53 protein-coding genes (1 of these 53 running past the window's edge) are annotated in these 57671 nt (G+C 67.2%); 19 read left to right on the top strand and 34 right to left on the bottom strand.

What is annotated here, in order from left to right; all coding sequences use genetic code 11:
- Positions 1 to 210 precede the first annotated feature (210 nt).
- The 5 genes from ACZ6TV_RS31400 to ACZ6TV_RS31420 all read left to right on the top strand — a co-directional run bounded on the left by ACZ6TV_RS31400 (position 211) and on the right by ACZ6TV_RS31420 (position 3986).
- The gene (locus ACZ6TV_RS31400) at positions 211 to 714 is read left to right on the top strand and encodes a hypothetical protein (RefSeq protein ID WP_465300906.1); all 504 of its coding nucleotides are present in this window, start codon (positions 211 to 213) and stop codon (positions 712 to 714) included.
- A 677-nt stretch (positions 715 to 1391) separates the two neighbouring features.
- Entirely contained in the window at positions 1392 to 1886 is a 495-nt protein-coding gene (locus ACZ6TV_RS31405; protein ID WP_465300907.1) for a hypothetical protein, read from the top strand.
- Between the two features lie 251 nt (positions 1887 to 2137).
- Positions 2138 to 2512: a hypothetical protein gene (locus tag ACZ6TV_RS31410; RefSeq protein ID WP_465300908.1), complete on the top strand. Its 375-nt coding sequence runs from the start codon at positions 2138 to 2140 to the stop codon at positions 2510 to 2512.
- 203 nt (positions 2513 to 2715) lie between these two features.
- Positions 2716 to 3375, top strand: coding sequence for a hypothetical protein (locus ACZ6TV_RS31415; protein WP_465300909.1), 660 nt, complete (start codon positions 2716 to 2718; stop codon positions 3373 to 3375).
- Positions 3376 to 3512: 137 nt separating this feature from the next.
- Complete coding sequence (locus ACZ6TV_RS31420; protein ID WP_465300910.1) at positions 3513 to 3986, top strand: hypothetical protein; 474 nt, start codon at positions 3513 to 3515, stop codon at positions 3984 to 3986.
- Positions 3987 to 4000: 14 nt separating this feature from the next.
- Here the strand turns inward: ACZ6TV_RS31420 and ACZ6TV_RS31425 are convergent, their stop codons facing one another.
- From ACZ6TV_RS31425 to ACZ6TV_RS31455, 7 genes are all read right to left on the bottom strand, one after another.
- Complete coding sequence (locus ACZ6TV_RS31425; protein ID WP_465300911.1) at positions 4001 to 4792, bottom strand: DUF2637 domain-containing protein; 792 nt, start codon at positions 4790 to 4792, stop codon at positions 4001 to 4003.
- Between the two features lie 68 nt (positions 4793 to 4860).
- Complete coding sequence (locus tag ACZ6TV_RS31430) at positions 4861 to 7620, bottom strand: BTAD domain-containing putative transcriptional regulator (RefSeq protein WP_465300912.1); 2760 nt, start codon at positions 7618 to 7620, stop codon at positions 4861 to 4863.
- A gap of 275 nt (positions 7621 to 7895) precedes the next feature.
- Entirely contained in the window at positions 7896 to 8921 is a 1026-nt protein-coding gene (locus ACZ6TV_RS31435) for a hypothetical protein (RefSeq protein WP_465300913.1), read from the bottom strand.
- A 222-nt stretch (positions 8922 to 9143) separates the two neighbouring features.
- The gene (locus ACZ6TV_RS31440; RefSeq protein WP_465300914.1) at positions 9144 to 11399 is read right to left on the bottom strand and encodes an AfsR/SARP family transcriptional regulator; all 2256 of its coding nucleotides are present in this window, start codon (positions 11397 to 11399) and stop codon (positions 9144 to 9146) included.
- Positions 11396 to 13225, bottom strand: a complete 1830-nt coding sequence (locus ACZ6TV_RS31445; protein ID WP_465300915.1) for a hypothetical protein — start codon at positions 13223 to 13225, stop codon at positions 11396 to 11398. Before ACZ6TV_RS31445 ends, ACZ6TV_RS31440 begins: the two co-directional genes overlap by 4 nt.
- 202 nt (positions 13226 to 13427) lie before the next feature.
- Positions 13428 to 14297, bottom strand: a complete 870-nt coding sequence (locus tag ACZ6TV_RS31450; RefSeq protein WP_465300916.1) for a helix-turn-helix domain-containing protein — start codon at positions 14295 to 14297, stop codon at positions 13428 to 13430.
- Positions 14294 to 14854 carry a DUF6879 family protein gene (locus tag ACZ6TV_RS31455; protein ID WP_465300917.1) on the bottom strand — a complete coding sequence of 187 codons (561 nt, stop codon included), beginning with the start codon at positions 14852 to 14854 and terminating at the stop codon, positions 14294 to 14296. Before ACZ6TV_RS31455 ends, ACZ6TV_RS31450 begins: the two co-directional genes overlap by 4 nt.
- A gap of 88 nt (positions 14855 to 14942) precedes the next feature.
- On the opposite strand from ACZ6TV_RS31455, the gene ACZ6TV_RS31460 reads away from it, so the two are divergent.
- The gene (locus ACZ6TV_RS31460) at positions 14943 to 15143 is read left to right on the top strand and encodes a DUF397 domain-containing protein (RefSeq protein WP_465300918.1); all 201 of its coding nucleotides are present in this window, start codon (positions 14943 to 14945) and stop codon (positions 15141 to 15143) included.
- A gap of 115 nt (positions 15144 to 15258) precedes the next feature.
- Here ACZ6TV_RS31460 and ACZ6TV_RS31465 read toward each other — a convergent pair whose 3' ends face one another.
- Complete coding sequence (locus ACZ6TV_RS31465) at positions 15259 to 15459, bottom strand: DUF397 domain-containing protein (protein ID WP_465300919.1); 201 nt, start codon at positions 15457 to 15459, stop codon at positions 15259 to 15261.
- The gene (locus tag ACZ6TV_RS31470) at positions 15456 to 16349 is read right to left on the bottom strand and encodes a helix-turn-helix domain-containing protein (RefSeq protein WP_465300920.1); all 894 of its coding nucleotides are present in this window, start codon (positions 16347 to 16349) and stop codon (positions 15456 to 15458) included. The genes ACZ6TV_RS31465 and ACZ6TV_RS31470 overlap by 4 nt, the downstream gene beginning before the upstream one ends.
- Before the next feature lie 891 nt (positions 16350 to 17240).
- Between ACZ6TV_RS31470 and ACZ6TV_RS31475 the strand changes: the two genes are divergently transcribed.
- From ACZ6TV_RS31475 to ACZ6TV_RS31515, 9 genes are all read left to right on the top strand, one after another.
- Positions 17241 to 18533: an APC family permease gene (locus ACZ6TV_RS31475; RefSeq protein ID WP_465301100.1), complete on the top strand. Its 1293-nt coding sequence runs from the start codon at positions 17241 to 17243 to the stop codon at positions 18531 to 18533.
- Positions 18530 to 19537 (top strand): acetamidase/formamidase family protein, encoded by a 1008-nt coding sequence (locus ACZ6TV_RS31480; protein ID WP_465300921.1) that lies wholly within the window; start codon positions 18530 to 18532, stop codon positions 19535 to 19537. Before ACZ6TV_RS31475 ends, ACZ6TV_RS31480 begins: the two co-directional genes overlap by 4 nt.
- 6 nt (positions 19538 to 19543) lie before the next feature.
- Entirely contained in the window at positions 19544 to 20251 is a 708-nt protein-coding gene (locus ACZ6TV_RS31485; protein WP_465300922.1) for a GPP34 family phosphoprotein, read from the top strand.
- Positions 20252 to 20464: 213 nt separating this feature from the next.
- Complete coding sequence (locus tag ACZ6TV_RS31490; RefSeq protein ID WP_465300923.1) at positions 20465 to 20971, top strand: hypothetical protein; 507 nt, start codon at positions 20465 to 20467, stop codon at positions 20969 to 20971.
- Positions 20968 to 21843: an SAM-dependent methyltransferase gene (locus ACZ6TV_RS31495; RefSeq protein ID WP_465300924.1), complete on the top strand. Its 876-nt coding sequence runs from the start codon at positions 20968 to 20970 to the stop codon at positions 21841 to 21843. Before ACZ6TV_RS31490 ends, ACZ6TV_RS31495 begins: the two co-directional genes overlap by 4 nt.
- 91 nt (positions 21844 to 21934) lie before the next feature.
- Complete coding sequence (locus ACZ6TV_RS31500; protein WP_465300925.1) at positions 21935 to 22252, top strand: hypothetical protein; 318 nt, start codon at positions 21935 to 21937, stop codon at positions 22250 to 22252.
- Positions 22246 to 22515 carry a hypothetical protein gene (locus ACZ6TV_RS31505; RefSeq protein ID WP_465300926.1) on the top strand — a complete coding sequence of 90 codons (270 nt, stop codon included), beginning with the start codon at positions 22246 to 22248 and terminating at the stop codon, positions 22513 to 22515. Before ACZ6TV_RS31500 ends, ACZ6TV_RS31505 begins: the two co-directional genes overlap by 7 nt.
- A gap of 593 nt (positions 22516 to 23108) precedes the next feature.
- Positions 23109 to 23636 (top strand): peptidoglycan-binding domain-containing protein, encoded by a 528-nt coding sequence (locus ACZ6TV_RS31510; protein ID WP_465300927.1) that lies wholly within the window; start codon positions 23109 to 23111, stop codon positions 23634 to 23636.
- A gap of 42 nt (positions 23637 to 23678) precedes the next feature.
- Positions 23679 to 24353, top strand: a complete 675-nt coding sequence (locus ACZ6TV_RS31515; RefSeq protein WP_465300928.1) for a hypothetical protein — start codon at positions 23679 to 23681, stop codon at positions 24351 to 24353.
- Positions 24354 to 24813: 460 nt separating this feature from the next.
- Here the strand turns inward: ACZ6TV_RS31515 and ACZ6TV_RS31520 are convergent, their stop codons facing one another.
- The 13 genes from ACZ6TV_RS31520 to ACZ6TV_RS31580 form a co-directional block, all read right to left on the bottom strand.
- Complete coding sequence (locus tag ACZ6TV_RS31520) at positions 24814 to 25014, bottom strand: hypothetical protein (RefSeq protein WP_465300929.1); 201 nt, start codon at positions 25012 to 25014, stop codon at positions 24814 to 24816.
- Positions 25015 to 25603: 589 nt separating this feature from the next.
- Complete coding sequence (locus ACZ6TV_RS31525) at positions 25604 to 26485, bottom strand: helix-turn-helix domain-containing protein (RefSeq protein WP_465300930.1); 882 nt, start codon at positions 26483 to 26485, stop codon at positions 25604 to 25606.
- Positions 26486 to 26856: 371 nt separating this feature from the next.
- Positions 26857 to 27879, bottom strand: a complete 1023-nt coding sequence (locus ACZ6TV_RS31530; RefSeq protein ID WP_465300931.1) for an IS3 family transposase — start codon at positions 27877 to 27879, stop codon at positions 26857 to 26859.
- A gap of 106 nt (positions 27880 to 27985) precedes the next feature.
- Positions 27986 to 28297 carry a transposase gene (locus ACZ6TV_RS31535; RefSeq protein ID WP_465300932.1) on the bottom strand — a complete coding sequence of 104 codons (312 nt, stop codon included), beginning with the start codon at positions 28295 to 28297 and terminating at the stop codon, positions 27986 to 27988.
- A gap of 268 nt (positions 28298 to 28565) precedes the next feature.
- The gene (locus ACZ6TV_RS31540) at positions 28566 to 28877 is read right to left on the bottom strand and encodes a hypothetical protein (RefSeq protein ID WP_465300933.1); all 312 of its coding nucleotides are present in this window, start codon (positions 28875 to 28877) and stop codon (positions 28566 to 28568) included.
- 73 nt (positions 28878 to 28950) lie between these two features.
- On the bottom strand, positions 28951 to 29268 hold the full coding sequence (locus ACZ6TV_RS31545; protein WP_465300934.1) for a hypothetical protein: 318 nt from the start codon (positions 29266 to 29268) through the stop codon (positions 28951 to 28953).
- Between the two features lie 181 nt (positions 29269 to 29449).
- Positions 29450 to 30430: a ComEC/Rec2 family competence protein gene (locus ACZ6TV_RS31550; protein WP_465300935.1), complete on the bottom strand. Its 981-nt coding sequence runs from the start codon at positions 30428 to 30430 to the stop codon at positions 29450 to 29452.
- Positions 30431 to 30466: 36 nt separating this feature from the next.
- Positions 30467 to 31162 carry a hypothetical protein gene (locus ACZ6TV_RS31555; RefSeq protein ID WP_465300936.1) on the bottom strand — a complete coding sequence of 232 codons (696 nt, stop codon included), beginning with the start codon at positions 31160 to 31162 and terminating at the stop codon, positions 30467 to 30469.
- Positions 31163 to 31173: 11 nt separating this feature from the next.
- Positions 31174 to 33345, bottom strand: coding sequence for an ATP-binding protein (locus ACZ6TV_RS31560; RefSeq protein WP_465300937.1), 2172 nt, complete (start codon positions 33343 to 33345; stop codon positions 31174 to 31176).
- Positions 33346 to 33458: 113 nt separating this feature from the next.
- Entirely contained in the window at positions 33459 to 34913 is a 1455-nt protein-coding gene (locus tag ACZ6TV_RS31565) for a DNA methyltransferase family protein (protein ID WP_465300938.1), read from the bottom strand.
- A gap of 444 nt (positions 34914 to 35357) precedes the next feature.
- Positions 35358 to 36758, bottom strand: coding sequence for an ATP-binding protein (locus tag ACZ6TV_RS31570; protein ID WP_465300939.1), 1401 nt, complete (start codon positions 36756 to 36758; stop codon positions 35358 to 35360).
- 611 nt (positions 36759 to 37369) lie between these two features.
- Entirely contained in the window at positions 37370 to 40405 is a 3036-nt protein-coding gene (locus ACZ6TV_RS31575; RefSeq protein ID WP_465300940.1) for a tetratricopeptide repeat protein, read from the bottom strand.
- Positions 40406 to 40619: 214 nt separating this feature from the next.
- On the bottom strand, positions 40620 to 40787 hold the full coding sequence (locus tag ACZ6TV_RS31580) for a hypothetical protein (RefSeq protein ID WP_465300941.1): 168 nt from the start codon (positions 40785 to 40787) through the stop codon (positions 40620 to 40622).
- Here ACZ6TV_RS31580 and ACZ6TV_RS31585 point away from each other — a divergent pair.
- From ACZ6TV_RS31585 to ACZ6TV_RS31595, 3 genes are all read left to right on the top strand, one after another.
- The gene (locus ACZ6TV_RS31585; RefSeq protein WP_465300942.1) at positions 40786 to 41118 is read left to right on the top strand and encodes a hypothetical protein; all 333 of its coding nucleotides are present in this window, start codon (positions 40786 to 40788) and stop codon (positions 41116 to 41118) included. The two genes, ACZ6TV_RS31580 and ACZ6TV_RS31585, sit on opposite strands and share 2 nt — an antisense overlap.
- Positions 41115 to 41885 carry a hypothetical protein gene (locus tag ACZ6TV_RS31590; protein WP_465300943.1) on the top strand — a complete coding sequence of 257 codons (771 nt, stop codon included), beginning with the start codon at positions 41115 to 41117 and terminating at the stop codon, positions 41883 to 41885. The genes ACZ6TV_RS31585 and ACZ6TV_RS31590 overlap by 4 nt, the downstream gene beginning before the upstream one ends.
- A 670-nt stretch (positions 41886 to 42555) precedes the next feature.
- Positions 42556 to 42858 carry a hypothetical protein gene (locus ACZ6TV_RS31595; RefSeq protein WP_465300944.1) on the top strand — a complete coding sequence of 101 codons (303 nt, stop codon included), beginning with the start codon at positions 42556 to 42558 and terminating at the stop codon, positions 42856 to 42858.
- 123 nt (positions 42859 to 42981) lie between these two features.
- Here the strand turns inward: ACZ6TV_RS31595 and ACZ6TV_RS31600 are convergent, their stop codons facing one another.
- The 12 genes from ACZ6TV_RS31600 to ACZ6TV_RS31655 form a co-directional block, all read right to left on the bottom strand.
- Complete coding sequence (locus ACZ6TV_RS31600) at positions 42982 to 43254, bottom strand: hypothetical protein (protein ID WP_465300945.1); 273 nt, start codon at positions 43252 to 43254, stop codon at positions 42982 to 42984.
- A 152-nt stretch (positions 43255 to 43406) separates the two neighbouring features.
- Positions 43407 to 46073 (bottom strand): ATP-binding protein, encoded by a 2667-nt coding sequence (locus tag ACZ6TV_RS31605; protein WP_465300946.1) that lies wholly within the window; start codon positions 46071 to 46073, stop codon positions 43407 to 43409.
- A gap of 225 nt (positions 46074 to 46298) precedes the next feature.
- Positions 46299 to 47027 carry a GntR family transcriptional regulator gene (locus ACZ6TV_RS31610; protein WP_465300947.1) on the bottom strand — a complete coding sequence of 243 codons (729 nt, stop codon included), beginning with the start codon at positions 47025 to 47027 and terminating at the stop codon, positions 46299 to 46301.
- A gap of 44 nt (positions 47028 to 47071) precedes the next feature.
- Positions 47072 to 48274: a dipeptidase gene (locus tag ACZ6TV_RS31615; RefSeq protein WP_465300948.1), complete on the bottom strand. Its 1203-nt coding sequence runs from the start codon at positions 48272 to 48274 to the stop codon at positions 47072 to 47074.
- Between the two features lie 12 nt (positions 48275 to 48286).
- Positions 48287 to 49279 carry an ABC transporter ATP-binding protein gene (locus ACZ6TV_RS31620; RefSeq protein ID WP_465300949.1) on the bottom strand — a complete coding sequence of 331 codons (993 nt, stop codon included), beginning with the start codon at positions 49277 to 49279 and terminating at the stop codon, positions 48287 to 48289.
- Positions 49263 to 50249 (bottom strand): ABC transporter ATP-binding protein, encoded by a 987-nt coding sequence (locus ACZ6TV_RS31625; RefSeq protein ID WP_465300950.1) that lies wholly within the window; start codon positions 50247 to 50249, stop codon positions 49263 to 49265. The genes ACZ6TV_RS31620 and ACZ6TV_RS31625 overlap by 17 nt, the downstream gene beginning before the upstream one ends.
- A complete protein-coding gene (locus tag ACZ6TV_RS31630) occupies positions 50249 to 51100 on the bottom strand; it encodes an alpha/beta fold hydrolase (protein ID WP_465300951.1) in 852 nt (283 codons plus the stop codon). The genes ACZ6TV_RS31625 and ACZ6TV_RS31630 overlap by 1 nt, the downstream gene beginning before the upstream one ends.
- Positions 51097 to 52275: a M24 family metallopeptidase gene (locus ACZ6TV_RS31635; protein ID WP_465300952.1), complete on the bottom strand. Its 1179-nt coding sequence runs from the start codon at positions 52273 to 52275 to the stop codon at positions 51097 to 51099. The genes ACZ6TV_RS31630 and ACZ6TV_RS31635 overlap by 4 nt, the downstream gene beginning before the upstream one ends.
- Before the next feature lie 3 nt (positions 52276 to 52278).
- Complete coding sequence (locus tag ACZ6TV_RS31640) at positions 52279 to 53154, bottom strand: ABC transporter permease (RefSeq protein WP_465300953.1); 876 nt, start codon at positions 53152 to 53154, stop codon at positions 52279 to 52281.
- Positions 53151 to 54104 carry an ABC transporter permease gene (locus ACZ6TV_RS31645; protein WP_465300954.1) on the bottom strand — a complete coding sequence of 318 codons (954 nt, stop codon included), beginning with the start codon at positions 54102 to 54104 and terminating at the stop codon, positions 53151 to 53153. The genes ACZ6TV_RS31640 and ACZ6TV_RS31645 overlap by 4 nt, the downstream gene beginning before the upstream one ends.
- A 36-nt stretch (positions 54105 to 54140) precedes the next feature.
- Positions 54141 to 55757 carry an ABC transporter substrate-binding protein gene (locus ACZ6TV_RS31650; protein WP_465300955.1) on the bottom strand — a complete coding sequence of 539 codons (1617 nt, stop codon included), beginning with the start codon at positions 55755 to 55757 and terminating at the stop codon, positions 54141 to 54143.
- Complete coding sequence (locus tag ACZ6TV_RS31655; RefSeq protein WP_344508866.1) at positions 55754 to 56956, bottom strand: dipeptidase; 1203 nt, start codon at positions 56954 to 56956, stop codon at positions 55754 to 55756. The genes ACZ6TV_RS31650 and ACZ6TV_RS31655 overlap by 4 nt, the downstream gene beginning before the upstream one ends.
- Before the next feature lie 260 nt (positions 56957 to 57216).
- Here ACZ6TV_RS31655 and ACZ6TV_RS31660 point away from each other — a divergent pair, with 260 nt between their 5' ends.
- Positions 57217 to 57671: the 5' end (the start) of an AfsR/SARP family transcriptional regulator gene (locus ACZ6TV_RS31660; protein ID WP_465300956.1), read on the top strand. It continues 1507 nt past the right edge of the window; only the first 455 of its 1962 coding nucleotides appear in the window; it begins with the start codon at positions 57217 to 57219; the stop codon falls past the right edge of the window.

A 57671-nucleotide genomic window follows, 5' to 3' on the forward strand; every position in this document is an offset into this window, starting at 1 on the left:
CGCACACAGACCGCATAAACACCCCCCCCCCCTCCCCCCCCCCCCCCCCCCCGCCACCCCCCCCCCCCCCCCCCCCCCCCCCCCTGCCCCGGCGCCCCCCCCCCCCCCCCCCCCCCGGCGACGTGTGCGCCCAGACAGCCCGATGACCGACACCGGAGGGACACCGTGACCACGACACCACCCCAACGACCCCGCCCTACCCACACCGACATGACCAACCCGGTAGCGACAGACCCGGCCGCCCCCGCCGAACTGTCCTGCCCCGAATGCGCGGAGGCGGTCCGCGCGGTACCGCCGACCGAATGGCCCCTCGCCGGGTGGGCATCCCGCCCCGAGCACGCCCACCACGACGGCACCCCGTTGTGCCCCGTGCCCGCAGCACACCCGGGCGGTTCACGACCGGCCGAACCGGTTGCCCACGGGCGCACCGTACCCGCCACCGCGCCACCGGCCGCCGCCGAACCGGCCACCGACCCGGGGACGCCGGTACCGGCACCGGCACCCGATGTCGTGTATGTGGTCGCCGGTGGTGACATGGTCGCCGGGTTCGCCGACGAGGCGTCCGCCGACATCCAGGAGCTCGTGATGACCGGGGCCGGACTCGACACCACACGCACGCGGCTCGGGCGGGCGCGGTGGGTGCGGTTCTGTGCCGAGCTGCGCAGGCAACACCCCGACATCGAGATCATCGACGTGAGCGGCGGCCCGTCATGAACCTTCCTGCATCGACCTCGACGCCCGGCGTCCGGTCGTCGCTACATGGGGGCAGTGCGGCTACCGATCGGCGTGCGCCGCACCACGTCCCGCCGCAGCGCTGAGCACGGCCGAGTCTTCGCCGCCTCGGGGCACCTCCAGCCGGCCGCCTTGATCGACCCGTAGAGGTCGGAAACATTGTTTGTGACGGCAACGCCGGGGACCGCAACCCCCCGGCGTTGCCCCCACCCCACCACCGTCCCATCGAAAGGACACGCCAGCCATGGCACACACAACCGCGCCAACCGGCGACGGGCGCACGGCCCTGCCCCGACCCGGTGCTCCTACCACCGACACGGCCCGAAACGCCGCCGTGTCCGAGCAGTCGGGGGTCTGACATGCGCCGATTCCTGCCCCTGTCCTGGGGGCGGCGACACCAGGGCACGCACCGCCCGGACGCCGTCGCCGTGGCCGCGACGGACCGCCGCCCCCCGGCGACCCCGGCCCCGGCCCCGTCGGGCCCGCCGCAGTCCAGCGGCCCCCAACGCCCGTCCGGCGGGTCACCGGCCCGGATGGCGACCATCGCAGCGACCCGGCCCGTGTCACCCACTACGGCGGCGCCCGCGCCTCAACCTTCGCCCCAGCCTCGACCCGTCCCGCCGCCGCACGAGATCGCCAACGCGGACGGCGCCGACGTCATGCGCCTCGTGGACGAGCTGTGCGTCGCCTACGCCAAAGTCCAGGTAGCGCAAACGATGGCCGAGTTCACAAGCGACCCGGAGGCGCGAGCGAGGCACCTCAGCGTCGCGCGCTATTGGACCGACGCCGGGCGCAAACTCCACCGCACGATAAGCGAGACGCTCGACGACGCACTCACGGCCGAGGCGGCGGTGGAGTCGTTCCTACCCGTGCAGCCGACGCCGACCGGCGAGGTGGCGCTGCGTGCCCGCGATGCACAAGACCGCCCCGTTGTCGTCCGGTTCACCGGCGCGCAGGCCCTCGCGGTCGGCGCTCACCTCACTGCATACGCCGCGATCGGCCTCGACCGCACCGGCCGCAAAGTCGCCAACGTGCTGCCACCAATCGCGACGCAAGCACCGTTCATCGCCCCGAAGTTCATCCCCACGCCCGGCAACGTCCCGGCGGCGCACCCACCACGCGGCACCGCCGCGACCCGACCGGCCGCGCGCTAACCCACCCACGGACGGGCCGAGGCGCGGACCTCGGCCCGCCCACATCGTTGTACCTCAACCCTCGAAGGACGACCGATGCTCACCAACGCTGCACCCGACGACACCCTCGGCCCCCGACACCAACTCGGCGCCGCCACCCCCGCGGACTGTCGGAGTCGCATCTCCCGCCTGGCGCGCCACGCCGACGAGGCGGCAGCCTTCGCTGTCGCGGCCGACGCCCTGGCCGAGGTCGACGGAGACGGAGCCTCCTCATGACGCCCGGCTACACCCACGCGAAGGCCACGCACAGCCTCGGAGCGGTCTGCGGCGCGGACGACGGGCCACTGACCCGCATCACCGAAGACCCGCACAATGTCACCTGCCCGGACTGCCCCGACGCGGCCGAGATCGAGGCACTCCCCGACGACGCCACCAGCGGCACCCCCGCCATCCTCGAAACCCTGCGCCAGGTACGCGCTGGCCAGTGGCGCAAGATCGACGGAATCGTCTTGGACATGAGCACAGCGAACGCGATCCTCACCGTATACGAGGCGGCCGGTGAGACCGGACGAGCCAAACTCGTCGCTCTGCCGATCGCACAGATGGCGGCCGTCTGCTGGCGCATCGTGGGCAAGTACTCGACCTAACACCACAGGGACGGTGGCCGGTAGGACACACCCGAAGGTGCGCGCAACCCCGACCGGCCACCTCACCCGCCCGAGCCACCCACGGCGCACACACGAACCGCTTCTTCCCCGGGCCGGTACCGCGATGGTACCGGCCCGTTCGGCGTCGAAGGCGCACCGTGCGGCCGGCGTTGGCGAAGGTCCCGAGGCGGAGTTCAGGGAGAATGACCACCATGGCTCGACGCACATTCAGCCGACGCGTCGCGTTGGACCGTGACGGAGTGGCAACGTACACCGGCGCGGCACGCAGCACCGTCAACCACTGGCACCGCCACCGGCACACCACCGGCTTCCCGGCCGCCTTCACCGACGAGACAGGCGAGGAATGGTTCTGGCTCGAAGACGTCCGCGCCTTCCACACCGCGCACCGCGCCGCGAAACTCGCCGTCCTGACCCAGATCGACCGCAGCGGCGACCCCTGGCAACTCGTCGGCTCCGGCACCGCCGCCAAGATCCTGCGGTACAGCTCGTACCGCAACTTGCCCGATGAGCTGCTCGACTGCGCCGACGACACCGAGGAACTCTCCGACGGGCGGGTCCGGCGCCGCTGGTATCGGCGCACCGTGTGGGCCGTCGCCGACGCCCGCACCGGCCGTCAGTCCACCGGGCGCACTCCCGGCACCGTTACCGGCCCGCGCAAAGCGCACCCCTACGCCGATGATGCGCGCCTCGCCGCTGCCCTCACCCTGCTCGACATGGCCCGTGCCGAGGGCCGCGGCAGCAGGGGCCTCGGCGCCGAGCTGGCCACCCGGCTCGGTCTCACCGAGCGCACCGCGCAGCGGCTTCTCGCCGTCGCCCGCGAGACGCATCCGATAGTCGCGTGATGGCTCCGACCCGCCAGTGTGAGTCTTCAGTGGTCCGAGGCATTCGGGACCTGCGTGGATGGCGGCGTACCTGATCAACCCGACGGTAAACTCCTTGGGATGCGGGCAGGCCCCGCTCGTCAATCAGGGGTGGGAAAGTGCCGTCGAAGCCGTCCAAGGTCCAGCAGTTGAAGGCTGTCGGGGAAGGGCTGGCGGTTGGCTGCCTGATCCTCGGCCACGATGAGTTGCCGTCGAGGAAGACGGACGTGGAGCCGGCGTTCCGGCGGGCGTGGCGGTCATGGCCGCAGGCGAGCCGGTTGTCTGCGGTGCGGGCTGACCTCGACCGGACCGACATCTGGCAGATCATGGCGGACAGCAAGACGCGTCGAGGTTCGATCATCGCCTTCTGGCAGGTCGGCCGGACCTTGCGTCCGCAGCTCTCGGACGGCCTCGACATGGAAGACGCGCGAGACCTGACGTTCGGCGACCTTCCTGTTGATGCGTGGGTGGAGTTGGCGCGGCTCTTCACCGACGCGTTGCTTACGCCGCCCCGGCGGTCGGGCTCAACGCGACCGGTCTCCACCTCGGATCAGTCGCCCTCGGCCGGGACGGCGGGCACCGCCAGCCCGTAGACCTTCAGGTCCTCCTACAGGGAGGCTTTGCTCGCCGATCCGTTGACGGAGCGGGCTTCGGCCTTCACTGCGGCGAGCAGCTCAGACACGCGGGTGTTGCGGATGGCCGTGCCGTTGCGTCGCAACCTTTGGGCGAGGGCGTCACGGCTGACCGTGGCGCCTTCGTCCAGCAGCTCGTCACGGGCTGCTCGGGCGGCCGGCAGGAGCGGCACGAGGTCGGACGCCAGGTCGGGGCGGTCGTCCGGCTCGACGTCCTCGGCGCTGGTCTCGTCCTCACCTTGATCCGCGTCGTGGTCCTGGTCCTTATCGTCGTCTTCAACGGGACCGGCGCACGCGGGCTCATCGCCGGGCACCTCCTCGATGGGCGGCCGGGGGCCCGAAGCGGTGACAGCGGTCGATAGTGGTGTCTCCGAAGTATCCACGGTCTCGATCGTCGTGCCCGCCATAGGCGCCTCGGCGGCCGGTGCGGCAGGCGGGGCGGCGTCGAGATGTTCGCGGATCTGGCTGGCGACGTCGAACAACGAGACCGACAACACGAGGATGAGCCCATCGACGCTGATGGGCAGCAGGTATGGGACTTCGCCGTGCTCGTAGCGGGCGACGACGCCGACCATGTGCCAGTAGCTCGTCCATGCGGCGATGCCAGCGATCGAGGCGGTGGCGACGATCCGCAGCCCGGCTCGGATCATGCTGCGGACCGGGACGCGCATCATGACCTCGATCGCGACGAACAGTGCCAGCGGTGACCAGGCCGCGACGCCTTGGGCGATCGGGTCGTTCTCGGCGTGCAGGACGTTCGTCGCCATGCTGATCAGCAGCGCGAAGGCGAGGGCGGCGCGCAGGATCCATTGCACCCGGCGCAGTCGTGGCAGGGTCATGGCCGGGCTCCGGCTGGCGCGGGGTGCAGTTGCCGGGCGGCGAGGCGGCGGGTGGCTTCGGACGGTTCGGCTTCGCCGAGTTCGGCGAGCTGCGTCTCCAGGCGGCGCAGGGTGCGCCGGACGGCGTCGGGCCGGTGCTGGCGGCCGTGGATGCGCATGACCCGCTGGTACAGCTCCTCGTTGACCGGGTCGTGACGCAGCGCCGTTTCGAGGGCGGCGACGGCGGCGTCTGGCTGGTCGGCTTCGAGGAGTTCGGCGATGTGGCTGTACACGCCGAGGATTTGATGGCGGTGGGTGGTGGCGTAGTCGGTGACCCAGGCCCGGTCCTGGCCGTCGGCGAAGTCTCCGCCGTAGAGGTCGGCGGCTTCGCGTAGGGCGGTGAGGGCGGTGGTGTCGTCGGTGGCGGTGTTGGCGCGGCCGATGGCGGTCAGCATCCGCCAGAGGTCGACCTCGATGGTGTCGGGGTCGAGCCGGTACCGGGTGGGGGCGGGGTCGTAGATGATGAACTTCGCCTCCGGGGTGCCGGTCGCGGTTCGCAGGACTCGGCGGGCGGTGGTGATGTCGGTGCGGACGCGTTTGACGGCGGCGTCCGGGTCGGTATCGGGGTGCAGGTCGGCGGCGATCTGCCGCAGGGTGCGCCCGTGTGGGTGCGCGGCGAGCAGGGCGAGGGCGGCGTAGGAGCCGCTGCGCATGCCGGTGGTGACCGGCCCGGTGTCGGTGGTGACGGTTACCGGTCCGAGGACGGTGAGCTTGACCAGTGCCGGACTGTCACCGCTCGCGGTGGGTAGGTCCGGCATCGGTGCGAGGACAGCGGCTGATGTCGCCTCGTCATTCTGTCCGGTCTCGCCGATCCCATCGAAGTGGCCGGCGGGGCGGGCCTCGTTGGTGGGCAGGGGAGGCTCGTCGAGGTCACTGCCGGGTTCCGGGCGGGCGGCGGTGTCGGCGATCATGGCGAGGAGTTGGGCGAGGTCGGTGGCGGTGAGGGTCGCGAGCCGGGTGCCGTCCGGGAGGGTGCCGTCTGCGGTGACGGTGCGGGGGGTCATGGTGTCGGCGTCGCCGAGGATGACCGGGTGTAGGTGCAGTTCCCGGCGGTGTGCGCCGATCGCTGCGACCCGGCCCGCGAGGCGGGGGTCGCTGTCGATGAGTAGGACGTAGGGCGGTTGGTGCTCGATGTGGTCATCGCGGGCGTTGAGGTCCGCGATCGATGCTGAGTCGACGGAGTCGAGGAGCCGTCGCCGGCCGATCATCTCTTCTTCGGCGTGGGTGATGGCGGCGGCGGTGTCTGCGAGGACGAGGAGCCGTTCACCGTCGAAGGTGACGCCGTGCGGGTCGAGACCGGTTGGTTCGGCGCCGTGTGGAAGCAGCCGGGTGAGGGTGTCTGGGGTGGTGACGACGATGGGCCGGGCTGTCGGGAGGTCGGAGATGCCGGTGGCGAGAGCGCTGGCGAGGATGGCTCTCGCGACGGGTTCGGCGCCCGGCCCGTCCAGGGCGAGGCCGGGGCTGGGCAGGTCGAACAGGCTGAGCTCGACGCCGGAGGCGTCCACCCCGATCGGGGTGTCAAGGACCGGAGGTACAGGCCGGACTCCCGGTCGGGGCAGCTCATCCGTCAGCTTGGGGTCGGAGTCGGGTTCGGGCTGTCGGCGGCCGGCGGCGTCGGCGAGGGTCAGCTCCGCCGGGATCGGCGGCTTCGTCGGGCCGGTTCGGACCGGGATGGGACCGCCGAGGCGGGCGTGGCGGCGGCGGTGCAGGCGCAGCAACGCGGCGACGGCGGCGATCGTGGCCGCGAGGCCGAGACTGATCCAGCCCTGTGAGGGCAAGGTGATGCCGGTCTGGCGGATGTCGCTCGCTGTGGGGTCGGTGGCCTGTGCGGTGTTGGTGGCGTCGACGTTCGACGTAGGGGTAGCCGGTGACCTCGGCGTGCCGGAGACGTTCGGGGACGGGGTAGCTGGGGTGCTCGGGCTGGAGGTGGCACCACTGGCACTGGGCGCCGGCGAGGCCGGTGCGCCGCCTGGAGCCGGTCCTGTGGACTCTCCGTTGCCGGGGGGCGCGGGAGCTTGATCCTGGGCGGGTAGGGCGAGGATCCACCCGACGTGGATCTCGTTGGGGTTGGTGAGGGTGTAGCCGTTGGCCTGCGGTTGTCCCCGGTTGAGGACATAAATCTCGCGCCAGCGGTGCGGATCGCCGAGCTGCTGCTTCGAGATGTTCCACAGGCAGTCGCCGTGCCGGACGACGATGGTCTCTGCTGGTGTCGACTCGGCTCGTGAGGTCGCTGGAGCGATTGTGGTGAGCGTCGGCAGGGCAGTCACGGCGTCAGAGATCGGGGCGGTGAGCGGCTTCGGTTGGGTGGTGTGCGCGGAGGTGGCGGTTGACGGCGGCGCGGCGTAGGCAGCGCTGGTGGTGGTCGCGGCCGTCAGCAGCGACCCGGCGAGCGCGGTGACCACGGCTCGGAGCGGCGCGGGTAGGAGGTGAGGTCGACGTCGGCTGCGGGTCAGCGCCGCGGCGACATCTGTGACGGTGGCGATAAGGAGCCATCCCCAGAGCAGCCAGCCGCCGACTACGCCGGTCACGAGCAAGACCTGTGGGTTCAGCGGCTCGGTGACGGCGGCCGAGGCATCGAACGCCTCCCACAAGGCGCCTTGCACGATGAGCAACGCGACCGGCAGGCAGACCAGCACCGTGAGCAGGACGGCAGCGGTAGCGGCGGCAGCGACGGTGCGGGCTGTGTACGCCCGGTCGAGGCTGGACCGGCGACGCACGCGCCGGCATCGTTGCGGCATGCGTGAGGGGCGGCCTGGATGAGGGCGAGCGTGGTTGATGGACGCCATGATGGTGGCTCCTGATGATGAGCGCCGATGGATGCCGCGACGCTACTGCGCTGCAAGGCCGCAGCCGCTGCTTCCGGCGGTCACACAGGATCACATCGATCACAGCGGTAACACCGCAGGTCAGGGCGTCGCCGTATCGCTCACACAGGATCACGAGACACGGTTCATCGTGGTCCTCTGGCCGGGTCGACGCCCCGACCGGTTGGTTAGCCTGGTGTCCATTCCGGTTTGCCGTCGCGGTCGCTGGCGAAGCCGCCGATGGTGATGTCGTAGGTGGCCTCGACGGTGTTCCAGTCGCGGGGGTCGCGCAGGGATAGCGACCATTGGTAGGTGATGGTGGCTTTGCCGGGCGTGATGGTGGTGATGATGACGGCGCCGTCCGGATGGGTTTCGAGTTGGATGGTGGGGTAGCGCTGCACGGTCCATTGCGGGTCGGTGGTGATCGTGTATCGGTTGCCGTGCTGCATGGGGCAGGTGCGCACGGGGGAGGACACGTCGGTGGTGGGCGAAAACTCACGCTGTGCGGCGCAGGCGTCAATGCGGTCGTGGATCTGTTGCTCAATCGTGGTGGTGAGGGTCGGTTTGACGGTGGCGGGCAGGGTGAGGGTGGCGGGGGTGTCGGCGATGACGGCGGTGGTTTCGGCGGGTTCGTAGAGTGCGTTGCCGGGTCGGGTGGCGGTGTAGCGGCCGGGCGGGGCCCAGAAGGTGGCGGGCTCGTCGGGGTTCGTCGTGGTCAGTTTGACGGCGGCGAGCGTGACGGGAGCGATGGCGGGTTTCGGCATGGTGATGGTCGAGCCGGGCAGGTCGCGGAGGGACCAGTAGCCGCTGAAGATGCCGGTGCGTTGGTAGAGCACTGTGGCGGTGTCGGTGTGCCGCTGGCCGTCGATGTCGTAGGAGACCGTGACGAGTCGTTGCTTCGCGCCGGCGGTCCCGACGGAGGGTGCCTGCGCGCGTTCGTCTTCGATGCGCAGGTGTTCCGGTGGCTGATAGCCACTCTGGAGAGTCCCGTGCTGGCACAGCGGATTGTTGTCGCACTGCGCCGCTGTCGGGAGTCTGCTCGTGTCGCGGGCGGTCAACTGGCCGAAGAAGCCGCGGACGAGGTCCTGCGGTCCGGGCCCGGCGTTGCCAAGGACGGCGACAACAGCGACGGCACCGATGACGACGGCGACGAGGAGCGCCCCTGCCTGGAGTGCGCGGCGACGGCTTCGTACCGTGCGCTCCCGTGGCGGCATGACCGCGAGGGAACGATCAGCATCAACGAATCGGGGGAGTACGACGCGTTCCCCGGGCCGGACTCTTGGAGTGCGCGGGGTGCCGTGAGGGACCAGCACCTCGGCGACGGAACCGTATACCGTCCGGCCCTCGTCGTTGTTCGCTGGCATTGTTGGCGTGCCCGGCAGCTCAAATCGGGCGTGCGGCTCGGTGTGGTGTTGGGGGTGCGGGGTTTGCATGGCTTAGGTCCTCGAGGATGCGGACGTACCGTGCCGGGTGGTTGCCGCCGGTGTCGGTGGCAGCGCGTTGGTTGTGCGCATGGAGGTCGGATGCGGGGTGAGGTGGTGCGCGGTGAGGTGCTCGGTGTAGGTGGCTGCGGCTCGGCGTGCGGCGGCGCTGTTCCCAGCGGCGGTGTGCGCGGCCATCAGCCGACGGTGGACCATTTCGTTCGTTGGGGAGACGCGGAGTGCCTGCTGCAGGAGCCGCGCGGCAGCGGGTTGGTCGGGTTCCAGGTCGGCGAGGTGCACAAGGACGTCGATCTGGTGGCGGGCGACGTGTTCACGGGCCGCGTCCAGCCATTCGTAATCCCAGCCCTGCGCGAGTTCACCGCCGAGATCCCAGCCCTGCGCGAGTTCACCGCCGAGGTCGGCGCGGCAGACCTCGGCTGCATCGGTCAGTAGCTGGTGTCGGTGGGCTGGATCTGTGGTGGCTGCCGCAGCGTCAAGAAGGGTCTGGAACTGCCACAGGTCGACGTGGACGGTGCTGGCGTCCAGCCGGTACCACGGCCCGGCCGGGTCGCCGGTCTGCTGACGCTGCAACAGCACGGGGAGCCGCGCCGCGTCATGCAGGGCACGGCGGAGCTCGGACACCGTAGTGCGGAAGCTCCGGTGTGCCGAGCTGCTGGGGACGTCCGGCCAGATCGCCCCTTTCAGGTCCGCGGCGCTCAGCCCGGCACGGTGCACGGCGAGCAGCACGAGGATCTGTTGGCCGGCAGTTCGGCGGATCTGCACCGGGCTGAGACTGCCGTCGGGATGCGGCACCAGCACGGCGGGGACACCGAGGACCCGGACGAAGAGTTGCCGTGGTTGCCCGGCCTCTTCCGGCGGCGGAGCAGGCCACGACGCCCCCTGCCGCGCGTCCGCTGCCTCGGCCGATCGAGTGCTGATCGTGGCCGCCGTCCAGGTCGCGGGCACGTTGCTGGCCACGGCTTGACCAGCGGACGATTGCGGTGGAGTCGTGGCCGGCATCCGGCGGTCTCCGGCGGCGGCATTCACAACGCCGAGGGCGGTGAGTAGTGCGTTCGCCGTCGCCAGATTGAGGACAGGTAGCCGGTCGGTGAGGGGGGCGGGTCCGGCCGCTGTTTGGATTCGGCCGCCGCTGGCCACGTGCCAGGAGTGCATACCAGTAGCGGCGCCGACAACGACGGTCCGCACCGTCACACCACCACCGGTCGCCACACGCCGCGGCCCGGTCGGCGAATCCGCCGCCGCCGCGTCAGTGAGGATCACGCTCATGCCGGACGTCGCGAGCAAAGCAGACCAATCTGCGCCGGCTGGAACGACACGAACTCGTCCCGAGGCGGCGACTACGGCGTCAGCGCCGAGCACCTCGCTCCATAGCCCTTCCGATACCAGCACCTGCGTGTGAGTTGCCGCTGGTCCGATGGCTATCGCTGTCAGAAGTCCACGGGCAGCGTCGTGCGCGCCTGGCCCGATCAGACCGACGCCTCCGGGCGGAAGGACCGCCTCGGCAGGCCACGACATCGACCCGGCCGCCACTGGGACGTCAACATCATCGTCGCCGGAGGCGTCCGCCGCCCGGTCGTCCTCAGCCGCGATCGCCGAGCGAGTCAGTCGGCCGATGCGGTGCAGCGCTTCGGGCAGCGGCGCAAGGTCCTCGTCGCGGCGCCGCCATCCAGCGGGCGGACCTGGTAGGTACTGCTGACGCCGTTGCACCCATATGAGTGCCGCCGCCCCGGTGATGGCTGCCGCTACCGGAAACGGCAGCCAGCCGCCCGGCACCTCCACGCCAGCAACCGTCACCAGCGGCGACGCCGACGGCTGATCAACGGGCGTGGCAGGGCCTTGAGCGGTGCTGACGTCGTGAACGACCGTCGGTGCGGCCGTCACGGTCGACGTCCGATGGTCTGGTGGAACTCCGGTGCCGCCGCCTCGGGCCGCGTCAACCGCGAGCAGGACTCCGCTGACGAGCGCGGTGACCGCGGAGTGCAGTGGCACCGGCAGGCGAGGCGCGCGCCCGCCGTGCCGAATCGTGTCCACGGCGTCGAGCACGATCATCCGCAGCAACGCCAGCCACAGCACCCATCCCGCCGCGATCACCGCTACTACCGCGCCGGTCTCCGACAGCGGCTCCGCGACGAGCTGCCGCCAATCCCACTGCGCAGCGCGCTGCACCACCACCAGCCCCGCCGGCAACCCAGTGAGCACGCCCAGCAACACGAGCCCAGAGACGACGCTGCGGAACAGCCGGACGATCACCAGCTCGCCCCCATGCCGCCGCGCGGTGACCCCGGACCCGGTATCTGTGCGCCGTGCACCCCGACTGGGAGCTCCTCGCCCCTGGCGGGCAGTTGCTGAGGCAGCGACGGTGGGGTGAGCAGCTTCGGGCGCAGCAGCAGCCACGTCGTACGGGCCGCCCACCAACCCGCGACCGCGAGCGAGAACCCGACCGCGACCGTGCCCGTGATCCGATACGCCAACGTCCCGGCGACCAACAACGCCAGCGGCACCGCCAGCAACAGCCGATGCAGTACCCGGCGCACAACAAGCAAACCAACCGCCGCCCCGATACACGCCCCACCCAGACGCCCAACCGGGCCGATGATCTCATCGCCGGTTGTCGGCGACCACTGCTGCAACCGCCACTCCAACAGGTACAACAGCGACGGACTCCCGCGCTCATCGAACGACACCAGCAGCGCGCCAACCCCAGCCAACATCGTCACCGACAACGGGAACCGCAGCCACGGCAACCACGACCCGCCAGGCGGGTCCGGACGGCGCCACACCACCACTGCCAGCACTATCACTGCCACCACGGACGGCAGCACCGGCAGGACCGACCACCGCAACAACGGCCCGAGATCAAGGTCAAAGTATCCGGCCGCGATCATCGCGAACACCGCCCCGACCAACACCCCACCCACCGCGCCGCCCACCAACGCCAGCGCAATCAACCGGTGCCGCACCCAAATCGCCAAGACCGACCGGTCTGTTCGATCTTCTGCGGCACCACGCAAAGCAGTTGTCACCACCAGGCCACCGACCACCGCAATGACCGCGAACTGCGCCGCAAACGCGAGCCCACCCCACGCCGCCAACAGCATCCCTCGATCGAACACCTTCTCCCACAGCCCATACCGCTCACCGCCAGCAAGGAACTGCCAGAACAACGCCACCGACCACCCAGCAGGCACCATCGCAGCCAACAAATCCAACGAACCAGCCTCCGGGACGGCATCAACCGCGGGCACAGACGCCGGCGCCTGCACAGCCCCCAACACCACCGCCAGCTCCGCCTCCACCACAACCATCGGCGCAACACCAGTCGCCCGCGTCAACTCCTCCGCGACTTGTGGGCCATCCGCTGCCGAGCCGACCACACACACCAAGCCAAGCCCACCGTGAGACACATCGGCACCCGCGACAGCACGACCGGCTACATCACCGACAGAACCAAGTGGTCCGCCACCTACAGCAGCGGTGTCCTCGCCTCCAAAGGTGTGTACGCCAGCGGCAACCGTCGCGGCATCCACGCTGGACACGACCTCAAACCCCGAGACCGTCCGACGCAGCACGGTGGCAGCACTGCCGTCCTGTTGAACCTCACACACCAGGATCAGGCCACCAACAGGCACCTGGACGCCGCCAGCGAGCAGATGCCAACCGACCGCCACCGGCGCATGCATCACGTCCCCCACACCAAGCCCAGCGCGGTAGCAAGCATCCCGCAACGCCGCCGTCCGCCGAGAACCCCAACCAGCAGGAACCGCAAGCGTCACCGCATCAAACCCACCGCCCACGAAATTGCGAGCAACTGATACAACCTGCTGGAACATGGCGACGACCGCGGCACCATTTAGAGATGGCTGCACCCCTTCATGGCCTAGCCACGAACCACCCAGACCCAGCATGTGCTCTTGCCCAGCCGCGGGCGAACCGAGATCACCGAACGCGTCGAGTTCGGGCAATGGGAGCACCAGCGCGGTACCGTCCGGCCACGCCACCACAGCGCGCAGCCGGGACAGCCCGACGTCCAGCCCTAGCCGGATCCCTCGATTGATCGACACATCGGCATTCTTCACGGCCTGTGTCGGCAGAGGGTGACCTGCAAATCACATTGGGCGAAAATGAGTAGCTCTGGGTCGATCTTAGAGTATTACCTGGATAGGGTCGTACCGATTCCGCTATCCACAGCGGCTGTTGCGGCAGCACTGCTGGTGCCTCCGGCCAAGCTGCTGGGCTGCGGGGGCTTCGCTTGGGTGGTGACGGCAGCTGCTCCCGCCGTCAGAGATCCGTGTCTTGTCGCGTCGCCTCCAGGGCTCTGGTCCGCAAGCTGTTCAGAAGATCGCGGGCGCGGTCGTCGGTTACCGAGTCCGCCAACAGTGACTCGTACACGCGCGAATAGACGTTGATCTCCTCCGGGTCGGTCAGCGTCAGCTCGCGGGTGTAGGTCTCAATCGTCGCCAACTGCGACCCATCTGGCAGCGTGTAAATCACGAAGGAGTGGGCGTGGACCGTCGATGGCGGCGCGCCGGTCGGCATGACTGCGAGGTTCACCCCGGGCAGCGTGGAGACGGAAAGGATCTTGTCGTACTGCGCGGCGAGGGCATCGTACGAAACCGGGCGGAATCGTAGCGCGGCTTCAGACATCAGAAAGTCGAACTGCCGACCCTTCTCGTAGAGTGCCGCCTGCCGTTCGATGCGTGCCGCCGCTGCGTGTGCCGTGTCGCCGACATTGAACACGTCGGCAAGGGCCAACACGCTGCGAGCATATTCGGCGGTCTGGAGGAGCCCAGGCACCGCCGCGTGCTGAAAGACCTGTATCCGCGTGGCGTCGGCAAGAAGACGCGCGATGTTTCGTTGATGCGTAGCCCGCCCGCCAGTCAGCGTCCGATCCCAGATGATGGAGGCAACCTGGATGGACTCCGCGGCGTTTGTCAGCTCCTCGGCGACCTCATTCGAGGCGCCTGTGGCTGTCGCCCATGCTTGAACGTCGGCGACGGAGGGCTTCGTGCGACGGTTCTCAATCTTGGAGACCTTCGACTGCGACCAGCCCAGGTCCGCGGCGAGTCGGGTGGTCGACATGCCTGCGTCTTCGCGGAGTTCACGCAGCCGGGACGCGAGCGCGGCCCGGTCGTCAGCGACTGGACTCACCAGGATCTACGCAATTCATCCTGGACCAATGGCAGGTAGTCCAGCAGCGGGACCGAGTGTGCCATCGCGAGATTGCGTTGGTCGACGAAGCCGCCTACGTCATCGGTCGGCTCCATGGACAGGCGTCGGCCGTCGACGTCGTACTCAATAACCACCGCGAGGGCGTCATCGAGCAACCAGAAGTCGCCCGCAAGTACGCTCAGCGTCTTGGGCACGTCGGCCCGGTCGGCAATGCGGACGTCCTCGCCGGCCGCGACGTTTCCTTGGTAGCCCAAGAGCTCGAACCGAAGGTAATCCGTCAACGGGCGGTCCAACACGTGGACCCTGCTCCAGTGTCTGCCGGCATGCACGCTGTCGGCGAGCATGCGAAGCCATGGGTCGGTGTCTGGGCCGCGAGGCGGCATCGGGTGCCCATCGTTGAAGGCGCGCAGCATGTCTGCCTCGCCCGGCGCGGTGTAAGAGCTCAGCGTTTCGAGACGGAACACCGACCGCTCGACCTTGCGTAGCATGCGCTGCAACTCGTCCATCTGCATCGGCTTGTCCCGTTCTGTCGACACCTGCCGATCAAGTCTAGTCGAGCTCGAAGACTAGTCGTCGGCGCCGCCTTGTGGCAGTCTCGGTCCCAACGCAGTGAAGGGAGCCAACATGTCGGAAGCGTCCAGGCGCCTGGATTGGCGCAAGAGCACCGAGAGCCTTAGTGGCGACTGTGTGGAGGTCGCGCCACTGCCTGGCGGTGTTGCCGTGCGGGACTCCAAGAACCCTGACGGCCCGATGCTCGAGTTCACGCACTCAGAATGGCGTGCGTTCCTCGCGGGCGCGAACAGGGGCGAGTTCGACGACCTGTGACCGAAACTAGCAAGGGTGCATACGTGAGTGTGGCGAGGGCGCCCAGCGCGGTGGCAGCATCGAGCTGGGCGCCCGGAGCTACACGCTGAGGTTTTCGCTGGCCAAGCCGCGAGCCCTAGAGATCGTCAAACTCGCCCGTCGCGGCGCCGTCGAGGAACGAGGCGAACTCCTCGACCGTAAACACCAGCACGGGGCCGTCCGGCTCCTTGGAGTCCCGCACGCCAATGACCCCACCTACTCGCGCCAGTTCGACGCATTGGCCGCTTTGCTGGGACCTTGTACTTTTTCGCCACGTCGCACGGCTAAAGTCGATCACGCGAACTCCTTTGCAACATCCCGAATCAACGACGCCGAGTCGTCCGGGCTGAGCGCCATCGCCCTCAGGCGATCAAACGCGTGCATCGCTCCCTGTACATCGGCGTCCACCTCAGGATAGAGATCGCCGGCCATGGTCTCGATGTAGACGACGTCCCGATCGCCGGGGTCAGCGAAACCGAGCACGACGAACGCGCCGGGCGTGCCGGGATGTGCGCCCGCCGCGAACGGGATCACCTGAACGTCGACGTGCGGCAGGCTCGCGATGGAGACGACGTGATCCATCTGCTCAGCCATGGTCTCGCCCCCGCCAACCTGCCGACGGATCGCGGCCTCATCGAGAACCACCCACAGCGCTGGAGGGTCCGTGCGGTGAAGGAGCGCTTGACGACGCATGCGAACCTCAACCCGTCGTTCGATCTCCTCCTCTCCAAGGCGAGCGACACCGCCTTGGAGGATTGAACGGGTGTACCGCTCGGTCTGCATCAACCCTGGAATCGAGATGACCTCGAAGTTCCATATGCGCGACGCATCAGACTCGAATCCGATGTAGGTCGCGTACTTGTCGGGGATGCTGCCCGCGTATCGATGCCACCAGCCACGCTGCGTAGCTGTCTGGGCGACCTCTACTAAGTTTGCGACCGTTGCGGCATCCGCGCCGTACGTCGCCAGCAGCGCTCGTACCGCCGGCACGCGGACGCCGACCAGTGCACGTTCGACCCGCGACAGGTGGGATGGCGAGATTCCCGCGCTCGCCGCAGCTTCCTCGATCGTCATACCGATGGACTCACGCAAATTGCTCAGCTCGCGAGCGAGACGTCTGCGTCGCAAAGTAGGCCAGTTTGGCACGGGGTCAGCATGCCACAGCGAGCCGATGGAAAACTTCGCCACACAACTTGTCTGGATCTAGTCTCGTAGGTAAGACTAGTTCTGTCATAAGACTAGACAGCGAAGTTGTGGCGGTGACGTTGTGAGTCGGCCCGCAGACTCAGCAACGAAGAGTGGTTGGACCGGGCTCCGCCGGACGCGGCTCGGCGAAGCAGGTTGCACAACTATCGACCCGCAGCCTGCTCGGACTGTCGAACGTGATGGAGGGTTCATGCTGGCTGATCGCCCCACCGTCGGCTCGTCTGCCAGTGCAACGGCAGACGAGCCGAGCGGAGCAGCCAACAACGCTCGCGGACTCGCATGCATCACAACGGCGGGCTGCTCTCGATTCGCTACTGGTGCGCAACGGCTGCGACCAGATCCTGCAGTTGTCTTGACGGCCGGAGGGTGGCCGCCTTCACGTGTTCTTTGCACGGCTGCGGCCGGGATGGCGTCGATGCACGAGTCGTCGAGCAGCCGTGCGGGACCGCGTGGAAGGTGAATCGGTCCTCCTGGTCGACGAGGTCGCGGACGAAGAACTTCGTCGGGTTTTCCGGAATCTGTTCGCCGACGTCCGCCTAACGGCGTCCACAAACGACCTGGTGTTCGTCTGGCGGATCTAAGGCTCTGCCCGCCGTCGCTGCGCTGGCTGAGGCGGCGGGCAGATCCACAACTTTTCAACCACAACGGGAAATGCAGCATCCGCGCGTCCGGCGGTAGCGCGCGTGATGAGTCATGCCCGCGAACGCTCACAGCTAGCGGCGATGTTGACCAATGGGAGGACACAAGATGAGCACGGAACAGCGCCTACCGGTCGAGTACGGCAGACCCGGCTCGTCAGCGGCAACCGGAAATGCACCGGGGCTTCGACGGACGTTGGGGCTGCGTGACCTGGTGTTCTACGGCCTTGTCTTCATGGTGCCGATCGCGCCGATGGGGATCTTCGGGTCGGTCTACAACGGTGCCGGCGGCATGGTCGCCCTCGCATACCTGATCGGGATGGTGGCGATGGTGTTCACCGCCGCGTCCTACGCCCAGATGGTGAAGGCGTTCCCCCTGGCAGGGTCGGTCTATAACTACGCCGGGAGGGGCATCGGCGCGCCGGTGGGTTTCCTCGCCGGGTGGGCGATTCTGCTGGACTACCTGCTGGTGCCGAGCCTGCTGTACCTGATCGCGGCGGTCGCGATGCACGCCACCGTCCCAGCGGTGCCGGTGTGGGGGTGGCTGCTCGGCTTCGTCGGGTTCAACACTGCCGTCAACCTCCTCGGTATCCGGATGACCGCCCTGATCACCCGAATCATGCTGATCGGTGAGCTCATCGTCCTCGCGGTCTTCCTCATCGTCGGGGGCAACGCGCTGCTGGACGGCCGCGGTCGCGGATTCTCGTGGGAGCCGCTGTTTAATAGCAGCACCTTCACATGGCCACTGGTGTTCGGCGCAGTGTCGGTGGCGGTCCTCAGCTTCCTGGGGTTCGACGGCATCTCGATGCTGGCCGAGGAGAACAAGGGCGGCCCGAGCCAGATCGGCCGGGCGATGGCCGCCGCCCTCGCCCTCGCCGGGGTGCTGTTCATCGTGCAGACGTGGGTCGCGGCGCTGCTCGTACCCGACCCGGCTGCCTTGCTCGCCGACGGTGACCCGGATGGTGTCGCGTTCTACGACGCGGCCCGGCAGGCGGGCGGCGCGTGGCTGGCGACGTTGTGCGCGGTCGCGACCGCGATCGCGTGGGGTGTCGCGAACTCCCTCGTGGCGCAGGTGGCCACGTCCAGGTTGTTGTTCGCGATGGCCCGGGACCGGCAACTGCCCGCGTTCCTGCGCAGGATCTCCGTCCGGCACGGCGTCCCGGCGAACGCGATCACGCTCACCGGTGCGCTGTCCGTGGCGATCGGTCTGTACATGGCGTGGCGCTCCGACGGAATCGCGCTGCTCTCCTCGCTGATCAACTTCGGGGCGTTGACCGCGTTCCTCGTCCTGCACGTCGCGGTGGTCTGGCATTACCTGATCCGCAAACGGTCCCGGAACCTCTGGTCGCACCTGATCGCGCCGGCGATCGGGTTCGCGATCCTCGGCTACGTCGTCGTCAACGCCAACGTAGCCGCGCAGCAGCTCGGGTTCGTGTGGATCGGGATCGGCGCTGTCATCCTGATCGGTCTCTACGCCACCGGTCGCCGCCCGGTGCTGTCCGGCCTCAACGGGCAGGACCCGTCATGACTGACACGAACACTGCGGTGGTGGATTTCCAACCGGACGAGCCGACCCTGTATACGTTCGGCGGTGCCGAGCCCGTTGCGATGATCCGTCCCGGGCAGCTGTTGCGGACGTTCACAGAGGACTGCTTCGGCGGTGCCGTGCTGACGGTGGATGATCTGCCGTCGAAGGTGTGTGAGGCGTTCAATCCGGTCACCGGCCCGTTCTATGTGCAGGGCGCGGAGCCGGGGGACACCCTCGCGTTGCATCTGGTTTCGCTGGTTCCGGCGCGGGACTGGGGGATGTCGGCGACGTTCCCGCACTTCGGCGCTCTGACCGCTACCCGCACGACGCCGATGCTGCACCCGCCCCTGGAGGAGCGGGTCTGGCAGTACGACGTCGACCGGCGCGCCGGTGTCGTGCGCTACCACGCCCGCCGCTCGGCTTACGTGGTGGAGCTGCCGCTCGACCCGATGCTCGGCACGGTCGGGGTTGCGCCGGCCGGCGGGGAGGTCCGTTCCTCGATCGTCCCGGACGCGCACGGCGGGAACCTCGACGTGCCGGAGCTGCGTGCCGGGAGCACCCTGTATCTCGGCGTCAACGTGCCCGGCGCGCTGTTCGCACTCGGGGACGGCCACGCCCGGCAGGGACAGGGCGAGGTGTGCGGCGTTGGCGTCGAATGCGCGATGCACGTCGTTTTGGTCGTGGACCTCATCAAGGGCGTGGAGACACCGTGGCCGCGGATCGAGACCGACAATCAGCTGATCTCGATCGGCGCGGCCCGGCCGCTGGAGGATGCCTATCGGATCAGTCAGCATGACCTCGTCACGCTGGTCGCCGGGATCGCCGGTCTGGACGTCCTGGACGCGTACCAGCTCGTCTCTCAGGCGGGCCGGGCTGCGCCGGGCAATGTCTGCGACCCGCTGTACACGATGCACGCCGCGATCGACCTCGCCGTCCTGCACGGTGCGACCGCCTACGAGGGTGTGCACCGGCGGTTGCGGGAGCTGGCCGGGGCGACGTGGTGACTGGTCATGACCTATCCCGTTGGTGAGGCGCCACCACCGAACCTGCGGCAGTCGCTGCGGGTGGAGCTGTTCTTCCTCACCCACTCCGAGACCGGCGAACCCCTCGCCCACGCAGGCGCCCTCGCGGTGGCGCTCGCGGGAGCGGTGATCATCGACGACCTGCTCCGGCCCGTCGAGCGGTTCCGCCTGGTCGGTCCACAGGTCATCGTGGTCAATGCGGATGTCTCCGGTGACCCGGTCGCAGACTGGGCAATCCGGGCGCTTGGCGGTTCCAGAGCCGCATCAGGGTTTGAGCGGCAGCGGTCGATGGGGGTCCGCGACGCGATCCGGGCGCTCGCCGGGTACGCCTACGAACGCACCACAGCCGGGCTATACGCGGGGGACCTCGTCCGCGACGTCAACCGGCGGCGCCTGAGCCGTGGCCGACGCCGGTACCCACCGACCGACCCAGGTCACATCGCGCGGGTACGCGGCCGGTTGTGCAGCGTCCTGACCGGTCATACCCATCCCGACCCGCAGACCGACGCGCTCGGCGGACTCATCCGCGCCCTCGACCTGAAGTCTGAGCTCTACCTGGACGGATCCGGCTGGGACGTACAGGGCCTGCTCAGATACATGACCGCGCGGGTCGAGGAGAAGGACCCGGCGGTGCACCAGGTCCTAGCCGCCACCGATGACCTGATCGCCGAGGCGGCGGTCGCGGTGTACGGATAACTGGCGCTTCATCAGGCGGTATGTGCACGTCCCGGACCGGTCCGCGAACCGGCCCCGAGGCGCGCGGTCGGGCAGCGGCGTCAACCCCTCTGCCGCCGAAGGCTAACCGTTGCCCTGCGGGGTGGCCCGGCCCGAGCCTCCCCGGCACCGGGCCACCCCGCACTTCCCAAACACCATCAGCGCGCTGACCCGTTCCGTGCGCCCGAGACGTACATGAGGCAACCGGCAATGACTGTTCCTCTGCGGTGCCCGCCTCCACGTAGCGGCGGCAACACCGACCGTTCCGTATCGAAGCTTCTCCGCGACTGGCAACTGAAGGCCGCCGGCCGCTGCGACGAAGCCGGGACCGAAACAGACACCGCCTGGAGCGACGCCCAACGCCACTACGGCCCCGCCGAGCCTGAACAGCGCTCCGCCGCGCTGCTCGCCGGGACCGATGCGGGGTTCATGCACGGCGACTGCCACCGCCACGAGCAGGCCGCCGTCACCATTGACACCGTCATCCGGCTGTACGGGGGCACCCCGGGCACCGACGAGACCGACCAGGCCGCGCAGGAGCGGGAACAGCGCCGGCAGAACGCCAACGACGCCTTCTTCGCCCGCCGAGAACGCCATGACGCCGCGTATCACCGGGACGGGTCATGTGAGCAGCACGAAGCGCAGGTCAACGAGCTGATGTACCGGTGGCTCGGGGACCGGCTAACCGGAGAAACCCCATGACTCCACCCCTCACCACATCCAGCAACGGCGAACACGACGGCCGGGCGACAGGCACCGGCGACAGCTCGTACCGCATCGACACCAGCGTCCCGAACCCGGCCCGCCGGTACGACTACCTGCTCGGCGGGAAGGACAACTTTGCCTCCGACCGGGCCTCGGCGGAGCAGCTCCTGCGCGCGTTCCCGTACGCCCGGATCTTCGCGCAGGAGAACCGCAGGTTCCTTATCCGGGCCGTTCGTCATCTGGCACATGCCGGGGTGCGCCAGTTCCTCGACATTGGCACCGGCTACCCCACCGCACCAAACGTCCATGAAGCCGCCCAGGCCATCACACCAGACGCGCGGGTGCTGTACGTCGACAACGATCCCATGGTCGTCGTCCACGCCCGTGCACTGCTCACCAGCCCTCACCCGGACGCGGTCAGCTACCTGCACGCCGACCTCCGCAACCCAGCCGCCATCCTGCACAGCCCACAGACCCGCGCCGCGCTCGACTTCGACCAGCCGATCGCGCTGCTGCTCGTCGCGGTCCTGCACTTCATCGAGGACACCGACCAGCCGCACGAAGCCGTGCACACCCTGATAGAAGGATTTCCATCCGGCAGTTTCGTCGCGCTGTCCCACGTCACCTTCGACCCGCTGCCCGACGAGACGGCCAATGACCTCACCGACCTTGCCCGACCGGCCGCCGGCCACGGCCCGTTCCGCGCGCGCACCCGCATCGAGATCGAGCGGTTCCTGCACGGCACAGACCTCATCGAGCCCGGACTGGTGTCGATCGTGGACTGGCACCCGGATGAAGACCCGCAACCCGCGGCGACAGCATCCGCTCAGCAGACCGCGTGCTGCGGCGCGGTGGCGAGGTTGCCGTGAATCTCAGGTTCCCCCCGATCGGCGTGCCGAACCCAACTCCAGGTAGGCAGGCGAGACGGCGTCAGGGCCACGGTCAGGATGGGGCTGACTCGTGTTGGCGTTGACCAGAGGGCAGGCGACGCTCCTGCTGGCGATGCATGCTGGTGGGCAGGTGCAGGTCAACTGGAATATGGTCTGGATCCGTCGTCGTCCGTACGCCATGGCGGATCTGTACGCGTTGCGGGCGGCGGGATTGGTCCGCTCGGCAAATCCCCGCGGTGTGCGCGACGCCAACAACTTCACGGTGACCGACCGTGGCGTCGCTCAGGCGCAACGGCTGACCGACCAGCACACGCCCACAGCGACGGCGAGGACACCGCCGACAACGGTGCACCAGCCCAGCAACCATGCCGGGACCGGCCAATGTTGAGCCTCACCGGCACGCAGGCAGAACTGTTGCTGGCCATGACCGGCCCGCACAACACCCGCGTCAAACAGGACCTCGTGTGGATCGCGCGGCGCTCCTTCCCCGTGACCGACCTGTATGCCCTCCGCGCGGCGGGAATGGTCCGTGCCGTCACAGCCATCCCGAGCGCGCGAGGCTTTAGGCGGTTCGAGGCTACCGAACGCGGCGCAGCCGAAGCGCTGCGCCTGAGCAGCGACACGTCGCGTCAGAAGGAGTTGCGACGATGACCCCTCTCAACCCACCCGGCCCCGTGAGTCAACCCTGCCCGCCGGACCTGACCGAGCAGGCCCGCACGATCCTCGCCGCACACGTCCCGCGCAGCGCAATGTGCGAAGGCTGCCTGAGCACGTGGGCACGGCTCACGCCGCACCCCTGCCAGTGGACCCAGTGGGCACGCGCCTGGCTCGCTGATCCGGCAAACGGCTCAAGCTCACAGCCGTGAACGGCGTCGGTACGCGGGCACGGTCGCCGCCTCGCAGAGCTCAAGACAACGCAAAGGTATGCATCAACGGTCCTCGACCTCGCCGTGTGCGGGTCCGGTCGCTTCCCACAAGAGCACGACGCAATGACGATGCTCGGATTGCCGACGCTTCCTATTGCCGGCCGGGGAGACCTCATTTCGGCGCGCCCTCCATGGGTCAATTGATTGCCAGGTGGGGGAAGTGAATTCGCGATCTTCGCGGAACGCGAATTTGCAATGAAGCATGCCCAAATGGCGTCTCAAATAGCGACGAACATTTGTGTTGACTATCAATGACGGTTGATTAATGTTTTGACGTGCCGTCGACGCAATCGCTCAGACGGGAGATTTGGAGGTTACATGCGCAAAAGGAAGCTGTGGGCGCTGATCACGGCATCGGTGCTCGGCGCTGCGCTCGGACTGGCCCCGGCCGGGACGGCAAGCGCGAACACGTTCTATCCGAACGGGTGCAAGAGGACGACGCCGAACCCCTGGGGCGACACCTGCACGCAGGGGCAGTACTACGTTGACTACGGTACCTCGGTCCTCGGTGTCCAGTTCGTCCTGGCCAACACGGGAATGAACCCCGGCACCCCCGACTGCGACTTCGGCCCTAAGACGGACGCGGCGACAATCCGGTACCAGAAGGCCCGCGGCCTGCTCCAGGACGGCATCGTCGGGCGGAACACATGGACGGCGCTCCAAGGTGAGCTGAGAAACAGCGGCGCCACCGACATGTACGGGACCTACTGGAACGTCGGACCCGACGGGCTCCGGTTCTACTACCAGATCATCAGCAACACGTGGTTCGTTCTGGACCCGTACGCCACACCCGTCGGGTACCGCGCCATGAACGCGCTGGGCACCGGCGGAGGACTCTGCCCGTAAGCACGTACCTGATCGTGGAATCGGAACACGGAAGGGATGACAATGGCAAAACCCAAAGCGGCAGTCGTTGCGCTGGCCGTGCTTGTGCTCGCGGCGGCTGCGGGCGCTACTACCATAGCGAACGTGGAACATGACGGCGCCGACGACGCGTCAGCGACTCCGGTCGCTCACGCCGAGTCGGCTCAGCAGTGGCTGATCAACGAGAAGCGACCCGCTAGCACCGCGGCTGCCGCCGCCGCTGCACCGACAGCCATCGCCCCGCCCAGAACTGAGGCGACGGGACGCTCGATCGACCGGGTCACGGCACTGGCGCAGCGCCTCGTACCGGCCGGCAGCAAGCGCATCTCGGCGGTCCGGTACCCCGACCTCCATGCGGCCACGGCGACGTTCAGCACCGGCGGTAGCACGTTGGAGGTCACGGTCCACCAGCTCCCCGCCCCGCTCTACGTCGAAGACCTCACGCTGGGCTTCAGCGGGGACACCTTCGAGGACTGGCCCAACGGCGTTCGGGTGGTCACCATCCGCCACAACCTCCCGCACACATTCCAGATCATCGCCGTGCGGGACAAGGGTGCCATGCTGACGGTCAGCGTTGTGGGCGACCCGCAGATCGAGAAGCAGGACATCTTCACCGCCTGGTCCGGCGTCAACCAGCTCGTCCAGCGCTTCAAAGACGTCGCCAACGACGCGACGGTCGACGGCTTCGAGGCGGGGTAGCCAGAACCGTAAACAGAACCGGCCCTCGGGGAAGGTGGCAACGTCCTCGGGGGCCCTTTTCTCGAAGCTGGCAACTGAGACAATGGCATGACGCGTGGCGCACCTTCACAGAACTCGTCCGCGCCGCCACAGGACCTATCCGGGACCTTCGCTTTCTCCTCTGGCGCTCGCACAGGTAAGCCCCGGCGCCCGCACCGGAACCAGCGACGCCAGGATCAGGCCAACAGAGGCGACGAGGTCCAGCTGTGAAGTCGGCGCGCTTGTCCTATAGCGACAAAACAACGCGGCCGCTCTGGCCGGCAATGGGTCCGGCTACTCATCCCTCTACGGAGTCGGAATCCGCTCCAGCGGTTGCTATTCGGAGCCGGTCGAGGAGCGCAAGAGCGCGAACTCGAACCTGGACCTAGCCGATGCCGATCCCAGTAGTCCAGCTCCACGCGGTCGTCGGGGACAACGATGCTCACGGCGACTTCGACGATTCGCTCGCCCGCATAGGTCTGCCGGTGATGGTCACGACCGGCACGCCGGACGGCATGCGCAGCGTCTCCAGCTCGTCCGGCAGCGGCATCCGCGCCCGCACCCGCTCGCGCACGCCTGTGATGGTGATGCCGAGCGAATAGAGCTGTGCGGTGGTGCCGCCCGGCCAGGGGCTCGTTCTCAAGGTCGGCGACCGGCGTCCCGGCGACCAGGTCCAGTAGCAGGTACGAGGTGCTCATCTGCTGCGGCACGCCGGTGGCGTGGAACGTGACCTCCGCTCCAAGAGCATGGTTCCGATCTCAACCTCGAACCGCTCTGCGAGCGAGATGGTCGCGGGGGCCTTGCGGAACTCCTTGTCGAGCCTGTAGTCGGACCGCGCGTTGTTCGCCGTCACCGTTAACGAGGTCTCCGGCGGATAGTTGCCGGTGAGCTGCTGGACCTCCTGGCGGTAGCGCTCCGATCCGAGGCGACGCACCGGGAGCGCCGGGCGGACGAAGGTGCCCGTGCTCGGTGATGACGAGGCCCTCTTCGCGCAGCAGCCGGATCGCCTCTCGGGCGGTTCCGCGGGAGCCGCCGAACCAGAGGCGCGGCTTTCGGCAGCGAGACCATCAATCACGCCAATTGACCCCGTTAGGTGTGCCCAACAGTTTCGTGTGGGGTGGTGGGTCACTGCCGGACGCGCGTAGTACGGGCAAGACCGCATTCGAACAACGCGTGATCGACATGCGCGTTAGGCGTCCGCACTGTTGTGCGCAGCCGCGAGCGCGGCTCCTTTACGAGAGCGCTTCACCGCGCGCGATCTGCTCGAGCAACGCGATCGTGTCTTTGGGTCTCTTTGCTGCGACGCCGATGGCGTTCATGTGGACCATGTAGGGATCGGTTGCGCTTGGGCCATAAAGATAGTTCCCGCCGTCGAGCTGCTCGCGGTAGACCACATCGGGCACCTTCTCGGGCCGCGACCGGAAGATTGAAAAGGAGTTGCCGGTCTTGACGCGCAACCCGTCGCGGGCTGGCAGCACCTGGATGGTGATGTTCGGGGCTTCTGCGGCCTTGATAAGGGCAGCGATCTGCTGCTGCATGACGTGGGGCTCCCCGATTTCCTGGATCAGTGCCATTTCGTCGATCACCGCCCACAAGTGCGTCGACGTGCGCTCGATCAGCGTGTGTTGTCGACGCAGCCGCAGTTCGACCCGACGGCCCACCTCAGCGGGCGGGCAATCCAGACCGATTACCTTCTGTGCGTACTCGGGTGTCTGTAGCAGCCCGGGTATGAAGCGCATCTCGTATGTACGGATAGTCTCAGCCGCGGATTCAAGAGCGAGGTACGGATCGAACCAGTCGGCCACGACGTCGCCGTACTCTCGCCACCATGGCGCATCATTCGCCAGTGATACGACCTGTAGGAACGCCCGGTGCTCGGCCGCGTCGGCGACACCGTACAGCTGAAGCAGCGCGATAAGATCGCTTTCCTTGATCTTTACGTGGCCGGACTCGATCCGACTGATCTTGGATCCTGAGCCTTGCAGATGCCGCCCTACAGCTTCGCAATTGTACCCGCTCCGTTCTCGCAAGCTCCGCAGTTGCTCGCCCAATAGCCGTCGAAAAATGTTGGGTGAGCCGAGTACGTCGTTCCCCGCCTGAGCGCCGCTTGTCACGTCATCCTCCTTTTCGCATCGGCGTTCCCAACGCGTTGCTACATGACGTGTGATTGCGTGAGTTGGCTCGCCGCGCTCGCGTTCCGCCTGGCAGGACATGTCGAGCGAGTCGCCCGACTAGACCGAGGCTCGCGGTGCCCGCAGCGACGGCGAGCGTCGGTTGTGCGACAAGCGCCGTAACTATTGCGAAGCCCATCAATGTACAGATCAACAACATGGAGGGCCAGATTCCTGAACGCCCGCGGCACGCTGCGGCCTGCGATAAACGATGTTTGCATCGACGTCTCTGGCTGGTCACGGCGTCATCATGCCGACCTGGCGCAGCCCGTGCAAGCGAATCTGCACGTGTGCATGCACGTGCGGATGTCGGCTTATCGACCCTGTTCGCGAGGCCACCCGATCGGCCCGCCGATTGGTCGGAGCCGACCGAGTGGTCCGCCATGGCGCGGAGGCGATCCACCGGCCGGCTGGGTGTGCACGCGGCAGACGCCGGTAAGGACCTTGGTGGCGGCTCCGAAATCGGACAGACGGTCGTGCGCGGGCGGTTGAAATAGCTGTTCAGAGGGCCTTTGCGGGCGGACTGTGGCGCGGTGCGGCCGTGCCGCCGGTCGGGGCAGGGGTGAGGCTATCCGGCTCGATCTGTGCCTGCCAGGCGGTCTCGTATTCGTCGGGGCTGTGGTAGCCGAGTTCGCGTTGGATGCGGCGGGTGTTGTACCAGCCGTAATGGTGAAGATCGCGTTCTCGGCCTCGTCGCGGGTCCGCCAGCTGGCGCGATAGACCAGTTCGATCTTCAACGTGGACCAGAAGTTCTCCATCAACGCGTTGTCGTAGGAGTCGCCGACCGATCCCAGGGATGGCAGGATCCCGTTGTCCCGTAAGCGTTCCGAGAACCGGAACGACGTGTAGTTCGAGCCCCTGTCGCTGTGATGGATCAACTGGCCGTCGCGGACATCACGCGACCAGATGCCGTACTCGAGCGCGGCCAGGATCAGATCGGTGTCGCAGCGGTTTGAGGTCTTCCACCCGATGATCCGGCGGGAGAACGCGTCCCGGACGGCGGCCAGCCAGAACACGCCCTCCCCGCACGGGATGCGGGTGGCGTCAGCGACCCAGAGCCGGTTCGGGCCGGCCGCGGTGAAGTTCCGGTTGACCAGGTCCGGTGCCGGTGTGTGCCGAGGGTCCTGCCTGGTTGAGCCGCCGCGCCAGCCGCGGCGCAGGAACGCGCCCTGCCAGCCCTGACCGGCCATCAGCCGCTCCACCCGTTTGCGTCCGATCCGGATCCCGTCGCGGCGCAGCTGCCGGTGGACCCGGTCAGCGCCGTAGGTCCGCCCAGACGCCTCCCAGATCTCGTGGATGTTGGACAGCAGGCCAGGTCGACCAGGTCCCGGTCGCACGGCTGCTCAGCCTGCTTGACCCACGCGTGGTAGGTCGACTCGCCGATACCGAGCACCCGTAGCAGGAGCGCGACCGCGAACAGGTGCGAGTGTTCGTCGATGAACCTCACGACCGTCGCCGGGTCGGGTCGAGCTCAGCCGCGAAATACGCGCTCGCGGCCTTGAGGATCTCGTTCGCCCGGCGCAGCTCGGCGTTCTCCTTCGCCAGCCGGCGGTTCTCCTCCAGCAGATCCGTGCTCGGCCGGTCAGCGCGCTCGCCGGCGTCGGCCTCAGCCTGCCGGATCCAGTTGCGCAGCGCCTCGTGATGCACGCCCAACTGCTCGGCCAGCCGCCGGATCACCGGCTTCGGGTCCGACTCGCGATACAAGCGCACAGCCCGCGCCCTGAGCTCGTCGGGGTACTTCTTCGGTGCGGCCACGGATGCTTCCTCCCCATGATCAGTCGATCACGTTAGAGAAGCTCCACGAAAGCGGGGGTGGCTCAGGACGGCGCACTGACAGCCGCTCTGGCGAATCAAGGGTGTCTCGGCCGAGCGGCCAAGGCACCCTTTGATCGTGAACGAATTGCAGGCCGAAGCAGACCGACACAATCCGCGACCGACATTGTCTGCAAGTTTGCAGCCGTGACGTACGCCCGACGATGGCCGCCCTACACCATGACGCGCAGCAGGGCGGCGGTCATTGCGATCAACGACTCGACCTCGGCTCGACTGTATTTGTAGTCCGTAGTACCTGGGTCCACGTGCATGGCCCCGCTAGCCTGGTTTCCATCGCCGCCCGGAGCGCGGACCATCGCTCATCGGCAGTGATGTCGCCCTTGTCCTTCTTGCCCGGCCAGTTCCAGCCGCTTGTCTTCTTGATGCTCTCTAGTGCCTTGCGCACCTGGAGCATCGCGGAGTCGATCTCGTTGCCGCCAAGCAGCCGTTGGGCCTCGCGGAGGAAGTCGGCTACGACTCTGCGTGGTTCATCGTCGGCCGGAAAGGGGATCAGCATCTCCACCCCGAGCGTGCGGCCGAGCCCGGCGAGCTGCTGGCGCCACGTGCTCTCGGCGATACTGAAGTGCTCGGTGATCTCAGATGCCCCAGTGCCAGAAGCTGGCGTTGGTGATGAGGTACTGAAGCGTCGGCCGTCGGACCTCGCCGGTCGCACTAAACGGGACGGATACGTTCGCCGAATCGAGCGGCGCGCGTGGCCCGGTTTCCTGCGGAGCGTAGAGCGTTGTCTCCAGGCATAGCAGCCGTCCGGCCTCCGCACCGACCTGCGGAATTCCGACTTCCAGTTGGAGCTGGAAGTAGTGGGTGCCCATCCCCTTGAGGATCCAAATGCTCTCCGAGGCGACGCGTACGGTGTACGTCCCGAGGGCTGCTGCCTCGAACCTGAGCTGATCCACGCCGTGCCTTCTTAGTTCCCAGCATCCACTGTGGACCATCAGACGGCCTGCGGCGACGAAGTTTGTTCACCGCAAGCGGCACGAATTGCCCGGGCATCGACGGCCTTCTGCTACCCCAAAGCCTTGGCGCCAGCATGACTCGGCCTTACAATTGCCAACCTCGGCCTGAGCGCCGCACTAATTAGATCCTGGCGCACAAAGCGTGCGCCACAGACGAGGTGACAAATCCTCGGTGATCGGCGAAATTGGGCTCGACATAAATGCGCCCATCTGTCGATACTCTAAACACCAAAGTTCCAGCACAGCATCCGCCTTTTCGCTTCCCGTCGGCTGGCCGCAGCGCCAAATGACGAGGTTGCGGAATTGGTTTCCGAGTGTCGCAGCCGAGTCCTAATTGGGTGCAGAGCACTTTTGCGTTGCTGCTATAGTCTCGAATGCCTTGGATAATTTCTGGTTGCGGAGTTCCGTAACCGCTATACCTGCCATGCGAGATCACTACGAAATTTGGTTGGACCGCCTCACAGAGTTCTCGCGCAAATACGCGGTCGTCACCCTCGCAGTGGCCGCCGTGATGGGGGAAAACCAGAAGCGGTGCCGCCATGGATAGTTTGCGAGAAACCATTCTATCGAAGCCGTATCGAGTTACATCTCCTGCAAGGAGTGCTACTGGTTGCTCGTTGACCAAGACTCGCAACACTGCTGAGCAATCATTTCCATCCACCGCAACCTCGTGCCGAGATGCACCTCGGGTTGGTCCACGAAGCACGAGGTTAGCATCAGGGTGGAGTGCTTCGATCTTCATGCGTCCAACAGCGAAGGGGACAGCATTCCCGAAATGAACCGCGGAGAGTAGCGTCCGGCCCGCAAGAATCTCTTCCTCTACAACAGTTCGAAAGTCCATCCATGCGACGCTATCCTTCGCACTGTCGGCGTTGGCTGAGACCAGATCGACTGATATCCCCCTCGCCAGAAGCCGCATGACCCCATGCATGTGGTCATTGTCGGAGTGTGAAATGATCAGGTGTCGCAGGCGCTTTGTGTCGGTACGTGCCAACTCATCGTAGACCACATTACTTCGGGAGCAGTCGACCATTCCGACCTCTTGGCCATCCCGGATGATGGTCGTGTTGCCGTGCCCGATGTCAAGGACTGCGATCTCCATTGCGTCGTCAGAGCCAACTGCGCTGTGTGACACCCTCTACTCCTCGGACAATTCGACGGCCGGGCGGGCGTCTTCCACAAAGACTTCATGTTCGCTCGCTGCGCAAATGTTCGCCATGGCCATATAGCGACGACCTATGAGATCCTGAGGCGCGGGCACGGTTTTGGCTTCCAGCTTGTCGAGTGGTACGCGTACGAGTTTTTCGGGGTCGAACGCCGGAATCACAACTACTGCTGTTCGCGAGTCCATCGAACCCTCAATACCAAGAATTCGAACGAGGGTTGAAAACCTCTGTCTGCCTAGGGGTGGTCGGCCTAGTAGAACTTCGTTGCATGCCACGTCGAGTGCTGTGGCAATTCGGTCCAGCTGATTCAGCTCCCCGCGCGGCAGATACGACGGCAGGCCAGCGAGTTCGGCTCGAATTTCGGGAGAGTGCTCCGGATCGGTGTATGAGCTAAACAAGACCGTCGGTACCTTATTTCGATTCAGTGTTGCCGCAAGTTGTGCGCCGGTATAGTTTACGCCGGAATATTCACTGAGTCTGTGGTCGCAGAGAACTGCCGTCGATGTCGCCTTGAGGGTAACAACGAGCTCCGCCATAGTTTGCGCGGTCGTCGGCACCACCACTTTGGCGTTGACCTTGCCAAAGCGCAATATGGTGCGGATGTCCTCGGCGTCATCCCGCCGATCGTCCACCACGGAGACCTGTAGCGATCGGATGCGTTCGAGCAATGCCGGTGAGGTCATAGTAGTTGCGCCTGACCCGAGTCTCCGCCATCGGAAGGGCGCTTGCTCTTGGCCTTCGCACGGAATAAGTCATTCCTCGCCAACGCTGGAATCGCAATTGTAAAGTGAGCGCCGCCAAGTTCGCCTTTAGCTGCGACCTCTGCCCGACCCTTGAGGTCAGCCACGACATCCCGCACGATGGTTAAACCTAGGCCAGTCCCGTCCGGATACGTCGACTGACCGGGTAGCCAGATGTCATCCAAAGGTATGCCTCGTATTCCAGGGCCATTGTCTAGAACCTCAAATACGACATCCTTGCCCTGGTTTCTCGACCGAACCAGAATTTTTCTGTTTCCCGGCGGAGGTCCGTCCGTGCCGCTGAGCTCACGACTTGCGTTCACGAGCAGATTTGCCAATATCGCCTCAATGCTCGCGACCGTAGTGACAATTGCGTCATTTGCCGCAGCTAGATCCGTCTCGACGGTTATTTCACGCCCTTCGAGGCGGGGCAGGATGATAGACACCAGGTCTTGGACCACCACATGAAGCGAAACAGTGCCAGACTTTCGCTTACTGCGCTTTGCTAGTCGTAGCGTCATCTGCGCTGATGCCTGGAGCGAGTCGGCGGCTGTGCGGATGCGCTCCACAGGCCGGCCGAGGCGCTCCTGATAGTCATCCGGTAAGGCGGTGCGGCCTTCCATTTCGATCAGCTGAGCCTGCATCTTTAGACTGGAGACGGGGACTAGCGATTCGTGTGCGAACACGGCAGCGGTTGTTCCCACCGTGCCAAGAGTTCGATACAAGGCTAGATCTTGTTCAAGTATCTGTACGCGCTTTTCCAGGCTATGTTGTTTCGCCGTCACCTTCTGTTCAACTCGGCGACGGCTCGCCGCCGGAAGCTGCTCAAGTTCTTTCTTGAGTTCTGCTTCCGTGCGCTCCATATCCTCTCGCGTTTCTTGGCGCCGCTTTTCACGGTCCGCGTCGCGGCGCTTGACTCGATCCCGGGAAACCCGAGTCAGCACGGCCCTGCCGAACTCTCTGAGCTCGCGGAAGGCTTCGTTCTCGATGAATCCGCTTCGGTCGGTCTTTTGCACCAGCAGGTCATCGCCACCGTCGACGACGAAAAGTCCTACGGAATTGTTTGTGCTGGGGCGCTCCTCGGGGCTTGACGTTCTGCCGAGGTTCATATCCAACCAGTCGTGTCCAGGGTCGCCGTAGGGGTGAACGCGTAGCCCGCGATGATAAAGATGAACACCGCCGACCTGCTTGAGCCACTGACGAATCTCGTTAACAGGAACCGTGGAGCCCCGTTGCCGGTAGGAGTCTCCGCCTAGAGGGATCACCCACAGCTTGAAGGCGCATGACGGCGCGCTAAACGGGTCTTCCCCTCGCTGCGCGGCGATTTCCTCATGGCCGAAGGTGGCAGTTTCGACGCCCCTCCAGTCGAAGACACGGACTTGGGCTTTGCCGTTCTCGTCTAGCAACGCCTCAATGCGATAGTCAGTCTGATCGAAGTAGCCGTTGGTCAGCCGCTCGGTGAGTTCTTCATACCCCGGCGCCATGAGTTTCACGAGAAAGCCGCCGGCTTGGGCGCCAAAGGGGTCGTTGATGAGGAATAGCGAGCGCACCAACCGCTCAATGTCGGCGCGATCGAGGGGGTTCCGTAAATAGCTGATCTTGATCGTAGTGCCGTGGCGTTCGGTCGTTAATGCCCGTGTTAGCGGTAGCGATACGGCATCGACAGTAGGCGCTCGATCGAAGGCGTCCCAGTCGATCGCCAGGCTATACTCGACGTTCGGTTCGCTTATTGGCCGAGTCCGTACCTCCACTCGGTGTCCAAGGCGCAAGCCCGCCAGGCGGCCGAGACCCTTCTCTCCGATTTTTCGCCGATTGTTGGAGGTGATCGGTTGGGTGGGCTTGCGGGAGTGGCCAATCAAGAGGAACCCGCTGTCCAGTTCGTTGCGCGTCATGCCGTCACCGTCGTCGCTGATGACGACGGTTCCGCCCCGCTCATCGGCGTCGTGGAGGGCGATGGTGCACGACGGGGCCCCGGCGTCGTAACAGTTGCGGACAAGCTCCACAATCCCGAGGTCGGCATGCGGTATGAGTTCCTCGCCGAGGCGGGCAAGTACCTGCGGCGCGAAGCGCAGCCGTACGGACGCTTCGCCGCTCTGATCGGTAGCCGCCACGAGTTCAAAGGCTAACGGTCCGTGTGGGGTGGGACAACGCCTCGGCCTGGAACCATCAGATAAAGGAGCACCCAGGGCTATCGAGAGGCTCGCTGCTCCTCGGTCGGCACCCGTTAGTTGGCCTCGTCGTCGAACAGTGCGGCGTCGACGGGAAGTTCGGAGACGGCGCGAGTTGTGAGGTGGCGGCATCTGATCCGCGCATCGATCCATCGGGACGCCTCGGTGCTGGTAAGCGCCGAGATGATGCGCCGACAGCCGGCTTCCGAGCGATCATGTGGCCGAACGACCAACAGGTGATTGTCCACCGCTACTGGCTCGTCGGCGACTACCAGGACGGGCACGAGCGGCCGACCGTCCCCCTCCGGCCGCGAGGTGCGACGCAACACGATGAACGGTGGTGCTTCAGAGGTCTTGTCGGATTTTCGACGTCGTTCGATGTCCTTGATCACCGTCTGAGTGCCTAGCGCCCTGGCCGTTAGGTACGGTCGTTCAGGGCCGTCATGTGCGTCCCGGTTGTCGACGACCGATCCGACTGCGATGTTGGCGAAGTTGGCAAGTGGCCGACTGCTGGGGGGCCCTTGGGGCCACCAGGGCAGCGCCAAGGATGTCCGCGACTTCGCGACCTTTCCCTTCAGGACGAACACATCGATATCTGCATCCGGCCCAAAGATTCCGGTCGCCACCACTCTTCCGCTGGTCAACCAGCCTTGAACCTCGTCGCGTAGGTGGCCATATCTGGATCCTGTCCGGATCACATCGGGCAGGATCGCAATCACTGTCGAACCGGGGTTGTGCCGTACGGCAGCGTGGAGGAACACCGCTGCCGACGAGACACCCCCACTGCTCCACTTCGTACCCTTGGGGGTGTCTTGGGTGACGAAGGGAGGATTCATAATGATGCCTTGATGTGACCTCGCCTGCTCAAGGGCAGTCAGGCCATCGCCTACTCGGACGTTTGGGAAGAGCGCCTTCTTGCTGATCCGCTCCGCTGGGGCGTTCGGCCGCTCTGCGCGGAAGCGGCTGACGGCACATACCAACAAGCGCAGACGCGCAGCCTCCACGAATTCTGGCTCAAGGTCCGTGCCGTAGAGCTGAGATCCCCAGGACGTTAGCGTTGCCCGTAACGAATCTTGAATGGCAAGGCGCTGAGCGACGCATAGTAGAAGGTCGCCGGCGCCGCAAGCTGGATCTAGCCAAGAACCTGAGATCGTCTTCGGCAGTAGGTCATCGAGCTGCTTTCGCCACACCGATGAAGTGAAGTAGGCCCCGGCGTCTCGACGAACAGAGCGCTCGACCAACGCCGCCAACGCCCGGTTGGGGGCGCCGTCCAGAGCTGCCGCCACCTCAGCCTCAGAGACTGTGCCCTTCACTGCGCGCCCGGCCAGATCCCGCAAGGAGCCAACGAAGAGCTCATAGCTGGCGAATCGGCTTACTGCTGGCGATTTCGGCGCAGGGGAGGTCGTCACGGGATCAGTCTGCAGCAGCGTCGCCGCAAAGGACAGCACCGTGTCGCGGCGGTACCTAGCGATTCCCCGATCCTCAGCCCACGCCCTCGGGCTGCCGATCATCGAGCGACCCGGTAGGCGCCGGCGAGAGCAGCCCCCCAGACACTGGCTGACGCCCCCCGTTTACCCCCGAAAACCCCTGCCGAGCGCTGACAACCACCGACAAGGCAACGGCCAGCGCCAGACAGCGTTTGCACAGCTTAACGCACACACTGATTGACGATGGCAACCTCAAGGTCGACTAGTTCGGCGAGGTGCACGGCCACGAAGGCGTCTCGGGGTGAGATCCCTGGGGCGTCTTCGTGGCTACGTAAGCGGAAAGCTGGCGTCGACAAATAGTGATCGGCCAGTTGCGTTGCGCTTTTGCAGTTCTGTAACGTGCCCCCGGCTGGAGACAGCCTGCACGACTCGATCGCGGCTTCGTCCACGTTGAGCTTGGCGGATACGCGGGTTGGCCTGGGACTGGCGCCGCCAGAGTGGTTGCAGGTTGGTGATTCCGACCGGGCGTTACGATCGCGGCAGGAAGCCCGCAAGCTGAGCGTGGCGGCGCAGCGTCGTCTTGATCGCGTCTCGAACGGTCGAGGGCATCGTGTTCTCGGCAGAGTACGCCTTCATTTCCACGATGACCTCCGACTGGAATGAGCTGTCTCGGGTAGCTAGAACGTCAGCACGCACCGAGCTGTGTGTCGTGGTGATGTCCTGTTCATGCTTGGCCTGGATACCGACCTCTCGCAAGCAGTACGCGATACGCCTACCCAGCCCTACTGGATCGCGGGTCACGCCCGACGTGTTGTACCACGCCCTTGCCGTTTCTGCTCTTTTCGACTCGCGTTCCTTCATTGGACTGAAGGAGTCAGTGTTCCATGTCTCCTTCAGAAGTGAGACGAAGTGGGACTGTTCGAACCGGTCTAAGTAGGACTTGCCGATGCTTGGATTAAGCTCGCTCAGATCCTTGCATAGTGGGTAGAGATCTGCCGCTGCGATCGGAACTAGCCGCACGTCAAAGTATAGGCGAGCGCGATTGTACGCCGCCAGTGGCAGTGTTCGGTGGTCATCGGCACTCAGTTCGCGATAAAATGCGCCCCAATTGAGCCGGTAGCCTTCGCGTGCGTTCGTGAAAGACTGTAGACGCTGGATCCGGAGGCCGTCAGTTACCGGCCATAGCATGATCACCTGGTGCCTGGAAAGGTCTTGTAGATTCTCCATTCGCTCTGCCAGTTGCCCGCCGACGCGCTCTATCGCAAGGCCGATGGTGCCTGTGGTTGCCGTGGTCTCTTCCAGGTCGGTGAGTAGTACTTCGAGATCAGGTAGATTCTGACCGCCGTTGTGGAACTCGAAGGTCTCCTCGATGATGGCCGACCACTGCGACTTCTCCGGGCCGCCGAGTTCCATATCCGCAGCTACCAAGATCCGCTCATTACGACTCGTGGCGCGCGCAAGCTGAGATTGAAAATCTTTACTGGTGGTGAGCCAGACCACCAGCACCTGCTTGTCCTTCAGTGCGCCTCGGTCCAGCAGGCTGAGCCGCTCCACGAACTGGCTGGGTACCGCATTCTGTTCGGCGACGGCCTCCTCGTATTGGTCGACCACTGCCACAGTGATCTTCGGCGCGAGTGCGCCGCGCCCTGGGTGGGACGTGACCGCCGCGACCAACTCCGCCTCGGACTGAATTTGGCTTCTGGTCAGCTCCACTACGCGACACTCTGGAAGGTGGGTCGCGAGTTCCCGCACCGCGCTGCTCTTACCGGAACCACTCCGTCCGTACAGCGGCAAGAAGCGGAGACCACCGGAGATCTGCATCGACTTGTTGCACCGCTGGACAACCTGGATCAGTTCCGGGCTGGCCCGCAGCCGCCCGCGGAATGCGACGTCAAGATCTTCATACCGAGACGGAAGTCGTAAGGTCAATGGAACCGCTCCTCGCTGACTTAGGCAAGCGTGCCATTCTATTGTTCGCGGACGACGCCTCCAGCAGGCTGATGTGGCATCCCCCGTTAAGGTGGGCGACTCTCGCCGGTTCGGCTTACGCCTTTGAGTGGCGTTGAGTCCTGCAAACCGAGGACACTGGAACGCGGTGCACGCTACGGCCTTCAGCGCTGCGGAACCCGAGCATGCGCACTCACCTGCCGCGATCCAGGCGCGTTGGCGCTGTAGATCGAGTCAACGTGAGGATGCCCGGCCATCTGGCCGGGCATCCTTGATCGTCTACTCGAACGCGAAATGGCGTCCACTATCAGTGATTGGCCAGTCACGCTGCGCTTTTGCAGTTCTGTGACTGCCCCCGGCTAGAGATAGGCCCGCATGACTTGATCGCGTGCCATGTCATTTGAGCTGCGATGACATTGGGCCTGACCTGCGACTTTGGCTGGTGGGTATGTTGCAGGTTGGCGATTCGCCTGCTCTCCGTGCAGGAGATCGGTGGTGCGTCCGGACGGTGCGGCCGGACTTGGACTAGTTTGATAACGTTTGATCAATCTGTCCTCGCCAACTCAGACTTGGCGCCCTTGGCGGGACACGGTCTACGGAGAATCTGCCTTGCTAGTGCCCGCGCGTCGGATGATCGTCTGCCATTCGAAGCCGGGTCGCCTGCGGTTGAGGATGATGTCGACCAGTCTGGACTCGATCCACCGCTCGACGGCGTCATAGCCGTTCGCCGCATACCAGCTGATGAGTTCCGGCGGCGCTCCTGCCAGCATCAGGTCTTCGTCGCCGTCGACGATCGCTGATGCGATCTCCATGAGGCTGGCCGCCAGCCGCTTGCCGAGCTCGATGTCCTCATCCTGGGCCTTGCGGGCGTACTGCGAGCGCCCAGTTTGTGGGTCTTTCATGTCCAGGGTCGCGTCCTCGGGGGCGTCGACCGGCAGGCCGGAGGCTGCGCCGTGCCAAGGACAGTTGAACGCTGGCATGTTCAGGCAGTGTTGCATGAAGGATCCGGGGTCTCCGGTTTCTGGGCTCCAGCCCCAGTCGATCACGCAACCACATCGGTGTTGGAGCGGGGTCCACTCGATCGCGGCGGGTATCGAGCTCATTCCGAGGCGGTGTGGGTGTGGGGTGCCCGCGCGGCTGGCGTCAGTGTGTGTCTCGGCTGGGGCGATCGAGTCGTCTTGTTCGAGCTGGATGCCTGAATCGGCTAGAAGGCGGTTGACGTCTGCGTCGCCGGTTTCGGCGGCACGCTGGAGCCAGATCCGAGCTTCCGCTTGATCATCGAGCTCGAGGAGAAACACGCCGTACCGGAACATCGCCAGTGGCGTCGTGCGCTCCGTGGCCGCCGCGGCGAACAGTTCGCGGGCTCCGGCGATGTCGTTCCGCGCTTCGAGCGTGTCACCGAGGGCCAGCATCGCGTCCGTTTGGCCGGCTTCGGCCCCTCGGCGCAGCCACGTCTCAGCCTGTTCGTTGTGGCCATGGTCTGCCAACAGGAGACCGAGCACGGTGTAGACCGGTTCGTCTCCAGCATCCGCCGCTCGCCTTGCCCATAGCAGCCCCTCGTCGGCGCGCTGCGTCTCGCGAAGGAGCTGGGCGAGACGAGTCATCGCCGCGATCTCGCCTTGCTGAATGGCGGCTCGCAGCCATCGTTCGGCACCGACCGGGTCGCCGCTGCTATAGAGCGCAACTGCGAGATTCATCATCGCGGCCGGCTCTCCTGCATCGGCGCCCTGCCTGAACCACGCATTGCCGGCTTCGGAGTTACCGCGCCGATGCTCCAGCGCGCCCAGGTAGCTCATGGCGGGAGCAAAGCCGCGGTCGAGTGCTCGGCGGTACCACTCGGCGGCGCCGTCGAAATCACTGTCGTCCTCACAGTTGTTACCCACGCCGATCATGGCGCCGGCATTGCCGCTTTCCGCGGCCCTGTTGAGCCATAGCCGCTCTTGCTCGCCGTCGCCGAGTCGCTGGTAGCTGACGGCAATCATGCCGGCGAAGTCGTCGAAGCCGAGATCAAGGACCCGTTGAAACCATTCGATCGCCGAGGCCGGGTCATCTTCGTCGAAATATGAGAAGCCCAAGATGCCGGCAGCGACGGTGGAACCGTGGTCGAGGGCTCTCAACAGCGCTTGTCTCCCGATGCTGGTGAGGCCAAGCTCGATAGCGTTGAAACCGATCGACTCACACGAACCGGCGTCGGCGTTGGCCGCCAACTGCTCCCAGATCGGGGTGGGGATGCGGTGCGGGGAGAAGTCCGCGCTGCGTATTGCGTCGTGTAGCAGGATGTCGGAAAGCTCGTAGCCGTCGACGCGGCCGATGATCGTCGCATGTGGGATGAGCGCTGAAATGGTGCCACGTACCGGGGTGACCGCCCAATTCGCTGCCATGCTGAACCAACCTGCCGTGGCGGTCGCGCGCAGCGCTGCGGGAAGGTAGGTCGCCGCGAGGTTCTCCAGCAACGTTGCGGGTATGACCCCCCGATGTCCACACAGTCTGATATCGACGGCAGCGTTGAGAACCGCAGCGCCTGCTGGGTCGCTGGCCTGTCTTCTCTTGAAAACGAGATCAGGAGCGCATGCGAGAACGCTGACCGGCGAACCGACGTCGGAGTGGGCCGCAGCTTCACGCACACGCGGATCCAGCTCTGCGACTTGCTTGGTTCGGTCGAGTTCCGACGGGCTGAACTCGCTTGCGATGTCGAAGCGATGCGCGAGCCGCAGCGCGTCGCGGGCATCCTGGTAAAGGTGCGTTCGAGCATCGTCGGGGCGGCCGTGTTCACGGAGTCGGTCATAGTGCTCTGGCCAGATCGTCCCGACAACCACGACCGGTCGGCCGGCATCATCGATTAGGCGTTGCAGGGCTCCGCTCGGCAACTGGCCAGGCTGTAGGAACCGTTCGAGGTCGTCCAGCCAGACGACCAGGTGTCCGCGCCCCAGGTTGGCGCGGGACAGGGCGCTGACCTCATTGGTGGATGTTGGCAGAAGTAGGCGCCAATCAGGCATTACGGCATTTATAGCTTCGTACGCGAGCCTCGTCTTGCCGGAGACTGCCCTCCCCACCAGCAGGACGAATCCGCCAGTTGTCCGCATGGCGGTCAGGGCTTCACGGACGGCACCGTCCGCGTCTCTTGGGATGTACGACGGCAAGTCCCGGTGCAACTCCTGCGAAGGCCCGACGAGGGGTATCGACGGATGAACTCGCAGCAACGCGGCATCCGTGATCGAAGCCACCAGCGGCAGGTCGTCGACCTTCCGCGCCTCAAGTTGATCAGCTGATGATGCGCCCGTGACGACATCGACCGTGCCGAGTGTGCGTCGCACCCATTCCTCGTGGCCGCGTTTCATCTCCTGCAGGTGCGCGACCGTCCAGGTGTTCGGCTGCGAGTCAATGAGCTGATGATGCTGGTTGCACAGGAGAATCAGATTCTCGTACCTGTTCCGTTCGGCAGTGGTCAGGGCGGCGTCTCCACGCGGGCCGTCCGGGCTTTCCGCGACGATGTGCGCGACCTCGCTGACGACCACGAGCGGGTCTTGGGCTGTTGCGGCGGCCGTCAGTTCGCGCCGGCATTTAGGAAATGCGCACATATTGCCGGAGAGCTGATACAGCTTGCGCTGCTCTGCTATTGGAACCGCCACGTGGACCTCCCTTCCCCAGCATGAGAGCGGGTAGTTGGCATCCACAACTAGGGATCTACCAGCCACGTCGCGCCTTTGCAGTTCTGTGACGTGCCCCGACAAGGCAAACCAGCATGCCTTGATCGAGGTCTGTGCCGGTTGAGCTGCGAGGATTCGGAGCTCAACCTCGGTCTGGTCCGCTGGAACGAGTTGCAGGTTGGTGGTCCGAACCGAACTACTTTAGCCGAGTTGCGGATGCTGCGGCCGGGTCGATCCAGTGCTCCTTTTCCACGCCGTGTTGGCCGGTCTCCTCGTGGCCGGAAGGTTGGTACTCGGCGGCGCGGCGGTGGCCGTAGCCAATTGGCTGGCAGCACGCCCGCTCGATGGCGTAGAAGAGTGTCATGGACGCAGCACCGTTGCCGGATGACCGCGCTCAACGCCGGACGGAACCGTGGGACGACCCGCGTCTCGATCGTGCGCTTCGCGCGGCTGTTTCGGACTCGATGCCCCCGGCATCTCTTGGCCTCTACGCGCGGTGGTGGCAGCTCGAGAGTTGGCTACGCGAGCTCGCGTACCTTGAACTCCGCGCCGCTCACGGCCGCAAGTGGGTGGATGAGGTTCGCGCCGCAGCCGGCCGGCAAACCCAGGACGCCGCGTTCGTCCACATGGCCAGCGTGGACAACGACAACCCTCTCGCGTACCTCGACTACAGCGCCAACTGGTCGACGTCATGAAGCTGCGCTGGGACCTCTTCGGCTACGCGCTGATCGAACAGCAGTCGTGGGAGGGCAGGCAGCACGAACTAAAACGCGTCCGGCACCGGATCGGCCACTTGCGCCGGCCGCACCAGGACGATCTTGACCGGCTCGAACAGACGCTCCGCGATCTCGAACGCGGTGCGTTCATCGCCTTCGCCTCATACAACCGCCGACGGAAGCCGAAGCCCGCAACGCACACAGATCCCGTGACCGACGGCTGGATCCAGGGTTCGCATCCCGCTGCCCAACGGCTAATAGCGCACGCGGAACGGCAATACGGCATCCAGTTGTCGGTGCATGCGAGCCGCCGCCCGTGGGCGAGTTGGCCTTCCGATCTGGCCGGGGCTCCTGGGATTCTGTGGCACGCCGACTTCATCGGCCCCCACCGCCTCATCGATGTCCCGCGGCTGTGGCACCACAGCAATCTCAAGGCTGTTCGTCCCCTGATTGTTCATATGCTGGCCGACGATCCATCGACTGTGGGCTTCACGTTCAGCGCCGTTGACGAAGCTCAGCCGATATCCGACGCGATCGGGGAGATCTTCGATGCGCTCCTAATGTCGTCCAGGAGAAGCGAGATTGACTGGTCAGCCGAAAGCTATTGGAACGCGTGGCGCCAGGACGTGCGAGCGATCGACTACCGGGTGCTGAGCGGTACAGGCTGGAACATCCTGGACGAGTCTATGGTGCCCATTACGAACTTCGGCGCCGGCGGAGGCGTGGAGTCCGTACCGAACTGGTAGGCGGCCACTACGCGTCCTGGCTCCGGCAGTCAGGGGGCGTCGATTAGCCATCGAGATTAGGAATTCTTCTGCCCTTCTGTAGCCGCGATTTGCGTGGTGGTGCTCCAGATCACGAGGCGAACGCGAAGACGCCCCGGGCGTCTATGCCGGGGCGTCCTCGTCTGTTCATATGAGCTCAAAGCTGGCGTCTACATTCAGTGACCAACCGGATATGCTGTGCTTTTACAGTTCTGTGACGTCCCCCGGCAGGGCACCGACCTGCGCCGACATCCTGCCGATGGCGCCATGCCGAAGAATGACCCCCGTTTACCCCCCGAAAACCCCCGCCAAGCGTTGACACTCAGCGACAATTAACGATCACCGCGCGGCACCGCTTGTGCAGCTTAACGCAAGGAGTTAACAACGAATGGCCACCTATGGATCGTGACGGTCGGTAACAAGGGGTCGTGGGTTCGAATCCCGCCGTCCCGACCAGCTCAGAGGGCATATCCTATCGATGGATATGCCCTCTTACTGTATCTGCATGACAAGCTGAGTGACATACGCTCCGAACCAGTCGGGTGTGGCCGTCCCCGGCGGCGCGACGATTCGGTCCATGGCGACCGCTCCCTTGAGCAGGACCGGGCGGAGCTGGCGCCAACCTCGGCGGCCGGTCGCGCGTCATGGATGGATGAGCGTGCGAAGGTTCTGGGCGGCCGGGCTGTTGCTGGCCGCGTCGATCGGCGTGTTGCGGTTCGCCGCCACGCGGTCCGAGTCGGTGCGGTGCTCGGCCGGGGGCGTGGACCCGCTGCCATGGCTGGCACTGGCCGGGATGGTTGCGGCCTGCGTGACGGCGTTCTCGGCCGCGCGGGAGGCGTATGGGTGGTGGGCGGCCCCCGCCGGGCTGCTCTTCGGGGCGGCGGCGATCGGGCTGCTGTGCTCGGGCTGGCTCGTGACGTTCGGTCAGGGCATGTTCTCCTCCGGCTGTGTCTGATCACCGCCCGGTCACAGCACGAGCGGCGTGCCGGGCTCGGCCTCGGTGATGGTGGGCAGCTGGCCCGGCTCCAGCGGTGCGGGCCGACCGCGCTGTAGCTGCCGAAAATGCCGTCCGCACAGGTCAGGCGGCATGTTGGTACTCATGGATGCCGCCGAGTTCGCGGCGGCAGGTCTGGACCCACCGTTCCGTGATCGAGTTCATGCCCGGCATCTGGATGCCGCTGAGGACGACGTCGGTGCCCGCGGCGGCGAGGATGGCGTCGAAACAGTTCGAGTGCTTGCCGTCTCGGTCGCGGAGCATGTACCGCGCCCGGAAACCGGTGGTGGGGTGCCCGGTGGCGCCGAGGATGCGGATTCGGCGGCTGGCGTGCTCGATCACCGCGAACACGTACATCGCCGCTCCGGTCAGGGTGACCGTCTCGAGGAAGTCACACGCCAGCAGGGCATCGGCCTGAGCGCGCAGGAAGTCGGCCCAGCTGCTGCGAACGCGCTCGGGCGCGCCGGGTCGACATGAGGAGGTCCTTGACGGTCAAGGAATCAGAGCGATCACTTGCCCAGCTCAGCTTCCTCGGTTTCAGAGCACGGCAGATCGTGTGTTGAATCGTCGGCCCGCGCATGCGTCAGGTCGTGGCCGGTGTCAGGTGACGCGTCGAGGGCGATGAGGCGGGCCCCTACGTCGTGGGCATCCGGGGATCCGAGGCGGGTGTGCAGGGCCAGGGCGTGTTCGTAGTGGTGCCGGGCGCGGACGAGGTCGCCGAGCAGGTGGTGGGCGCGGTCGGCGCCGGTGTGGGCGCGGGCCTGCTGATCGGGGACAACGCTGGTGCTCAGGGCGGTGGTGTGGTGGGTCAGCGCGTCGGCGGGGCGGCCGGCGGCGAGGGTGGCTTCGCCCAGGCCGTTGAGCGCTCGGATTTCGCCGCCGCGCTCACCTGACTCCCGGAAGAGGGTGAGGGCCTGCTCGTGGAGCGCGATGGCCTGGTCAGGCCGGCCGAGGCGGGTCTGGACGCTGCCGAGGCCGTACAGCGCCCAGGCTTCCCCGCGCGGGTAGCCGAGCTGTCGCAACAGGGCCAGCGCCTGCTCCTGGCGGTCGGCGGCTTCCTGGTAGCGGCCCAGCCCCATCGCGGCGAGGCCGAGGTTGTGCAGCGTCATGGCTTCTTCGCGGGGGTAGCCGAGCCGTCGGTACAGGGCCAGTGCCTGCTCGAGGCGGTCGGCGGCGGCCTGATGGCGGCCCAGGTGGTCCTCTGCGACACCGAGGTTGTGCAGAGCCATGGCTTCGCCGATTGTGTGGCGGGTCTGCCGGTACAGGGTCAGCGCCTGCTCGAGGCGGTCGGCGGCGGCCTGGTAGAAGCCTCGGTGGTCCTCGACGACGCCGAGGTTCGTCAGCACACGGGCTTGGCCGATCAGGTCTCCGGCCTGCCGGAACAGCACTGACGCCTGGACCAGATGCTCCGTGGCCAACTCCAGCCGGCCGAGGCGAATGTTCATGCCGCCGAGGCCGAGGTGCGCGTGGGCCTGCCCGGCCGGATCACCGGCTTGCCGGGCGGCGTCGCGGGCGTGTGCGTGGATGGTGAGCGCGTCGATGTAGTGGCCGCCCTCGAGATAGCGGTACAGGGTCATCGACAGCCGCACGGCGTGGGCGGGCCAGCCGTGGGTGGCGGTGTGCGCGGCAGCGGCCACCAGGCAGGGCCGTTCGGTGTCCAGCCACCGCCGGGCGGTGCCGGGGCCGGCCAGTTCCGGAATCGGGGTGGTGGCCGGCGGAGCGGTGCCGGGCCGGCCGCGGGCATCGACGAGGCGCAGCTGTTGCGTGGCGGCCGCCGCGGTGACCAGGTAGTAGTCGAACAGCCGGGTCGACGCCGCCCGGCGGTCGGCGGCGGAGTCGTGCGCGGTGGTGAGGGTGGTGGCGTAGGCGCGCAGCAGGTCGTGCATGCCGTACCTGGCCGGGCCGGTGGGATGCACGAGGTGGGCCCGGGCGAGCCGGTCGAGGGCGAGGCGAGCCTGCGGCAGGCCGGTGTCGGTGAGCGCGGCGGTGGCGTAGACGTCGATGTCGGGGCCGGGGTGCAGGCCCAGCAGCCGGAAGGTGCGGGCGGCGTCGACCGGTAGGTGGTGCATCGACCAGGAGAACACCGCCGTGACGGCGGCGCGGGGGTCGCCGTCGGCGTCGAGCAGGTCCAGGCGGTGCTGCTGGTCGGCCAGTTCGATGACCAGTTCGGCCAGGGGGGTGGTGGGGCGGGCGACGGCGAGTTCGGCGGCGACCCGCAGCGCCAGAGGGAGATGGGCGCATTGGGTGGCGAGGGTGGCCGCGGCGTCCGGGTCGGCGTCGACGCGGTGGCCGATGAGCCGGCGCAGCAACGTGATCGCGTCGGCCGGGGGGAGCAGGTCGAGGTCGAGGCGGTGGGCGCCGTTGACGGCGACCAGTCCGGCGAGGCTGTCGCGGCTGGTCACCAGGACCAGGCAGGAACCGGTTCCGGGTAGCAGGGGACGGACCTGCTCGACGGTGGCGGCGTTGTCGAGCGCGATGAGCAGGCGCCGGCCGGTGAGCTCGGTGCGGTAGCGGGCGGCGCGTTCGTCGAGGTCGGCGGGGATGTCGGTGCCGGGCACCCCGAGGGCGGTGAGGAACCGGGCCAGCACCTCGGCGGGGGTGGCGGGCTGGTCGGGGTCATAGCCGCGCAGGTTGACGTACAGCTGCCCGTCGGGGAACCGGTCGAGGGTCTGGTGTGCCCAGTGCACCGCGAGGGCGGTCTTGCCCACGCCGGCCGTGCCGGCGATCGCGGAGATCACCACCGCGGCCGGCCGGTCATGGTCGTCGAGCAGCTTGGTGAGCTGTCGCAGCTGGTCGGTACGGCCGACGAAGCCGGCCACCTCCGCGGGCAGCTGCGCCGGAACGGGTCGTCCGTGCGCCGGGGGAGTGCCGGCGGTGCTCGTCGGGGCCTGGTCCGCGGGCTGCTGGTCGGTGCCGTCGAGCGCGGACCGGCAGAACCGGTCCCGTTCGGCGCCGGCGAGCGCGAACGCGTCGGCCAGCAGCCGTACCGTTCCGGGCCGGGCGCGGCCGGTCTGGCCGGCTTCGAGGTTCCGGATGGTGCGCACGCTCACGCCCGTTTCGGCTGCCAGGTCTTCCTGCGTCATACCTAGCCGCCGGCGGTGGGCCCGTACCTGCGCGCCGAACATCCGATCCCTTCCGTAGCAGCCCCAGCGCCCGCTGGGTGAGGACCGGCGCATCGGTCCTGACCGATGCCGTGCCCATGATGCCAACGGGCGAAGTTGCCGGTCAACTGCCGCCCGTCGACCTGGCGGTTACCACCGCGTCCGGCGATCGTAGGAGACGTCCGGCGAAGTGCCGACACCTGGTATGTGCACGTCGCCAAGGAAGACGCGCGCCAGGGGTGATGGACCGGCAAACGGGGGCGGCCCATCACCCGGGGCGACATCGGAGGCCACCGCGGGTCAGCCGGCGCGGGTGATCCGCAGCGTCAGGATGTCGGTGCGCACCGTGATGTGGCCGTGGAAGAGGGCCAGCTCTTCGGCCGTGTAGCCGATCTGGGTGGCGTTCACCAGCGGGTGCCCGAGCGGCACTCCGAGGCGGTCGACGGCCTCCTCGTCGGCCAGGACCGCGGCGAAGTCGATCTCGGCGCGGCGGACCGGCATGCCGGTGGCGCCGGCCAGGAACTCGAACATGTCGTGGTCGATGCTGAGCAGGCCCGACGGGTCGAGGTCCCGGCCGCCGACGGCGAGCGGGAGGTGGTCGCGGATCCAGGCCGCGGCCACCCCGTCGACGGCGAAGAGGCGGTCGACGCGCCACACCGGGTCACCGGGCGCCAGGCCGAGGACCTTGGCGCAGTCGTCCGGGCAGGCGGTGCGGCTCACCGACGCGTCCTGGAGGGCCGGGCTGTGGCCCGAGGCGGTGATGCGGTCGCGCAGCGCGGTGACGTCGCTGATCGAGACCGGGACCCGCTCGGCCGGCTCCCGGACGAACGTGCCGACACCCCAGGTGCGGGTCAGGAGGCCCTCGGCGGCGAGCTGGCCGAGCACCTCGCGCACGGTGGCGCGGCTGACCGTCAACCGGTCCGCGAGCTCCCGTTCGTTGGGTAGCTTGTCACCGCTCAGGAACTCGCTGCCGATCAACCCGCGCAGCTGCATCTGCGCGGCCTGGAGCGCGGTTTCGCGCCGAGCCATTCAGTCCCACCTCTCCGCCGTCCAGAGTGTAGTAGTGCCGGCCGCTACCAGACCTGTTCGAGCACGCGCAGGGTGTTGCCCCCGATGACCTTGGCGATCTCGTCGTCCGAATAGTCGTGGTTGACCAGCCAGCCGACGATGTTGCCGAACGCCTCGCCCGGGTTCTCCAGGCCGGAGACGTACTCCACCCGGGGGTGCGACGGCTTCTTCCCGCTGTCGTGGGCGTAGTTGCCCGCGTACGTGTTGTGCACCCCGACGTGGTCACCGAACATCGTGTCCGGGCCGAACGTGACATGGTCGATGCCGACCAGGTCGACGCAGTACGTGAAGTGGTCCATCACCGACTCGATCGAGTGCTCCAGGTGCTGCTCCGACAGCGTGGTGTGCGGCGCCGCCTCGATGCCGATGACGCCGCCCCGCTCGGCGCACGCGCGGATCACCTCGTCCGGCTTCATCCGCGCGGTGTCCCACACCGACCGTGCGCCGGCGTGAGTGATGAACACCGGCACCCGGCTGGCCTCGATCACGTCCAGGCAGGTCTGGTCGCCGCTGTGCGAGATGTCGATGGCGATGCCGAGCTTGTTCATCCGGTCGACGGCGCGCCGGCCGAAGTGGGTCAGCCCGCCGTCGCGCGGCTCGGAGAGCCCGCCGCCGAGCATGTTCGCCTGGCTGTACGCGACACCGAGCTGCCGGACGCCGAAGCCGTACAGGATGTCGATGCGGTCCAGCTCGTTCTCGATCGGGGTGCAGCACTCCAGCCCGGCGACCAGGGCGAGCCGGCCGTCGCGCTTGGCGGCCCGGATGTCGTCGACCGACGTGGCCAGCCGCACGTGGTCCTGCTTGTACAGGTCGCTCATCCGCATCCCGAGCGCGTAGATCAGGTCGTTCCACTTCCAGCCGTTCTCGCTGGTCACGCAGGAAGCGCCGGCCATGAAGTTGTCGAAGACCGCGGTCAGGCCGGAGCGCGCGAGCCCCTCGTACCCGGTCCGCTGGCGCGCGGTGCGGTTGTAGGCGCGCAGCTGCCGCACGTCGGACGGGAGGACCACGGGGTGCTCGTGCAGCGAGATCGCGACGTGCTCGGCGAGGAGCCGGGTCACCCGCTGCCGCCGCGCGTCGGAGAGCCCGAGGTCGTGTTCGGGCACCCGGCCGACCTCCGAGGCCAGGTCGAATTCCCGGTAGTCGAGGTGCGGCTCAAGGTACGAGTAGGACTTGTGGCCCTGGTACCGGGTCGCGGGTTCTTGCAGCACAGCACATTCTCCTTATGCGGCGGGCAGCGGATAGTGGCAGGCGACCGATCGCCCGTCGCCGGTCAGCAGCGGCTCGACGTGGGCGCAGGTTTCCGAGGCCTGCCAGCAGCGGGTCCGGAACCGGCAGCCGGACGGCGGGTCGACGGGGCTCGGCGGGTCGCCGGCGAGCAGGATCCGCTGCCGTTCGGCCCGGCCCACAGGCTCCGGTACGGGGACCGCCGACAACAGCGCCTTGGTGTAGGGGTGCTGCGGCGCGTCGTACAGCGGCGCCTCGGGTCCGGTCTCGACCAGCTTGCCGAGGTACATCACCGCCACCCGGTCCGAGATGTGCCGGACCACCGACAGGTCGTGGGCGATGAAGACGTACGCCACGCCGAGCTCGCGCTGCAGCCGCTCCAGCAGGTTGACCACCTGGGCCTGGACCGAAACGTCGAGCGCGGAGACCGGCTCGTCGCAGATGATGACGTCAGGCCGTAGGGCGAGCGCCCGGGCGATGCCGATCCGCTGCCGCTGACCGCCGGAGAACTGGTGCGGATAGCGGTCCAGGTGCAGCGACGGGTCGAGACCGACCAGCTCGAGCAACTCCTTGACCCGGTCCAGCCGACGCCGGCGGTCCACCACGTCCGGGTGGATCTCGAACGGCTGGAGCAGGATGTCGCGCACGGTGCGCCGCGGGTTCAGCGAGGTGTACGGGTCCTGGAGCACGATCTGGATCCGCCGGCGCAGCTCCCGCAGCCGGCGGCCCCGCGCGGTGTGCACGACGGCGTCGCCGAAGCGCACCTCGCCGGACGTCGGGCGTTCCAGCCCGACCAGCATCCGGGCGAGCGTGCTCTTGCCGCAGCCGGACTCGCCGACGACCCCGAGGGTCTCGCCGCGCCGGAGGTCGAAGGACACCCCGTCGACGGCCCTGACCACCCCGCCGGACGTGAAGGGCAGCCGGCCCTTCACCGGGAAGTGCCGGACCAGGTTGTCGACCCGGAGCACCGGGTCATCGGTGGCTGACATGCAGCAGCTCCTCCCGGTGGTGGCAGGCGCTGGCCCGGCCGTGCGGCAGCGGCGACAGCGGCGGCAGCGTGGAACGGCAGGTGTCGTCGGCACGCGGGCAGCGCGGATGGAACGGGCAACCGGCCGGCAGCCGCGCCGGGTTCGGCGGGGTACCGGGGATCGCGTACAGCTCCTCGTCGCGCCGGTCGACCCGGGGCATCGAGGCGAGCAGCCCTTCGGTGTACGGGTGGGCCGGGCCGCCGAAGACCTGCTCCACGGTGGCCCGCTCGACGAGCCGGCCGGCGTACATCACCGCCACGTCGTCGGCGACCTCGGCGACCACGCCCAGGTCGTGCGTGATGAGCAGCAGGGCCATCCCGCTGTCCCGCTGGATCTCGGCGATCAGCCCCATCACCTGGGCCTGCACCGTGACGTCGAGCGCGGTCGTCGGCTCATCGGCGATCAGCACCGCCGGTTCGAGCGCGATGGCCAGCGCGATCATGATGCGCTGCCGCATCCCGCCGGAGAACTGGTGCGGGTAGTCGCGCACCCGGTCCTTGGCGGCCGGGATGCGCACCCGGTCGACCAGCTCGACCGCGCGCCGCCGGGCGTCCGACCGCGACAGTCCACGCCGGACCCGCAGCAGCTCGCTGAGCTGCTCACCGACCGTGTAGACCGGGTTCAGCGCGGCCATGGCGTCCTGGAAGACCATGCCGATCTCCTCGCCGCTGACCTTGTCGCGCTGCTTCGGCGGCAGCGTCAGCAGCTCCCGGCCGCGCAGCCGCACCGATCCGCTGACCTGCGCCGGAGGCGCGTCGAGAATGCCCATGACCGCTTGCGCGGTGACGCTCTTGCCCGAGCCGGACTCGCCGAGGATGGCCAGCGTCCGCCCGGGCTCCAGGGCGAGGGACACGCCGTTGACCGCCCGTACCGGCGCGCTGCCCGGCCCAGGGAAGCTGACCCGCAGGTCCTCGACCTCCAGCAGCGCCATCACACGACTCCGGCCCCGGCCAGGAAGTCCCGGACGGTCCGCTGGAACAGCTCCGGCTCCTCGAGCTGGGGGGAGTGGCCGGACTGCTCGAACACGACCAGCCGGGCGTCGGGGATCAGCTCCGCGATCGTCTCCGACGCGGCCACCGGCGTGCGCCAGTCGTGCCGGCCCACGGTGACCAGGGTCGGGCAGGTGACCGACGGGAGCTTCGGCTTCAGGTCGTACCGCGGCATGTTCTGCCCGAACGCCGCGTTGTGCGTCCGGTGGTGGAACCGGGTCGCGGCCAGCTTGGCGGCGTCCTTCGCCGGGTCGTGCTGGTGGTCGTAGAGCGGCAGGATCGCCTTCCAGTACTCGCGCAGCTGCTCGTTGCTCTCGAACCGGCCGGTGCCGATGCGGTCGATCGCCCACTGTGGAATGACGGTCCGGTCGGTGGACTTCGCCCGCTCGACGGCGAGGTGGTCGTGCGCGGTGTCGGCCGCGGTGTCCCGCAGCACGAGCGCCGAGACCCGGTCGGGGTGGGCGACGGCGTACTCCAGCGCGATGAACCCGCCGTACGATCCGCCGGCCATGACGATCCGCTCGTGGCCGAAGTACGCGCGGATCGCGTCCACGTCGGCGACCCACTGCGCGTGGGTGAACGGCTCGTGGTCGCTGGACTCGCCGGAGCCGCGGGCGTCGAAGACGATGACCCGGAACGTGTCGGCGAACGGGCCGAACGACCGCTTCGGCTCGGACCGGGAGCCCAGGCCCGGCGCGCCGTGGTGCACGATCATCGCCGGCCCGTCCTGCGGGCCGAACGCCTCGACCACCAGCTCGGCGCCGTTGACGGTCAGCCGCTCATGGAAACTCATCGGATCTCCTCGATGACGGTGGACGCCAGGTCGCGGGGGTAGCCGGTGAGCCGGCGCGGTCCGGCCGCCTCGACCAGCACCGTGTCGGAGATGCGGTAGCCGGCGTGCCCCGGCACGTACACGCCGGGCTCGCTGGACAGCAGCATCCCGGGGGCCAGGACGGTGTTGTCGCCGTCCTCGACCCACGGCGGCTCGTGGTTCTGCAACCCGATGCCGTGGCCCTGCCGGTGCCGGATGTAGTCGCCGAGACCGTGGCCCCGCAGCACGTCCAGGCAGATCTTGTTGACCTCGGCGCAGGTCCGCCCGGCCACCATCGCCTGGGTGCCGACCTCCTGCGCCTCCCGGTCGGCCTCGTAGTAGCGCTGCTGCTCCGGGGTCGGCTCGCCGATCACGAACGTCCGCTCGCTCTCCACGAACCGGCTCGCCACCGCCGCGCCGAGCGAGAGGATCAGGGTGTCGCCGGGCCGGACCCGCCGCCGGGTCGGCAGGCCGTGCGGCAGTGCCGAGTTCGGCCCGGCGTAGACGAGCCCACCGGCGAGCTTGGTGGTGTAGACGACCATGTCGTAGTCGGCGTACATCCGGTCCGTGCCGTAGCCGATGACGTGCCGGGCGATCTCGTCCTCGCGGGGCAGGTCGTCGCCCCGGCGCAGCGCGTCGGCGATCAGCGCCCGGCCCGCGGCCAGCATCTCGTCGCAGATGCGCGCCGCCGCCTCGTGGAACGGGATCTCCTCGGGCCGCTTGCGCAGCCGCAGCCTGGCCACCGCGTCGGTGGTCTCCAGGGTGGTGGTCTCGCCGAGGGCCGCCGACAGCGCGCGGAACGCCCCGACCGACACGCCGGCGCCCACCCCGATCCGGCGCGCCCCGCGGCCGGCCAGCGCCGCGGCGAGCGTCTGCTCGGCGGTGACCACGCCGGGGTACTCGAAGTAGCTGACCGTCTCGACCGTGACCCGCTGCTGGGCGGCGTACTCGTCGTCCAGCCGGGGGATCACCAGCAGCGGGTCGCCGGAGCGCGGCATCCACAGGTACACCGGCCGCTCGGTGGCGATGTAGAAGAACCCGCAGAGGTATGCCACGTCGGCGGGGGAGGTGGCGAGGAAGCCGTCGAGGCCGCGTTCGCCGAGCGCCTCGGTCAGCTCGGCGCGGACGGACGAGTAGAAACTGTCGGGCAGGCGCACGGGTCAGCCTCCGTTCCGGCGGGGGTCGCGGATGTCGTTGAAGCGCATGCCGGCCACGGTGGCGGCAAGGACGAGCAGCAGGATCGCCAGCGACGGGAACAGCGTCTGCCACCAGGCGATGGCGACCACGCCGCTGCGCTGGGCGTTGAGCAGGATCCGCCCCCACGACCACGAGTCGGGGTCACCGAGGCCGAGGAAGCTCAGCCCCGCCTCGGAGATGACCGCGCGGGACGCGGTCAGCAGCACGCTCACCACGATCAGCGGGACCACCGCGGGCAGGATCTCGCGGGTGACGATCCGCCAGCCGCTCGCGCCGAGCACCCGCGCGCCGTCGATGTAGGGCATCGACGAGACGACCAGGCCTTGCGAGCGGATCAGCCGGGCCACCTCGGGCCAGGCGAAGACGCCGATGATCACGGTGAGCGTCCAGACGCTCGGGTTGACGATCGCGGCCAGCATGATCATCAGGGGGAGGGTCGGCAGCGCCAGCATCACGTCGGTGACGACCGTGCCGACGGCGTCGACCGGCCGGAAGTGCGCCGAGGCGAGTCCGATCGCGGTGCCGAGCACGATCGCGATGAGTGAGGCGGCCACACCGATCATCAGGCTGGTCCGGGTGCCCCAGACCACCTGGGCGAAGATGTCCTGGCCGAGGTCGTCGGTGCCGAACCAGTGCGCGCCCGAGGGTCCGGCGAGCACGTCATTGCCCGTACCGACGGGCTCGTCGGCGATCAGCGGGGCGGCGAGCGCGACCACGGCCATCACCGCCAGCACCGTCGCCGCGAGCAGCCCGGAGGGCTGCCGCAGGAAGGCGCGCCAGGCCGGCTTGGCGCTGGGCGCCGCTTCCGCCGCCGCCTCCGGCATGAGCGGCGCGCTCACAGCCGGATCCTCGGGTTGAGCACGGCGTAGAGCAGGTCGGTGACCGTGTTGGCAACCACGACGGTGATCGCGAGCATGATGAACGCTCCTTGCAGGACGGGGTAGTCGCGTTGCCCGACGGCCTCGTAGATGAGCCGGCCGACCCCGGGGTAGGCGAACACGGTCTCGGTGAGCACGGCGCCGCCGACCAGCGTGCCGAGCTGGAGGCCCATCAGGGTCAGCGCGGGCAGGATCGCGTTGCGCAGGGCGTGCTTCCACAGCCGGCGGCGGCCGGAGAGGCCGCGGGCGCGGGCGGCGCGGATGTAGTCCTCGCCGAGGACGTCGACCAGGTTGGTGCGCAGCGTCAGCGCGTACGGGCCGAGTTGCACGAGGACCAGCGAGAGCACCGGCAGCACCAGGTGGTGCGCCAGGCTGAGATAGGCGGCGGCGCCCCGGGCGTCGGGGTCGATCGCCCCGCCGATCGGGAACCAGCCGAGCCGGGCGCCGACGAAGACCAGCAGCAGCATGGCCACGCTGGGCACGAAGAGCGCGTGCCCGCCGATGCCGAAGCCCTGCAGCACCTTGTCCGGCCAGCGGTCGCGATGGGCCGCCGCGAACACGCCGATCGGGATGCCGATGGCGATGGTCAGCACGAACGCCGTGCCGGCCAGCAGCAGTGTCCACGGCAGCCGGTCGACGAGGATCTCACTCACCGGCTGGATCTGCCGGAACGATATCCCGAAGTTGCCGTGCAGCAGCTCGCGAAGATACGCGACGTACTGCTCGAACAGCGGCCGGTCCAGGCCGTAGGTCTTGAGCAGGGCGGCCCGCATCTCAGGGGTCATGTCGCCCTCGACCATCAGGGTCGTGGGGTCCCCCGGGAGCAACCGGAGCAGGAAAAACGTCGCGGTGATCGCTATCCAGATGGTCAGTACGGCCTTCAGCGCCCGGTTGAGCACGAAGCGTGCCACGGGGGACCCCTCCCTTCTAATGCTGGCGTCGGCCGGTCAGCCGACCGGCTTGACCTGGGCGAGCGAGTACGCGGTGACCATGCCGAGCAGGTCGGAGGGCGACGCGACGAAGCCCTGGAACTTGCTGGCGTTGTAGGCGAACTGGAAGTTCTCCACGTACAGCGGGGTCAGGTACGCCTGGTCGTGCACGACCTTGTCGATGTTCTTGATCTTCTCGACGAAGGCGGCGTGGTCGGTGGTGCCGGCGGCGTCGTTGATCAGCCGGTCCATCTCGTCCGACTTGAGCAGGTTGTAGTTGATCCCACCCGGGTTGCTGGACAGGTACGTGCTGCGCAGCTGGTCCATCGGGTTGTCGAAGACGCCCCACTGCGACGCGTCGATGTCGTACTTGCCTTCCTTGGTGCGGCTCAGGAAGGTGTTGCGCTCGACGCACTCGTTCTTCAACTTGATGCCGGCCTTCTCGGCGCTCTCCCGGAACAGCTGCACCACCCGGGTCATGTTGGCGTTCGACTGGTCGCAGGCGACGCCGAGCTCCAGCCCGTCGAAGACGCCGTCGCCGTTGCCGTCCTTGTAGCCGGCCGCGGTGAGCTTGGCCTTCGCCCCCGCCGGGTCGAACGCGTACGGCTGGAGCTGGGTGTTGTCGTACTCGGCGAAGATCGGCGAGATGGGGCCGGCCATCTGCTGCGCGTCGCCCTGCAGCACCGAGGCGATGATGGCCTTGGTGTCGACCGCCATCGACAGCGCCTGCCGGACCTCCTGCTTGGCCAGGTCCTTGTTGTTCATGTTGTACGTCAGGTGGGCGAAGCCGAGCGCGCCGACCTTGGTCAGCTTGATCTTCGAGTCGCCCTGGAAGGTCTTCGCCGCGGACGTCGGCACCGGGGTACCCATCAGGTCGATGTCGCCGTTGCGCAGCGCCAGCATCATCGTGTTGACGTCCGGGTAGATGCGGTACTCGACCTTGCTGACGGCCGCCTTGCCACCGGGCGCGAGCGGGTACTTGTCGTTGCGCTTCATCACGTACCGCTGGCTCTTGGTGGCGCTCTCCAGCACGAACGGCCCGGCGCCGACCCAGTTGGAGTCGTTGGGGAACTTGGACAGGTCGCCGGCGGACTCGAAGACGTGCTTGGGCACGACCGACATCCAGAAGCCGACACCCTCGGCGAACGGCGCGTACGCCTGCGAGAGGTGGAACTTCACCGTCGTCGCGTCCGGCGCCTCGATCGAGGTGACCCAGGTGAGCTTGGCGGCGACGTTGCCGAGCTTGTACTTCATGATCGACTCGGCGCTGAACTTGACGTCATCGGCGACCACCGGCTTGCCGTCGGTCCACATGAAGTCGTCGCGCAGCTTGAACACCGCGGTCTTGCCGCCGTCCTCGTAGCTGTACTCCTTCGCCAGCTCCGGCGCCTTCTTCGCGTTCTCGTCGAGCCGCAGCAGGTGCGGGTACATCGCGTTGAGAATCCAGGAGTCGGTCTTGCTCAGCGACTGCAGCGGGTTGAAGTTCGAGACGTCGGTCGTGGTGCCGATCCGCAGCACCGCGTCGCCGCCGCCGCTGCCCTTCGACGAGTTGTTGTCCTCGTTGAGCCCGCAGCCGGACAGGGTCAGGGCGACCGCCGCGCCGAGCGCGACGGCGGCCTTGCTCAGGTTCCTCACCAAACCTCCTGAAGTACGCGAATGATGTTGCCGCCGATGACCTTGGCGATCTCGTCATCGGAGTAGTCGTGCTGGACCAGCCAGCCGACGATGTTGCTGAAGCACTCGGCCGGGTTCTCGAGCCCGGAGACGTACGGCACGCGCGGGTGGTCGACCGCGCCGTGCGCCCGGCCGATCGCCAGGTGCCCGACGAAGCTGTCGTGCAGGCCGACGTGGTCGCCGAAGTTGGTGTCCGGTCCGAACGCCACGTGGTCGATGCCGACCAGCTCGACGCAGTGGGTGAAGTGGTCCATCACCGACTCGATCGAGTGGTGCGGGTGCTTCGCGGACAGGGTGGTGTGCGGGGCGGCCTCGATGCCGATCACGCCGCCGCGCTCGGCGCAGGCGCGGATCACGTCGTCCGGCTTCATCCGGGGCGTGTCCCAGACCGTGCGCGAGCCGGCGTGGGTGATGAAGACCGGCACCCGGCTGGCCTCGATCACGTCGCGGGACGTCTGGTCGCCGGAGTGCGAGATGTCGATGGCGATGCCGAGCTTGTTCATCCGGTCGACGGCGCGGCGGCCGAAGTGGGTGAGGCCGCCGTCGCGGTCCTCGGAGAGCCCGCTGCCGAGCATGTTGGCCTGGCTGTAGGCGATGCCCATCTGGCGCACGCCGAAGCCGTACAGGATGTCGATCCGGTCCAGCTCGTTCTCGATCATCGTGGCCGCCTCCAGCCCCGCCACCAGGGCGAGCCGGCCGTCGCGCTTGGCCGCGAAGATCTCGTCGAGGGTGGTCGCCACCACCACGTAGTCCTGCTTGGCGACATCGGCGAAGCGCAGCCCGATGTCATAGATGACGTCGTCCCACTTCCAGGCGTGCTCGCTGGTGACACAGCCGGTGCCGTTCATGAAGTTGTCAAAGACGGCGGTGAGGCCGGACCGCGCGAGCCCCTCGAACCCGAAGGCGTTGCGTCCGGTGCGGTTGTAGTCCCGCAGTTGCGTGACGTCGGCAGGAAGGATCTTGGGGTGCTCGTGCAGCGAGATCGCGGCGTGCTCGCTGAGCAGCCGGGCGACCCGTTCCCGCTGGCTGTCGGAGAGCCCGAGGTCGTGCTCGGGCACCCGGCCCAGCTGTGGGGCCAGTTCGAACACCTTGAAGTCGGTATGGGGAGCCAGGTAGTCGAACGACTTGTATCCCTCGTACCGGGCGGCGGGTTCCTGCACGCGTCCACCTCACGTCGGCATGGATTGAAGGCCTGAGGACAGAGGTCTGACCTCCGGCCACTGGCACTGTACGTGCGGCGGCGCGCGCCGGGAAAGCCGTCGTGACCGGACTGTTACGTGTTACAGCAGGATTTCGGCCCCACCACCGCCGCTGCCGTTCCGCGGCATGACACCCGTCGTGGCTCAGTCGCAGCAATGCCGTCGGTCACGGGAAAGGCAGAGGTGGCCGACTGACCGGATCGTTTCGGTAAGGTGGCCGCGTGAATTTGCGCATCGACCTTTTCGGCGGTTTCCGGGTGTACGTGGAAGGTCGGGCCATCGATCCGGGGATGTGGACCCAGCGGAAGCCAGCGGCCCTGGTCAAGATGCTGGCGCTGGCGCCGGGGCAGCGGTTGCGGCGGGAGCGGGTGACGGCGGCGCTGTGGCCGGAGTTCGAGCCGCCGGCGGCGGCCGCGAATTTGCGGAAGGTGTTGCATTCCGCCCGGCGGATTCTGCATTCCGTGGATGGCGCGGAATACATCGTTTCGGCGGGGGATCTGCTGTTTCTGCCGCCCGGTCGGCTTTCGGTGGATGTCGGTGACTACTGGTCGCTGGTGGCCGAGGCCCGGGCGAGCAGGAAGGTCGATGCGTACGCCGCCGCGATCGCCGTGTACCGGCAGGGGCTGCTGCCCGAGGACCTGTACGAGGAGTGGGCGGCGGCGCCGCGTGAGGAGCT

The organism is Dactylosporangium sp. NPDC051087 (genome assembly GCF_055586325.1).

What these genes read in the sequence shown, in the direction of transcription:
- ACZ6TV_RS31610 (WP_465300947.1), bottom strand. Translation starts at nt 47,027, where the DNA reads ATGGCTCGGCGCGAAACCGCGCTCCAGGCCGCGCAGATGCAGCTGCGC.
- ACZ6TV_RS31415 (WP_465300909.1), top strand. Translation starts at nt 2,716, where the DNA reads ATGACCACCATGGCTCGACGCACATTCAGCCGACGCGTCGCGTTGGAC.
- ACZ6TV_RS31480 (WP_465300921.1), top strand. Translation starts at nt 18,530, where the DNA reads ATGACTGACACGAACACTGCGGTGGTGGATTTCCAACCGGACGAGCCG.
- ACZ6TV_RS31600 (WP_465300945.1), bottom strand. Translation starts at nt 43,254, where the DNA reads ATGTACGTGTTCGCGGTGATCGAGCACGCCAGCCGCCGAATCCGCATC.
- ACZ6TV_RS31550 (WP_465300935.1), bottom strand. Translation starts at nt 30,430, where the DNA reads ATGGAGATCGCAGTCCTTGACATCGGGCACGGCAACACGACCATCATC.
- ACZ6TV_RS31620 (WP_465300949.1), bottom strand. Translation starts at nt 49,279, where the DNA reads ATGTCAGCCACCGATGACCCGGTGCTCCGGGTCGACAACCTGGTCCGG.
- ACZ6TV_RS31580 (WP_465300941.1), bottom strand. Translation starts at nt 40,787, where the DNA reads ATGACACTCTTCTACGCCATCGAGCGGGCGTGCTGCCAGCCAATTGGC.
- ACZ6TV_RS31630 (WP_465300951.1), bottom strand. Translation starts at nt 51,100, where the DNA reads ATGAGTTTCCATGAGCGGCTGACCGTCAACGGCGCCGAGCTGGTGGTC.
- ACZ6TV_RS31425 (WP_465300911.1), bottom strand. Translation starts at nt 4,792, where the DNA reads ATGGCGACGAACGTCCTGCACGCCGAGAACGACCCGATCGCCCAAGGC.
- ACZ6TV_RS31400 (WP_465300906.1), top strand. Translation starts at nt 211, where the DNA reads ATGACCAACCCGGTAGCGACAGACCCGGCCGCCCCCGCCGAACTGTCC.
- ACZ6TV_RS31595 (WP_465300944.1), top strand. Translation starts at nt 42,556, where the DNA reads ATGAGCGTGCGAAGGTTCTGGGCGGCCGGGCTGTTGCTGGCCGCGTCG.
- ACZ6TV_RS31585 (WP_465300942.1), top strand. Translation starts at nt 40,786, where the DNA reads ATGGACGCAGCACCGTTGCCGGATGACCGCGCTCAACGCCGGACGGAA.
- ACZ6TV_RS31505 (WP_465300926.1), top strand. Translation starts at nt 22,246, where the DNA reads ATGTTGAGCCTCACCGGCACGCAGGCAGAACTGTTGCTGGCCATGACC.
- ACZ6TV_RS31435 (WP_465300913.1), bottom strand. Translation starts at nt 8,921, where the DNA reads ATGCCGCCACGGGAGCGCACGGTACGAAGCCGTCGCCGCGCACTCCAG.
- ACZ6TV_RS31565 (WP_465300938.1), bottom strand. Translation starts at nt 34,913, where the DNA reads ATGATCGGCAGCCCGAGGGCGTGGGCTGAGGATCGGGGAATCGCTAGG.
- ACZ6TV_RS31460 (WP_465300918.1), top strand. Translation starts at nt 14,943, where the DNA reads ATGTCGGAAGCGTCCAGGCGCCTGGATTGGCGCAAGAGCACCGAGAGC.
- ACZ6TV_RS31625 (WP_465300950.1), bottom strand. Translation starts at nt 50,249, where the DNA reads ATGGCGCTGCTGGAGGTCGAGGACCTGCGGGTCAGCTTCCCTGGGCCG.
- ACZ6TV_RS31510 (WP_465300927.1), top strand. Translation starts at nt 23,109, where the DNA reads ATGCGCAAAAGGAAGCTGTGGGCGCTGATCACGGCATCGGTGCTCGGC.
- ACZ6TV_RS31605 (WP_465300946.1), bottom strand. Translation starts at nt 46,073, where the DNA reads ATGCGCCGGTCCTCACCCAGCGGGCGCTGGGGCTGCTACGGAAGGGAT.
- ACZ6TV_RS31405 (WP_465300907.1), top strand. Translation starts at nt 1,392, where the DNA reads ATGCGCCTCGTGGACGAGCTGTGCGTCGCCTACGCCAAAGTCCAGGTA.
- ACZ6TV_RS31515 (WP_465300928.1), top strand. Translation starts at nt 23,679, where the DNA reads ATGGCAAAACCCAAAGCGGCAGTCGTTGCGCTGGCCGTGCTTGTGCTC.
- ACZ6TV_RS31495 (WP_465300924.1), top strand. Translation starts at nt 20,968, where the DNA reads ATGACTCCACCCCTCACCACATCCAGCAACGGCGAACACGACGGCCGG.
- ACZ6TV_RS31410 (WP_465300908.1), top strand. Translation starts at nt 2,138, where the DNA reads ATGACGCCCGGCTACACCCACGCGAAGGCCACGCACAGCCTCGGAGCG.
- ACZ6TV_RS31490 (WP_465300923.1), top strand. Translation starts at nt 20,465, where the DNA reads ATGAGGCAACCGGCAATGACTGTTCCTCTGCGGTGCCCGCCTCCACGT.
- ACZ6TV_RS31485 (WP_465300922.1), top strand. Translation starts at nt 19,544, where the DNA reads ATGACCTATCCCGTTGGTGAGGCGCCACCACCGAACCTGCGGCAGTCG.
- ACZ6TV_RS31475 (WP_465301100.1), top strand. Translation starts at nt 17,241, where the DNA reads ATGGTGCCGATCGCGCCGATGGGGATCTTCGGGTCGGTCTACAACGGT.
- ACZ6TV_RS31590 (WP_465300943.1), top strand. Translation starts at nt 41,115, where the DNA reads ATGAAGCTGCGCTGGGACCTCTTCGGCTACGCGCTGATCGAACAGCAG.